Origin of the sequence: Streptomyces venezuelae (assembly GCF_008642335.1) — a bacterium.
Classification (GTDB): domain Bacteria; phylum Actinomycetota; class Actinomycetes; order Streptomycetales; family Streptomycetaceae; genus Streptomyces; species Streptomyces venezuelae_F.
Map to the genome: position 1 here is coordinate 2,097,036 of NZ_CP029191.1, position 55,161 is coordinate 2,152,196.

Sequence of the window (55,161 nt, forward strand, 5' to 3'; positions counted from 1 at the left end):
CGAGCAGCTGCGCGACGCGAAGATGATCCTGTGGCGCGGGCACTGCTCGGTGCACGGGCGCTTCTCGCTGGAGAGCGTGGAGGACGTCCGGGCGCGCATTCCCGGCGTGAACGTGCTGGTGCACCCGGAGTGCAAGCACGAGGTCGTCGCGGCGGCGGACTACGTGGGCTCCACGGAGCACATCATCCAGACCCTGGAGGCGGCGCCGGCCGGCTCCAAGTGGGCGATCGGCACGGAGCTGAACCTCGTGCGGCGGCTGGCGAACCGTTTCGCCGCAGAGGACAAGGAGATCGTCTTCCTCGACAAGACGGTCTGCTTCTGCTCGACCATGAACCGGATCGACCTGCCGCACCTGGTCTGGACGCTGGAGTCCCTCGCGGACGGCAAGCTCGTCAACCAGATCGAGGTGGACCGGGAGACCGAGCAGTTCGCGAAGCTGGCGCTGGAGCGGATGCTGGCGCTGCCGTAGGCCTTCTCCTCCGCGGTCCGGTAAGGGGCACCCGCTGTTGCGGGTGCCCCTTACCGCGTTCTACTCTCCTTCGACCTACCGCGTTCTACGCTCCTTCAGCGCCGTGGCCAGCGCCTCCAGTGCGGGGACGGACGCGGCCAGCGCCGCCCGCTGCTCGTCGTCCAGCCCGGCGAGCGCGTCGGCGAAGATCTCCGCCCAGGCGTTCTCGATCAGGGCCATGCCCTGCTCCGCCTTGAGGGTCGGCTTCAGACGCACCACCCGGCCGTCGTTCGGGTCCTTCTCGCGCTCCAGCAGCTCCTGGTTCACCAGCCCCCGCACCGTGGCGCTCACATTGCTCGCGTGCAGGCCCAGTTCGCGGGCCAGGACGCTCACGGTCGTGCCGGGCTCCGCGTGGACGTAGCGCAGCAACTCCAGCTCCGACGGCGGCAGCCGCCACAGCCCCGCCTCCTCCATGCCCTGGAAGCGCAGGACCCGCGACAGCGCGTACAGCGCGGGGGTCAACTCCCTGGCGTGCTGGAAGAGCCTGCGGTCGGGCTCGTCGTTCTCCGCGTTCCTCTGCTCGGTCACGCCCCCATGCTAGCGTTTCTGATACTTATATAAGTATCTTCATCTCCGTTGTCCCCTCCCGGAGGTCCCTGCGTCATGCCCCTGCTCACCGCCGCGCTCGCGCTGCTCTCGTTCATAGGTCCGCTCTCCACCGACATGTACCTCCCCGCCTTTCCGCGGATGGCCGACGAGCTGGCAACCGATGCCTCCGGGGTGCAGCTCACGCTGACCGCGTTCCTCGTCGGAATGACGCTCGGGCACCTCGTCTTCGGGCCGCTCTCCGACCGGTACGGGAGGCGTCGGCCGCTGCTCGTCGGGGCCGTCGTGTGCACGGTCGGGACAGCGCTGTGTGCCGTCGCGCCGTCCCTCGGGTGGCTGGTCGCGCTGCGGTTCCTGACCGGGTTCAGCGGGGCCGCGGGGGTGGTGATCAGCCGGGCCGTCGTCTCCGACGTGGTCCAGGGAGCCGCTGCCGCACGGCTGTTCGGGGTGCTGATGACGCTCGCCGGAATCGCGCCGATCATCGCCCCGCTCGCGGGCGGTGCCGTGATCGGGGGCTTCGGGTGGCGGGCCGTGTTCTGGGTGCTCGCCGGGGTGTCCGCGCTGGTGACGCTCGCCGTCGTGATCGGTGTGCCGGAGAGTCTGCCCGCGCGGCAGCGGCACACGGGCGGGGTGCGCCGGACGGCCGGGGCAGTGCGGGAGGTCCTCGGCGACCGGGCGTACGTCGGCTACACCCTCGCCTTCACCTTCGGGTTCGGGATGCTCTTCTGCTACATCGCCGGGTCGCCGTTCCTGCTGCAGAACGTCCTCGGGATGGGGGTGGGCGCCTCGTCCGTCGCCTTCTCCGGCGGAGCGGTCGTCGCGACGCTGTCCAGCGCGGTGGGGGCCCGCCTGGTGGGGCGGGTCGCTCCCGAGGCGCTGCTGCGGCGCGGTCTTTCGGCGATGCTCGCGGGGTCGTGCGGGCTGTTGGTACTCGCCCTGGGCGGACTGCTTTCGGTCGCCGTGTGCCTGCCGCTGCTGGCCGTGGTGTGCGGCGGCTTCGGGCTCGTGGTCGCCAACTCGGCTGCGCTGGCGCTGGCCCGGGTGCCGGGTGCGTCCGGCGTGGGCTCGGCGCTCCTCGGCACGGCCCAGAGTGCGCTGGGGGCGGTGGTGGCGCCACTGGTGGGCCTCGGCGGGGAGCACACCGCGGTGCCGCTGTTCTTGGGGATGACGTTGTGCGCGGGGTGCGCGGTGCTGAGCGTGTTCGGCTGCGGGCGCGTCGTGGCCGGTCGCGCGGTTCCCCGCGCCCCTGGGCAAACCCGCCGCGCCCGGCACTGACAGCCGGCCCCCTCTTGAGCGTCCGCGCACTCACGCCACGTGGCCGGTCGCGCAGTTCCCCGCGCCCCAGGGTGAGTCCGGCGTGTGCGGCAGAGACAGCAGGGCCGCATTTGGACGTCGCCGAGTGCGACAGGACTGCCCAGGGGCGCGGGGAACTGCGCGAGCAACCACGACGCACTCGCAGTAGACCGCCCCACGACGCGTCACTCCACCCTTGGACGCACCAGGCCCGACTCGTACGCGATGACGACGAGTTGGGCGCGGTCGCGGGCGCCGAGCTTCGCCATCGCCCGGTTCACATGGGTCTTCACGGTGAGCGGGCTGACTTCGAGGCGCTCGGCGATCTCGTCGTTCGAGTGGCCGCCCGCGACCTGGACGAGGACTTCGCGCTCGCGTCCGGTGAGCGCGTCGAGCCGCTCGCCGCGCGCGCGACCCTCACCGTCCTGACCGTCGCCCTGCGCCAGGAACTTGGCGATCAGACCCTTGGTGGCGACCGGCGACAGGAGCGCCTCGCCGGCCGCCGCGACACGGATCGCGCCGAGCAGTTCGTCGGGCTCCGCTCCCTTGCCGAGGAACCCGGAGGCGCCCGCGCGCAGCGACTGCACCACGTACTCGTCGACCTCGAACGTCGTCAGCATCACCACGCGGACGTGGGCCAGCGACGGGTCCGCGCTGATCATGCGGGTGGCGGCGAGCCCGTCGGTGCCGGGCATCCGGATGTCCATCAGGACCACGTCGGCCCGCTCCGACTTGGCGAGTGCGACCGCCTCCGCCCCGTCGGACGCCTCGCCGACCACCTCCATGTCGGACTCGGAGTCGACGAGCACCTTGAACGCGCTGCGCAGCAGCGCCTGGTCGTCGGCGAGCAGTACGCGAATCGTCACGCGGTCCCTCCCTTTGCCGTGGTGACGGGCAGGATCGCATGGACGCGGAAGCCGCCTCCGTAGCGGGGCCCCGCGGAGCAGCTGCCGCCGAGGGCGGTGACGCGCTCGCGCATGCCGAGCAGGCCGTGGCCGCCGCCGTCGGTGTTGGGCCCGTCGCCCTTGCCGTGTCCCGGACCGTCGTCGATGACGGTGACCTCGACGTTCGGGCCGACGCGGACGACACTCACCTCGGCCTTGGCGTCCGGCCCGGCGTGCTTCTGCACATTGGTCAGGGCCTCCTGGATGATCCGGAACGCGGCGAGGTCGACGGCCGCCGCGAGGTCCAGGCCGACCTGGCCGAGCGCGACCTCCACGGGCAGTCCCGCGTTGCGGAACGTCTCCACGAGCTCGTCGAGGCGGTGCAGGCCGGGGGCCGGCTCGGTGGGGGCCTCCGGGTCGCCGGTCTGCCGCAACAGGCCCACGGTGGCGCGGAGTTCGTTGAGCGCGGAGCGGCTGGCGTCCCGTACGTGCGAGAGGGCTTCCTTCGCCTGGTCGGGCCGCCTGTCCATGACGTGCGCGGCGACGCCGGCCTGCACGTTGACCAGGGCGATGTGGTGGGCGACCACGTCGTGCAGGTCGCGGGCGATGCGCAGCCGTTCCTCGGCGACGCGGCGCCGGGCCTCCTCCTCCCGCGTACGTTCCGCACGCTCGGCGCGCTCCCTGATGGCGTCGACGAACGCGCGGCGGCTGCGCACGGCGTCGCCCGCGGCGGCGGCCATGCCCGTCCACGCGAAGATGCCGAGGTTTTCCTGCGCGTACCAGGGCAGGGGGCCGCCCGAGAGCATCGCGATGCCGGTGAGGCCCACCATCGTGACCAGGCCGATCCGCCAGGTCGTGGAGCGGTCCGTGCGGGCGGCGACGGTGAACAGCGCGATGACCGCGCACATCACGACGGGGGCACGCGGCTCGCCGGTGAGCAGCTCGACGATGGCGGCGGCGCAGGTCGCGGCGAGCACGCACCAGGGGGCACGGCGGCGGAAGACGAGGGCGAGCGCGCCGAGCGTCATCAGGACGAGGCTGGGGGCGTCGGGGGTGCGGGTGCCCCAGGTGGGGCCGTGCTCCCCGTTCGGCTCGGCGAACGAGCCGACGACCATGCAGACGAGGACGGCGGTGGCCAGCGCGGCGTCCACGGCGAGGGGGTGCGTTCTGGCCCAGCCGCGGCCTCGTACGAGAGTGGTCACGCGCTTAACGTTACGGGGGCCGGCCGGGGGCCTTGGCCGGATTGGGGTTGTTGCGGTTGTGCGTTGGCCTCGGGCCGGTGGGGGCTTGGCGCGCAGTTCCCCGCGCCCCTGGCTGCGCCCTCGTCTGCGGGTTCGCTGTGGCTGGGCACGCAGTTCCCCGCGCCCCTGGGGCTGCGCCCCTCACGGGCGCGCCCGCCTTACCGGCGCGCCCCCCTTACCGGCGTCCTCAGCCTGGGATCAAGCCGTCGTCCGTCAACATGTCCCTCACCTCGGAGAGTGTCGCGTCCGGGGACGGGAGGATGAGTTGGGAGGGTTCCAGGGCGTCGTCCGGGAGGGGGGTGCCCAGCTCGCGGACCTTGTCCAGGAGGGCGTGAAGCGTGCGGCGGAAGCCGGGCTCGTCGCCGCCCTCCATCTCCTCGAGCAGCTCGTCGTCCAGCTTGTTCAGTTCGGCGAAGTGGCTGTCCGCCAGCTTCACCTGCCCCTCCCCCATGATCCGTACGATCATGTCGCCCTCCTCAGGACGTGCGTGCGGGCTACTGCTTGTCGAAGCGCGGGGTGTCCTGGGGCTGCTGGGAGTGCGGCTGGGCCTGGCCCTTGCCGCCCTCGATCGCCTGCTGCCCGCCACTGGAGCCTCCGGCGAGTTCCGCCTTCATGCGCTGCAGCTCCAGCTCTACATCTGTACCACCGGAGAGCCGGTCGAGCTCGGTCTGGATGTCGTCCTTGGCCAGTCCGGAGGAGTCGTCGAGGGCACCGGAGGCGAGCAGTTCGTCGATCGCGCCGGCCCGCGCCTGGAGCTGCGCGGTCTTGTCCTCGGCGCGCTGGATCGCCATGCCGACGTCGCCCATCTCCTCGGAGATGCCCGAGAAGGCCTCGCCGATGCGGGTCTGCGCCTGCGCCGCGGTGTACGTGGCCTTGATCGTCTCCTTCTTCGTGCGGAAGGCGTCGACCTTGGCCTGGAGCCGCTGCGCCGCGAGGGTGAGCTTCTCCTCCTCGCCCTGCAGGGTCTGGTGCTGCGTCTCCAGGTCCGTCACCTGCTGCTGGAGCGCCGCACGGCGGGACAGGGCCTCGCGGGCCAGGTCCTCGCGGCCGAGCGCCAGCGCCTTGCGGCCCTGGTCCTCAAGGGTCGAGGACTGCTTCTGGAGCTGGGTCAGCTGCAGTTCGAGGCGCTTGCGGGACGTCGCCACGTCGGCGACGCCGCGGCGCACCTTCTGCAACAGCTCCAGCTGCTTCTGGTACGAGTAATCGAGGGTCTCGCGCGGGTCCTCGGCCCGGTCCAGGGCCTTGTTCGCCTTCGCGCGGAAGATCATCCCCATACGCTTCATGACACCGCTCATGGGCTTCGCGCGCCCCCTTCTGACGGACTTCCAGCTCCAGGTACTGCTCAGAACCCACAGTACGGGCCCTGCATCCATTACCGCACTGTTCGCGTGCGGATGCGCTCATCCCCAAGGACGACTGCGTCCCGCACCGCTCCGGCGTAAGGAGTAGGTGCACCCCTGTGGCCCGGCGCATACCGCCTGCTACGTCCCATTGGGCACGTAATCAAGACGCCCGGCGTTGCCGGATCGTTCCCCTCCGGGCCGACGTCCATGTCTCCGCACCCCGTACCCTTGGATTTTGTGTTCCGTAGCCGATCCAAGGAAGAGAAGGCCCCGGCTGTCCAGGCGCCGGTGACCGACTCCAAGCAGCCCCGTGACCCTCAGGCCCCCAAGGGCCGCCCCACCCCCAAGCGCGCCATGGCCCAGTCGCAGCGCCGCAGCGTGACCAACACGCCGACGACGCGCAAGGAGGCCGCCAAGCGACAGCGCGACGAGCGCCGTACGCAGATGGCGAAGCAGCGCGAGGCGATGGCAAGCGGCGACGAGCGGTTCCTGCCCGCTCGCGACAAGGGTCCCGTGCGCAAGTTCGCGCGCGACTTCGTGGACTCGCGCTTCTGCGTCGCCGAGTTCTTCCTGCCCCTCGCGGTGATCATTCTCGTCCTGAGCATTGTCCAGGTGCCTCAGCTCCAGAATGTCGCGCTGCTCGCCTGGCTCTTCGTGATCGTCCTGATCATCGTCGACTCGATCGCCACCGGGTTCCGTCTGAAGAAGCGCCTGAACGAGCGCTTCCCGGCCGAGAACAAGAAGGGCGCCGTCGCGTACGGCCTGATGCGTACGCTCCAGATGCGTCGGCTGCGCCTGCCGAAGCCGCAGGTCAAGCGCGGAGAGCGGCCCTGAGCGGATTCACCGGCGGAGCCGGGGCCTGGCTGGACAAGCTGGGCGGCCTGCGCGACGCCGTTCGACAGGAGCTGGTGGCACGCCAGCTCGACGAACAGATAATCGGACGCTTCCCCGTGGGGCAGCGGCTCCGCGTGCTCGACGTCGGCATGGGCCAGGGCACGCAGGCGCTGCGGCTCGCCCGCGCCGGTCACATGGTGACGGGCGTCGAGCAGGACTCCGCCATGATCGCGGCGGCCCGCACGGCGCTCGCCCGCGAGCCCGAGGGCATCCAGGGGCGGGTGCGGATCGTCGAGGGCGACGGGCACCAGACCGGGGTGCACTTCCTGCCCGGCAGCTTCGACGTCGTGCTCTGCCACGGCGTACTGATGTACGTGGAGGAGCCGGACGCGCTTCTCGCCGGGCTGGCCCGGATGCTCGCGTCCGGCGGGCTGCTCTCGCTGCTCGTCCGCAACGCGGAGGCGCTGGCCATGCGGCCGGGGCTCGCCGGGGACTGGTCGGGGGCGCTCGCCGCGTTCGACTCGGTGACGTACCGCAACCGGCTCGGGATCGACGCCCGCGCGGACCGGCTCGACGCGCTGACCTCCGCCCTGGCGGGGATCGCGGCGCCGCTGCAGGCGTGGTACGGCGTGCGGGTCTTCACGGACACCGCGGCCGACGGTGCGGCACTGCCCCCGGAGGGGGAGCTGCAGGCACTGCTCGCCGCGGAGGAGCGGGCGGGACGGACGGATCCGTACCGGCGGGTGGCGGCGCTGCTGCACCTGTGCGGAGTGCGGGACTAGCGGGGGCGGGGTCTGCGGGGCCGGGCCTGCGCGGCCGGGGCCCGGGGGCCCGTAGCACGTCGAGGGGGCCGAGGGTCGACGCCTGTTCGGCCCCCTAATTCAGGGCGATCTCGGGTGGCGAATCCGACACTCGGGGCATGACTGCCTCACGTATCCCTGCTGTCTCCGCGGCCTGCGTCGCCGCCCTCGCCGCTCTCGCCCTCGTGGGCGGATGTTCCTCCTCCGGTTCCGGCGACTCCGGCCGGTCCACCACGCAGGCCGCGCCGGCCGCCGCGAGCGATCTGCAGGACGACTACCAGAAGGTCATCAAGGACGTCCTGCCGTCCGTCGTCCAGATCGACGCCTCCGAAGGTCTCGGGTCCGGGGTCGTCTACGACGACAAGGGGCACATCGTCACCAACGCCCACGTCGTGGGCAAGGAGAAGCGCTTCAAGGTGACGACGGCGACCGGCGAGCAGGCGCTCACCGCCGACCTGGTCGCCTCCTACCCCGAGCAGGACCTGGCCGTCATCAAGCTGAGCGACGTCCCGGACGGGCTGAAGGCCGCCGAGTTCGGCGACTCCGCCAAGGCCGAGGTCGGGCAGATCGTGCTGGCCATGGGCTCCCCGCTCGGCCTGTCGTCCAGCGTCACGCAGGGCATCGTCTCGGCGACCGGGCGCACCGTCAGCGAGGGCCGTTCGGGCGGCGGCACCGGGGCCACGATCGCCAACATGGTGCAGACCTCGGCGGCGATCAACCCCGGCAACAGCGGCGGCGCGCTCGTCGACCTCGACGGGAAGGTCATCGGCATCCCGACGCTCGCCGCGAGCGATCCGCAGATGGGTGACAGCGCGGCGCCCGGCATCGGGTTCGCGATCCCGTCGTCGATGGTGAAGACCGTCGCCGACCAGATCATCAAGAGCGGCAAGGTCACCGACTCGGGCCGGGCGGCGCTCGGCATCACGGGCCGCACCGTCCTCGGCGACGACTACAAGCCCGCGGGTGTGGCGGTCGTCGAGGCGCCCGAGGGCGGCGCCGCGGCGAAGGCGGGCCTCGCGGCGGGCGACATCATCACGCGGCTCGGCGACGACGAGATCACCACCATCAACTCGCTCTCCGAGGCGCTCGCCTCGGACAAGCCGGGCCAGAAGGCGGAGGTCACGTACATGCGGGACGGGACCGAGCAGACGGCCGACGTCACCCTCGGCGAGATCTAGGCGCGCGTACGACGACGGGAGGCGGTGGCCGTGGTCCGGCCGCCGCCTCCCGTCGTCCGTGCGTCTGTCAGGCGGAGGCGTCCTCGGATTCCTCGGCGCCCTCCATGTGCAGGCTCATCGGCCCGTAGATCTCCCGCGTGTCCTCGAAGAGGGTCACCTGGTCGGCGCCGCCCTCGGCCAGCGCCTTCCAGTACTCACCGATCCAGGACTCGGCGTCGCCCTGTGTGGTGAACTCCTCGGGCTGCACCGCGGGCTGGACCTCCGTCCCGTCCGCCTTCTCGAACCGCCACGTCCATGCCGCCATGTCAGCCTCCCGAAGGTTCCGTGGCGGTGTGTGAACCGCCTGAATCCGTTTGCAGCCTAGGGCCTGTCCGGCGGATCAGGGCGCGGGAGGGTGGCATCCACCCTTCCGGTGCAGGTGAGCGGGGTCTGGCGCGTCCCCCGCCTGCTCAAGCGGAGCCGAGAGCTTGGGGGAGGGCGTGCCAGACCCCACGTCCGCGCCCTGATCCGCCGGACAGGCCCTGGGCCGGGCGCGCGGCGCTCGACGCGACGCGGGAGGATCTTCGTGTGGAACTGACTCTGCTCGGCACCGGCGCCCCCGGCGGACTGCCGCTCCCCGACTGCCCCTGCGCGGCGTGCGCGACCGCGCTCGGTCCCGCGGCGCGCGCCGCCACCGCACTCCTCGTCGACGGCGTCCTGCTGCTCGACCTCACCCCCGGCGCCGCCTTCGCGGCCGCCCGTGCCGGGCACTCGCTCGGCGGGGTGCGCCAGGTGCTTCTCTCGCATCCGCACGACGGGCCCGCCGTCGAGGTCCCGGCGGGGCTGCCGCAGCCGGGGCGGGTCGCCGACGGGCGGGAGCTGGCGCTGCTGACCGGGCACCGGGTGCGCACGGTGGCGCTGGACGCGCCGGGGTCCGGGTACGAGGTGACGGGTCCCGACGGCGAGCGGCTGCTGTATCTGCCGCCGGGCGGGGCGCCCGCAGGGCTCGGCGCGGGGAACGGGGCCGCGCAGGGGCACGGCGCGCGGCGCCCGTACGAAATGGTCGTCGCCGATGTGCTGGGGCGGCCGGACGGTCTCGCGCGGCTGCGGGCGGCCGGGGCCGTCGGGCCGACGACCGACGTGATCGCGGTGCACATCGGCCACGAGGCGCCGCCGGGCCCGGAGCTGACGCGCCGTCTGGCCGCCGCGGGGGCGCGTGCCGTGCCGGACGGGTCGACGCTCGTGATCGGCGCCTACGAGGACGTACCGGACGTACCGCGCAGGACGCTGGTCCTCGGCGGCGCGCGTTCGGGCAAGTCGGTGGAGGCCGAGCGGCGTCTTGAGGCGTTTCCCGAGGTGCTGTACGTGGCGACCGGCGGGACGCGGAACGGCGACACCGAGTGGGCGCGGCGGGTGAGCGTGCACCGCGAACGCCGCCCCGGCTCGTGGCGTACGACGGAGACCTGCGACCTCGTCCCGCTGCTCGCCGAGGACGGTCCCCCGCTGCTCGTCGACTGCCTGTCGCTGTGGCTGACACACGTCATGGACGAGGTGAAGGCGTGGGACGACGACGAGTGGGCGGGCGGCGGCGAGCGGGAGCTGCGGCGGCGGGTCGTCGAACTCGCGGATGCGGTGCGGGCGACCCGGCGCACGGTGGTCGCCGTGTCGAACGAGGTCGGCTCCGGGATCGTCCCCGCGACCGCGTCGGGCCGCCGCTACCGCGACGAACTGGGCCGCCTGAACACCCTGTTCGCCGCCGAGTGCGAGCACGTGCTGCTCGTGGTGGCGGGTCAGGCGCTGGCGCTGCGCGGCTGAGAGCCTGTGTCATCACCTCTCAAGCGCCTCTGCGCGCGATGACCCGGTACGTGTTGGAGAAGCCGGTGCGGGTGAGCACGGGGCTCAGGAGCGTGTCGAGGGCGCGGGCGAGGAGCAGCAGCGGCACGGTCGCCCACCAGGCGGCCTGCCGCAGTCTCAGCCGGAGCGGGGGCACGGCCTTGGCGCGCCACGGCACGTCGGGCGCGGGGATGCGGCCGTTGACGAACAGCGCGACGGCCGAGGCCAGGTCGAGCGGTACGTGCGGTGCGCGCCGCTCGACGCCGACGACGGTGAAGCCGAGCTCCTCCAGCTCCGCGAGCAGGTTGGCGAGCGGCACGAGGTGCAGGTGGCGCGGCTGGCCGTACGACGCCCACCACTTGCCGAGGAGCCGGGCGTAGCGGCACTGGGGGTCGGGGGCCTCGATCATCAGATGGCCGCCGGGGCGCAGCACGGTGCGCGCGGCGCGCAGCTCCGCGCGCGGGTCGGGCGCGTGCTGGAGGGTGTGGAACATGCTCAGCGCGTCGTAGCGGCCCGCGAGGGGCGCGGCGAGCGTGGTGAGGGAGCCGCGGTGGCCCTCCTCGATGCGGCCGCGCCGCAGCCCCTCCAGGACGCCGGCGCCCGCGTCGAGGCCGTCGAAGGAGGTGTACGGCAGGACCTGTCTGGCTAGGGCCGGGAAGTGGGCGGCGCCCGTGCCGACGTCCAGCCAGCACTCGGGCTCGTCGAGGGCGCCGAGCGCGCGGGCGCGGACGTGGGCGCGGGCACGGACGCGGGCGCCGGAGAGCCGGGGCAGGGCGGGCCCCTCGCGCGCGTCCCTGCGGTAGAAGGCGAGGCCTTCGGGGGTGAGCCGAGGGTTCTGGAAGAAGTGGCCGCAGTCGCCGCACCGGTCGATCCTGAAGCGGCCCGGCTTGTGCTGGACCAGGTCGGCGGTGCGCAGCCGCGCCCGCAGCCGCTCGGAGCCGCACCAGGGGCAGTCGGTGCGGCGGGGCTCGTGGAACCGCTCGGTGCCCTCGGCGAGTTCGGCGAGGTAGCCGGAGCGCCGGGCGGCGACTCGCTGGGCGACGGCATCCGTGGTCATGGTCGCACTCCTGGAAGAAGCCGGGACAAACAGGAAAGTAAACGCACGTAAAGGACCATTCCCGCGTTTGTGGTGCCGTCATGCCGTGCCGCCCCGCCCGACGTGGCTCGCAGGGCCGTTCGAGCGACATCCGTGCCGCTCCCGGTACTGTTCGGCGAATGAGCTCGCTGAATCTCGACGACTTCACCGACCTGATCGAGCGGCCCGACGGCGGGGTCCGCCGCGACGCCGAGGAACGCCGGGAGCGGCAGTCCGTGCCACCCGGCTCGCTGGGCCGTCTCGACGAGCTCGGCGAGTGGCTCGCGGCGGCCCAGTCCGCGGTGCCGGTGCGGCCGGTCGAGCGGCCGCGCGTGGTCCTGTTCGCGGGTGACCACGGCGTATCCGAACTGGGTGTCTCGGCGCGGCCCGCGGGCAGCGCCGCCGGGCTCGTACGTTCCGTGCTGGCCGGCGAGACCCCGGCGGCCGTCCTCGCGCGCCGCCTCGAGGTGCCGGTCCGCGTGGTCGACATGTCCCTGGACTGCGACCCGGCGGAGCTGCCCGCCGAGGTGGCGGGCCACCGGGTGCGGCGCGGCTCCGGCCGTATCGACGTCGAGGACGCGCTGACCGCCGAGGAGGCCGAGCAGGCGCTGCGCGCGGGCATGGCCGTCGCCGACGAGGAGGCCGACTCGGGCACCGACCTGGTCGTGCTCGGCGATGTGAGCGTGGGCGGTACGACGCCCGCCGCGACGCTGGTCGCCGCGTTGTGCGGGACCGACGCTTCGGTGGTGACCGGGCGGGGCGGCGAACCGATCGACGACCTGGCGTGGATGCGCAAGTGCGCGGTGGTGCGGGACGCGCTGCGGCGGGCCAGGCCCGTGCTCGGCGACCAGCTGGAGCTGCTCGCGGCGGTGGGCGGCGCGGACGTCGCGGCGATGACCGGGTTCCTGCTGCAGTGCGCGGTGCGCCGCACGCCGGTGATCCTGGACGGCGTCGTCGCGGCGGCGGCCGCGCTGGTGGCCCAGCGGGTCGCCTTCCGGGCGCCGGACTGGTGGCTCGCGGGGCACGACAGCGGGGAGCCCGCGCAGAACAAGGCGCTCGACCGGATGGCGCTCGAGCCGCTCCTCTCGCACGGTGTGAAGGTCGGCGAGGGCGCGGGCGCGCTGCTCGCGCTGCCGCTGGTGCAGGCCGCGGCCGCGCTGGCGGCGGAGCTGCCGGAGCGGAAGCCGGAGGCGACGGAGGAGGCGGCCACGGAGGGCTAGGGCCTGTGTCGAAAGTCCCGTCGTCCGCCCGGAGGGCGGGCCCGGCGGCGTCCGGTGCGTGCGATCGCAAGGCGGAGGGTCGCCCCGATACTGGTTGTATCGGGGTGTCCCGACAACGCGGCGAGGGCGCGTGCCGGGCGTCGCCGGGCAGGCGGGACTTTCGACACAGGCCCTAGCGCACCCGCGGCCCATATGATCCCTTTTCATGGGAGATGAGCAGGTCGTCGCCGGGCGACAGAAATCACGCACCGTCATACAGCGCCGCGCCGCGGGGTTCGCCGTCTGGTATCTCCGAGCCGTCACGTTCATCAACTTCCTGAGCGCGGTCTGGGTCTCCCTCGGGCAGGACCTGCGCCAGCACAACACGGAGAACTACTTCACGCCGTACCTGCTCACCGCCGGCTTCGCGTCGGGGGCGTTCACGCTGTTCCTGGCGATCACCATGCGGCGCCGCAAGCGCGCCGCGTGGATCCTCAACCTGGTGCTCGGCGGGCTCTTCCTGCTGCTCTTCGCCTTCGCGATGACCTTCCCGGAGATCCGTGCGTACGCGCAGAACTGGATCTCCCTGATCCTGACCGCCGCCTTCGTCGCCGCGCTCGTCGTCGGCCGCCGCGAGTTCTACGCCAAGGGCGACCGCTCCAACCCGAAGCTCGCGTCGGCCGTCGCGGCCGGCGGGCTCCTGGTCACCTCGCTGATCGCCGCGCTGCTCGTCACCGTCACCAACACCGCCCATGACGACTACCGCTCGACGTTCCTCGACCGGTGGCGCTACGGCACCATGCGCCTGGTCTCGCTGGCCGCCGACGACCAGCGCTTCGAGGGCATCACCACGCCCGGCTGGGTCAACGTCGCCATCAACATCCTGAGCGCGCTGCTGCTCTGCGCCGTGCTGTACGCGGCGTTCCGCTCCCGCCGGGCCGTCGACCCGCTCACCGAGGACGACGAGGAGAGGCTGCGCGCGCTGCTCGACCGGCACGGCGACCGCGACTCCCTCGGCTACTTCTCGCTGCGCCGCGAGAAGAGCGTCGTGTGGTCCCCCACCGGCAAGGCGGCCGTCGCCTACCGCGTCGTCGGCGGCGTCTCGCTGGCCTCGGGCGACCCCATCGGCGACCCGGAGGCCTGGCCCGGCGCGATCGAGCCCTGGCTGGAGGAAGCCCGCGAACACGGCTGGATTCCCGCCGTGATGGGCGCGAGCGAGGAGGCCGGCACGATCTACGCCCGCCACGGCCTCGACGCCCTCGAACTGGGCGACGAAGCCATCGTGGAGATCGATGAGTTCACTCTCGAAGGGCGGGCGATGCGCACCGTCCGGCAGGCCTACAACCGCGTGAAGCGCGCCGGTTACACCGTCCGCATCCGCCGTCACGAGGACATCCCCGCCGACGAGATGGCCGCCCTCCTGGAGCGCGCCGACGACTGGCGCGACGGCGCCACCGAGCGCGGCTTCTCCATGGCCCTCGGACGCCTCGGCGACCCGGCGGACGGCCGCTGCGTGATGCTCGAATGCACGGACGGCGACGGCGTGTTGCGGGCGCTGCTCTCCTTCGTCCCGTGGGGGCCGCACGGGCTCTCCCTCGACCTGATGCGGCGTGACCGGGACGCCGAGAACGGCCTGATGGAGTTCATGGTCATCGAACTCCTGCAGCGTGCCCCCGAGATCAAGATCACTCAGGTGTCGCTCAACTTCGCGATGTTCAGGTCGGTCTTCGAACGTGGCTCGCGGCTCGGCGCGGGCCCGGTCCTTCGCCTGTGGCGGTCGCTGCTCAGCTTCTTCTCCCGGTGGTGGCAGATCGAGTCCCTCTACCGCGCCAACGCCAAGTACCGGCCGATCTGGGAACCCCGCTTCCTTCTCTTCGAGAAGAGCGTCGACCTGCTGCGCATCGGCGTCGCCTCCGGTCGCGCGGAGGGCTTCCTGGAAGCGCCGGGCCTGCCGAAGTGGCTGCACCGCAAGCATCTGGAGTCGAGACGATGAGCACCCTGGCCCGCCGCGCCCGCGCCGAGTGGGGAGCCCTCTCCTCCACCGTGCGCGGGGCGCTCGCCGCCCGACGGTGGCGGGCCGTGCCCATGACGCTCGCGGCGGTCTGCCTCACCGCGCTCTTCCAGTACGTGCAGAACCAGCCCTGGGGCTACCAGTTCGTCCAGAACATCGGCTGCGTGCGCGCCGAGGACCCGCTCTGGCTCGCCCTCGTCCGCACCCCGCTCTCCCTCTTCGTACCGGCGCTCGACCTGCCCGTGTGGGGTGCGCTGGTGCAGATCCTGCTCGTCTTCGGCATCGCGGAGATCTGCCTCGGCCGGTGGCGCACGCTCCTCATCGCGTACGTGGCCACCCTCGCCGGGACGCTCTACGCGCGCGTGGGCATCGAACTGGGGGCGGCGAACCCGTTCGGTCTCCCCGCGTCCGACGCGCAGGTCGTCGACACCGGTCCCTCGGCGGCCGTCGTGGGCCTCGCCGTCTTCGTGTGCTGGCGCTACCGCGCGTACTTCACCGGCGCTCTGGTCACCGTCCTGATGGTCGTCGAGGTGCTGTTCAAGGACAACCTCGCGGGCAAGGAGCACCTGGCCGCCATCGCCGCCGTGCTCGTGCTGTGCGCGGTCTCGGCAGCGCGTCACCGGGGCGGCGGCAACCGGTCCGGTGTGAAGCCGCCGATCCAGTCCTGAATCCTGCGGCGCGGCCCCGTCCAGCGGCGGTCGTGCCGGAACGCCCGCAGTCCCGCACGCGCGCGTGCCCGGGGCCGGTTGCGGTAGAACCGCCGCGCCCACGCCGACCCCGGCCGGGCGAGACGGACCGCGCCGACCAGCGCGACGAACGGGATCACCATGCCGATCAGGGCGGTGCGCAGCTTGCCCTTGAGGAGCGCGACCAGGGCGAACGCGCAGTTGATGCCGACGTTCAGCGCGAACAGCGCCCTGTTGTGCCGCTCCATCGGCGTCAGGTCGTTCACCCCGAACGGTGTGAAGCCGGTGAGCACGAGCACCACCAGGGCGGCCGTCAGCATGACGACCTCCACGCTCTTGCGGCCCTGCTCGCTCCAGTACACGTCGTCGAGGTGGAGGATCAGCGCGAACTCGTCGAGCACGAGCCCGGCGCCGATCCCGAAGATGACGGCGGCGTACAGCGGCCCCGCGCCGTGCCGCCCCGCGGCCACCGCCCAGAACCCGCCGACCAGCATGAGGAAGATGCCGGGCACGACGTGGTGGATGTGCACGTCCCCCGTGCTGATGTTCCTGAACGGCCCCTTGCCCGCCCGGATGAGCCGCGTGATGGTCCGGGTGACCAGGAACGACCCGACGAACGAGACCAGCGCGAGCAGCAGCGGCAGCTTCCCCGGCTCGACGATGTTCCGGTACCACCAGTCGCTCATGCGGCCCGCCATACATCCATGCGCCCATCCTCCGTCCCCGAAGAGTGATCCGCAGGCCGGAACGTTCCCGCGGGGTAGCCTTCCGCGGTGTCCAGAACCTCCCCCGCCGACGGCATACGTTTCGCCTTCGGCACCCTCACCGCGCTGCCCGTCCGCGTCACCCGCTGGGACCGCGGGGCCGCCCGCGCCGGCATGCAGTGCGCGCCCCTCGCGGGACTCGTCGTCGGCCTCTGCGCGGCCGGCGTGGGCGGCGCCCTGACGGCCCTCGGCGCGGGCCCCCTCCTCGCCGCCACCGCGACCGCCGCGGTCCCCGCCGCCCTCACCCGCGGCCTGCACCTCGACGGTCTCGCCGACACCGCCGACGGCCTCGGCAGCGCCAAGCCCGCCGACGACGCGCTGCGCATCATGAAGCAGTCCGACATCGGCCCCTTCGGCGTCATCACCCTGCTCTTCGTGCTGCTCGCACAGGTGGCGGTGCTCTTCCAGCTGTACGAGACGTCGTGGGCGCGCGGCGCCTTCGCCGCCGTCGTGTCGGCGACCGCGGCACGCCTCGCCCTCACCCTCGCCGCCCGCGACGGCGTGCCCCCGGCCCGCCCCGAAGGGCTCGGCGCCGCCGTCGCCGGAGTGGTCCCGCGCGCCCGTGCGGCCGGGGTCGCCGTGCTCGTCGTGGCCGCCGCCGGGGCCGCCGGGCTGCTCTTCGGGGCGGTTGGTGCCGTGCGGGGCGCGGCGGCGGTCGTGCTCGCGCTCGGCGCCGCGGAGTTGCTGCTCCGGCACTGCGTCCGGCGGTTCGGCGGGGTCACCGGAGACGTCTTCGGCGGCCTCGCGGAGACGGCGGCGACGGGCGCCCTGGTCGTGCTCGCCCTGGGCTGACACCGGCCTCGCCACCCGCTCACACCGCGCCGAACACACACAGTGAGGCGCACCGCAGCGCTCACGGGCGTAGGCTCGCGACGGGCTCACCACCCCACAGCCCGACGAAACTCACTGAAAGAGGACCTCACCACCGTGACTGCTCTGACTCTCAGCACCGCCGCCGCGACCGGCCTGCGTGCCGACGCGATCGTCGTCGGTGTCGCGAAGGGCGCTGGATCCAAGGGTGGCCTGGTCGTCGCCCCCGGCGCCGAGGCCGTGGACAAGGCGTACGACGGCAAGCTCGCGTCCGTCCTGGAGACCCTCGGCGCCTCGGGCGGCGAGGGTGAGGTGACGAAGCTTCCCGCGCCGTCCGGCTTCAAGGCCCCGGTCGTCGTCGCGGTCGGTCTCGGCGAGGTCCCGGAGAAGGACGAGACGTACGGCACGGACGCCCTGCGCCGCGCCGCCGGTGTCGCCGCGCGCGCCCTCACCGGCTCGAAGAAGGCCGGGTTCGCGCTGCCCGTCGAGGCCGCCGAGGACGCCGGCGCGCTGGCCGAGGGTGCCCTGCTCGGCGCCTACTCGTTCGACGCGTACAAGGGCCAGGCCGACGCCAAGGCCGCGAAGAAGAACGGCAAGGACGCCAAGGCGCCGCTCGCCGAGGTCGCCCTGCTCGGCGGCAAGCCCCGCGACAAGGCGTACAAGGCCGCCGTCGAGCGCGCCGTCGCCGTCGCCGAGGAGCTCAACCGCGCCCGCGACCTGGTGAACACCCCGCCGAACGACCTCAGCCCCGAGGACTTCGCCGCCGTCGCCCAGGCCGCGGCCAAGGAGCACGGCATCAAGGTCCAGGTCCTCGACGAGAAGGCCCTCACCAAGGGCGGCTACGGCGGCATCCTCGGCGTCGGCGCCGGCTCGGACGCCCCGCCGCGCCTGGTGAAGCTCTCGTACACGAGCTCCAAGGCCAAGAAGCACCTCGCCTTCGTCGGCAAGGGCATCACGTACGACTCGGGCGGCATCTCGCTGAAGCCCGCCGGTCACAACGAGACCATGAAGTGCGACATGGCCGGTGCCGCCGCGGTCTTCGCCGCCGTCGTCGCCGCCGCGCGCCTCGGCCTCGAAGTGAACGTCACCGGCTGGCTGGCGCTCGCCGAGAACATGCCGTCCGGCTCCGCGACCCGCCCCGGCGACGTCCTGCGGATGTACAGCGGCAAGACCGTCGAGGTCCTCAACACCGACGCCGAGGGCCGCCTGGTCCTGGCCGACGCCATCGCCAAGGCCTCCGAGGACCAGCCGGACGCGATCGTCGACGTGGCGACGCTGACCGGCGCCATGATGGTGGCGCTGGGCAACCGCACCTTCGGCATCATGTCCAACGACGACGCCTTCCGCACCTCGGTCCACGAGATCGCCGAGGAGGTCGGCGAGCCGTCCTGGCCGATGCCGCTCCCCACCGACCTGCGCAAGGGCATGGACTCCCCCACCGCCGACATCGCCAACATGGGCGAGCGCATGGGCGGCGGCCTGGTCGCCGGTCTCTTCCTGAAGGAGTTCGTCGGCGAGGGCATCACCTGGGCCCACCTCGACATCGCGGGCCCCGCCTTCCACGAGGGCGCCCCCTTCGGCTACACCCCCAAGGGCGGCACCGGTACGGCCGTCCGCACCCTGGTCCGGCTCGCCGAGCACACCGCCGCGGGCGACCTGGGCTGATCGCGTGCACGCCGAGGGCCCCGGACCCGACTGGTGTCCGGGGCCCTCGGCGCTCCCCGGATTTCGCCCTCGACGAAATCCGTACGTTCGTACGCAAGAGATGGCCCTGGAGACGGTGCTTCACACGTCTCACAGCCTGGCCCGGCGTCTCGTCTCCCGCCGACAAGTGCGAAGATGGGTTCTCGGCAGGACAGGGCCCCCACCAAAGGGCCGAAACAAGAGCGGCCGAATACCAGCCGACCGACCGGTCGTCCCCCGCGCAAAGGGGTCCGGCGTACGGCGCACATGCATGGAGGACGTGACGTGGCGAACGACGCCAGCACCGTTTTCGACCTAGTGATTCTCGGCGGCGGTAGCGGCGGTTACGCCGCGGCCCTGCGCGGAGCGCAGCTGGGCCTGGACGTCGCACTGATCGAGAAGAACAAGCTCGGCGGCACCTGCCTGCACAACGGCTGCATCCCCACGAAGGCGCTGCTGCACGCCGGCGAGATCGCCGACCAGGCGCGCGAGGCCGACCAGTTCGGCGTGAAGGCCACCTTCGAGGGCATCGACATGGCGGCCGTCCACAAGTACAAGGACGACGTGATCTCTGGCCTGTACAAGGGCCTGCAGGGTCTCGTCGCCTCCCGCAAGGTGACGTACATCGAGGGCGAGGGCAAGCTCTCCTCCCCGACCTCGGTCGACGTGAACGGCCAGCGCGTCCAGGGCCGCCACGTCCTCCTCGCGACCGGCTCCGTGCCGAAGTCGCTGCCGGGCCTGGAGATCGACGGCAACCGCATCATCTCCTCGGACCACGGCCTGACCCTGGACCGCGTGCCGAAGTCCGCGATCATCCTGGGCGGCGGCGTCATCGGCGTCGAGTTCGCCTCGGCGTGGAAGTCCTTCGGGTCCGACGTCACGGTCATCGAGGGCCTCAAGCACCTCGTGCCCGTCGAGGACGAGAACAGCTCCAAGCTTCTTGAGCGCGCGTTCCGCAAGCGCGGCATCAAGTTCAACCTCGGCACGTTCTTCGACAAGGCCGAGTACACGCAGGACGGCGTCCGCGTGACCCTCGCCGACGGCAAGACCTTCGAGGCCGAGGTCCTCCTGGTCGCCATCGGCCGCGGCCCGGTCTCGCAGGGCCTCGGCTACGAGGAGCAGGGCGTCGCCATGGACCGCGGCTACGTCCTGGTCGACGAGTACATGCAGACCAACGTCCCGACCATCTCGGCCGTCGGTGACCTGGTCCCGACGCTCCAGCTCGCGCACGTCGGCTTCGCCGAGGGCATGCTGGTGGCGGAGCGCCTGGCCGGTCTCAAGACCGTCCCGGTCGACTACGACGGCGTGCCCCGGGTGACGTACTGCCACCCCGAGGTCGCCTCCGTGGGCATCACCGAGGCCAAGGCCAAGGAGATCTACGGCGCGGACAAGGTCGTCGCCCTCAAGTACAACCTCGCGGGCAACGGCAAGAGCAAGATCCTCAAGACCGCGGGCGAGATCAAGCTCGTCCAGGTCAAGGACGGTGCCGTGGTCGGCGTCCACATGGTCGGCGACCGCATGGGCGAGCAGGTCGGCGAAGCCCAGCTGATCTACAACTGGGAAGCGCTGCCGGCCGAGGTGGCCCAGCTCATCCACGCCCACCCGACCCAGAACGAGGCGCTCGGCGAGGCCCACCTGGCCCTGGCGGGCAAGCCGCTGCACTCCCACGACTGACCTCAGTCATCGGGCGCGACGACCAGACTTCCGCAATTTCGTAAGGAGCAACTGAAACCATGGCGGTTTCCGTATCCCTTCCGGCGCTCGGCGAGAGCGTCACCGAGGGCACTGTCACCCGTTGGCTGAAGGCCGAGGGCGAGCGCGTCGAGGCCGACGAGCCGCTGCTCGAGGTCTCGACCGACAAGGTCGACACCGAGATCCCCTCCCCGGCCGCCGGCATCCTGGCGTCCATCAAGGTCGCCGAGGACGAGACCGTCGAGGTCGGCGCCGAGCTCGCCGTCATCGACGACGGCTCCGGCGACGCGGGCGGCTCGGCCGCCCCGGCGCAGGCCGAGGCCCCGGCCGCCCCCGCGCAGGAGGAGGCCCCGCAGCAGCAGGAGGCCCCGGCCCAGGCCGAGGCGCCCGCCGCCCCCGCCCCGTCCGGCGGTTCCGCCGAGGGCACCGAGGTCACCCTGCCCGCGCTCGGCGAGTCCGTCACCGAGGGCACCGTCACCCGCTGGCTGAAGGAGGTCGGCGAGGAGGTCGCGGCCGACGAGCCCCTCCTCGAGGTCTCGACGGACAAGGTCGACACCGAGATCCCCTCGCCGGTCGCGGGCGTGCTGCTCGAGATCGTCGTCGGTGAGGACGAGACCGCCGAGGTCGGCGCCAAGCTCGCCGTCATCGGTGCGCCCGGTGCCGCTCCGGCCAAGGCCGAGGCCCCGGCTCCGGCCGCCCCGGCCAAGGAGGAGGCCCCGGCTCCGGCCCCGGCCGCTCCGGCCGCCGCCCCCGCAGCCCCGGCGCAGCCCGCCGCTGCCGCCCCGGCTCCGGCACAGCCCGCCGCTCCGGCACAGCCCGCCCCGGCCAAGCCCGCCCCGGCCCAGCCGGCGCCGGCCGCGCCCGCCGCCCCGGCGCAGGCCTCCCCGGCCGACGACGGTGCGTACGTGACGCCGCTGGTCCGCAAGCTGGCCAACGAGAACGGCGTGAACCTCTCCGAGGTCACCGGTTCCGGTGTCGGCGGCCGCATCCGCAAGCAGGACGTCATCGCCGCCGCCGAGGCCAAGAAGTCGGCTCCGGCCCCGGCCGCCGCCGCTGCCCCGGCAGCCGTTTCGAAGGCCCCGGCCCTCGAGGTCTCGCCGCTGCGCGGCCAGACGGTCAAGATGACCCGCATGCGCAAGGTCATCGGCGACAACATGATGAAGGCCCTGCACTCGCAGGCCCAGCTGACCTCGGTCGTCGAGGTCGACATCACCAAGCTGATGAAGCTGCGCGCCAAGGCGAAGGACTCCTTCGCGGCCCGCGAGGGCGTCAAGCTCTCCCCGATGCCGTTCTTCGTCAAGGCCGCCGCCCAGGCGCTGAAGGCCCACCCGGTCATCAACGCCCGGATCAACGAGGACGAAGGCACCATCACGTACTTCGACTCGGAGAACATCGGCATCGCCGTGGACGCCGAGAAGGGTCTGATGACCCCGGTCATCAAGGGTGCGGGCGACCTGAACATCGCCGGCATCTCGAAGAAGACCGCGGAGCTGGCCGGCAAGGCCCGTGGCGGTGGCCTCACCCCGGACGACATGTCCGGCGCCACCTTCACGATCTCCAACACCGGTTCGCGCGGCGCCCTGTTCGACACGGTCATCGTGCCGCCGAACCAGGCCGCGATCCTCGGCATCGGTGCCACGGTCAAGCGGCCGGTCGTCATCAACCACCCCGACCTCGGCGAGACCATCGCGGTGCGGGACATGACGTACCTGTCGCTCTCCTACGACCACCGTCTGGTGGACGGCGCGGACGCCGCCCGCTACCTGACCGCGGTCAAGGCGATCCTGGAGGCCGGCGAGTTCGAGGTCGAGCTCGGCCTCTAGTCCTGCGGCCCCCGCGGCTGTAAGACTCGTCTCATCAGCGCGTACGCCCCCGTTCGGAGGTTTCCGGACGGGGGCGTCGCCGTATTGTCTAGGGGTCACAACGCCCTGGGGCGCTGCCCCCGCCGGAGGAGCCCACATGACCGCGCCCGTCGTTCACTCGCTGCGCGAACAGATCCGCGAGCACATCGTGGAGGGGATCGTCAGCGGGCGCTGGAAGCCGGGCGAGCGCATCGTGGAGCGCCGTATCGCGGTGGAGCTGGAGGTCTCCCAGACCCCGGTCCGTGAGGCGCTGCGCGAGCTGGAGACGCTCCGGCTCATCGAGTCGGCGCCCAACAAGGGTGTACGCGTACGCAACTTGACCGCCGCCGACCTGGAGGAGAGCTACCCGGTCCGTGCGGGCCTCGAAGCCATCGCCGCCGAGCTGGCGGCCGAGCGGCTCGCCGAGGACTGCTCGGCCCTGGAGCCCCACGTCGCGGCCCTCTACGAGGCGGACCGGGCCTCGGACGGCACGGCTCAGGTGCGGCACACCGTCGGTTTCCACCGCGAGCTGGTGCGCGCCGCCGACAACTCCGTCCTCCTGCACACCTGGGAGGGCCTCGGCATCGAGGTCTTCACGGCGCTCTCCATCCGCTGGCTGGGCACGGTCCAGCAGTCGTACGCGGAGGAGCACGAGGAGCTGGTCTCCGCCTTCAGGCGCCGTGACCCTGCCATCGCGGACCTGGTGAAGTCCCACGTCCTGGGGTGCGCGCCGCGCCCGTGACACCCGTGCTCATCCGTGGTGCCATGCCCGCAGACGTGCTCTCACCTGCGTAAATCCTTCAAATCGAAGGCACCGCGTGCCCGCTTTGCTGGCACCGGATGCCTACTTTCTCCATGTAGAGAGGTTTTCCCCTTCAACCCTTTGATCGATCATCGATCACGGAGTTACAGTCTCCGACGGGCTCAGACCAGAGCTTCACGCCCTGTCCTGCCAAGACACCGGGCACCCCCACCCCTTACCGAACAGGGGACCCCCTCCGACTCAGGAAGGCGGCGACATGACCGACCCCTCCGCAATCCAGCCGAGCGAGCTCGACCAGCTCCCGGACCGCGACCCCGAGGAGACCGCCGAATGGCAGGCCTCCCTGGACGCCGTCACCGAGGCGGCCGGGCCGCACCGTGCCGCATACCTCATGCGCCGCACGCTGGAGCGCGCCGAGGGCGCGGGCCTGGCGCTGCCCAAACTGCTCGAGACCGACTACGTCAACACCATCCCCACCTCCGCCGAGCCGACGATTGACGGCGACGAGGAGATGGAGCGCAAGATCACGGCGTGGAACCGCTGGAACGCGGCCGCCATGGTCACGCGCGGCTCCAAGCACGGCGTCGGCGGCCACATCGCGACCTTCGCGTCCGCGGCCTGGCTGTACGAGACCGGCTTCAACCACTTCTTCAAGGGCAAGGAGGGTGACGGGTCCGGCGACCAGCTGTACATCCAGGGTCACGCCTCCCCCGGCATCTACGCCCGCGCCTTCCTCGACGGCCGTCTGAACGAGACGCAGCTCGACAACTTCCGTCAGGAGGCCGGCGGCAACGGCCTGCCCTCCTACCCGCACCCGCGCCGCCTGCCCTGGCTGTGGGAGTTCCCGACCGTCTCCATGGGTCTGGGCCCGCTCTCCGCCATCTACCAGGCGCGCTTCAACCGGTACCTCACCAACCGCGGTATCAAGGACGTCTCCGCCTCGCACGTGTGGGCGTTCCTCGGTGACGGCGAGATGGACGAGCCCGAGTCGACGGCGGCCCTCGCACTGGCCGCGCGTGAGGGCCTCGACAACCTCACGTACGTCATCAACTGCAACCTGCAGCGCCTCGACGGCCCGGTCCGCGCCAACTTCCGCGTGGTCCAGGAGCTGGAGGCCCAGTTCCGCGGCGCCGGCTGGAACGTCATCAAGATCATGTGGGGCAACGCCTGGGACGAGCTCTTCCAGCTCGACACCACGGGTGCCCTGGTCCGCCGCCTGCGCGAGGTGCCGGACGCGCAGTTCCAGACGTACGCGACGCGTGACGCCGCGTACATCCGCGAGCACTTCTTCGGTGCCGAGCCCGCCCTCGTCGAGATGGCGAAGCTGCTCGGCGACGACAAGATCAGCGAGTGCTTCCACCTCTCGCGCGGCGGCCACGAGGCCCGCAAGGTCTACGCGGCCTACCGCGCGGCGCTCACCCACAAGGGCGCGCCGACCGTGATCCTCGCGCAGACGGTCAAGGGCTTCACCCTCGGCAAGGGCTTCGAGTCCAAGAACGCCAACCACCAGATGAAGAAGCTCACGGTGGACGAGTTCAAGGACATGCGGGACCTGCTCGACCTGCCGATCAAGGACAGCGACTTCGTCGACGGCCAGGTGCCCTACGGCCACCCCGGCGCCGACTCCCCCGAGGTCCGCTACCTCCAGGAGCGCCGCGCGGCCCTCGGCGGTCCGGCCCCGGCCCGCCGCACGCAGCCGCTCGCGCCGCTGCCCGCCCCGGCCGACAAGGCGTTCGCCTCGTTCGACAAGGGCTCGGGTTCGCAGTCGGTGGCGACGACCATGGCGTTCGTCCGCCTGGTCAAGGACCTCGTACGCGACAAGACGTCCGGCAAGCGCTGGGTGCCGATCGTCCCTGACGAGGCGCGCACGTTCGGCATGGAGTCGCTCTTCCCGTCGCTCGGCATCTACTCGCCGAAGGGCCAGACGTACGAGCCGGTCGACCGCGACCAGCTGATGTACTACAAGGAGGCCAAGGACGGCCAGATCCTCAACGAGGGGATCACCGAGGCCGGTTCGATGGCCGACTTCATCGCCGCGTCCACGTCGTACGCGACGCACGGCGAAGCGATGATCCCGTTCTACATCTTCTACTCGATGTTCGGCTGGCAGCGCACGGCCGACCAGATGTGGCAGCTCGGCGACCAGCTCGGCCGCGGCTTCCTCGTCGGCGCCACCGCGGGCCGCACGACGCTGACGGGTGAGGGTCTGCAGCACGCCGACGGTCACTCGCCGGTGATCGCCGCGACCAACCCGGCCGCCCTGTCGTACGACCCGGCGTTCGCGTACGAGATCGCCGCGATCGTCAAGGAGGGTCTGCGCCGCATGTACGGCGAGGCCCACGAGGGCGAAGACCAGAACGTCTTCTACTACCTCACCGTCTACAACGAGCCCATGCCGCAGCCCGCGAAGCCCGCGGGTGTCGACGAGGGCATCGTCAAGGGTCTGTACCGCTTCAACACGGCGGAGTCCGCGGGCCTCTCCCCCGCCGCGAACGCCGCGCGCATCCAGCTGCTCGGTTCGGGTACGGCCATCCACTGGACCCTCGCCGCGCAGAAGATGCTCGCCGAGGAGTGGGGCGTGGGCGCCGACGTGTGGTCCGCGACCTCGTGGACGGAGCTGCGCCGCGACGCGCTGGAGGCCGACGAGGCCATCCTGCGCGGCGAGGAGCGCGTCCCGTACATCCGTACGGCGCTGGAGGGTGCCCAGGGTCCGGTCCTGGCCGTCTCCGACTACATGCGTCAGGTCCCCGACCAGATCGCGCAGTGGGTCGAGCAGGACTACTCCTCGCTCGGTGCGGACGGCTTCGGTCTGTCCGACACGCGTGACGCGGCCCGCCGTCACTTCGGCATCGACGCCGAGTCGATCGTCGTCGCCGCGCTGGCGCAGCTCGCGCGCCGCGGCGAGGTGCCGGCCTCCGCGGTGAAGGAGGCACGGGCCAAGTACGGCCTGTAGCCCTCCGGCTCGACATACGGGTGCGGCCCCTGCCTGACGGCGGGGGCCGCACGCGTTTGTGTGCGGCGGCATCATGGAGCCATGCGCGCCGCCCGCCTCATCAAGATGGTCCTGCTGCTCCAGGCCAGGCCCTCCATGACCGCCGCCGAGCTCGCCGCCGAGCTGGAGGTGTCCGAGCGGACGATCACGCGCGACGCTCAGGCGCTGTCCGAGGCGGGCGTTCCGGTCTACGCGGACCGGGGCCGCACCGGCGGCTACCGGCTGATCGGCGGCTACCGCACCCGCCTGACCGGGCTCGGCCGCAGCGAGGCGGAGGCGCTGTTCCTGTCCGGGGTGCCGGGCGCGCTGCGGGAGATGGGGCTCGCGGACGCGGCCTCGGCGGCCCGTCTGAAGGTGTCGGCGGCGCTCATGCCGTCGCTGCGGGACGCCTCGCAGAACGCGTCGCAGCGGTTCCATCTGGACGCGCCGGCCTGGTTCAGGGAGACGCCCGCCCCGGAGCTGCTGCCCGCCGTGGCGGACGCGGTCTGGGACGACCGGCGTGTGACGGCCCGCTACCGGCGCCAGGACACGGAGGTGGAGCGGGAGTTGGAGCCGTACGGTCTCGTGCTGAAGGCCGGGGTCTGGTACCTGTGCGCGCGGGTGCCGGAGTCGGGGGCGTACCGCGTGTACCGCATCGACCGGTTCACCGCTGTCGACGCGGGTGACGAGCGGTTCGCGCGGGACGAGGAGTTCGACCTGCCGGGGTTCTGGGAGGAGCGGGCCGAGCAGTTCGCGCGGGCGATCCTGCGGTCCGAGGTGGTCGTGCGGCTCTCGGCGGCGGGCGTGCGGCAGCTGCCGTACGCCACCGACCGCGCCGTCGCGCGGGAGGCGATGGAGACGGCGGGCGAGCCGGACGCGTCGGGCCGGGTGACGGTCACGCTGCCCGTCGAGAACGAGGACGTGGCGTACACGCAGCTCATGGCGCTCGGCCCGGAGGCCGAGGTCCTGGCGCCGCCGGAGCTGCGCGCACGCTTCGCGGAGGCCGCCGCCAGAGCGGCCGCCCTCTACCGGTAGCCGGTGACGTCCGCCTCCTTGCCCGCCTGTTCCACCTCCGCGATGTAGCGCCAGGCGTCCGGCGCGGAGCCGTCCACGTCCGTGAAGCCGTACTCCTTGGCGAGGCCACCGCTGGAGAGCGACTTCCCGTTGTGACGTGCCACGTCCGGGTCACCGGCGAGGGCGACGAGGGCGCGGCCCACGAACGTCGGTGTCTCGGAGATCGCGAAGTGCGGGTTCTGCTCGGTGCCCGCCAGCCAGTCGTCCTCGGTCACCTTGAAGTAGGTGTCGAGCATCGCCTCGGAGCGCAGCCAGCCGGGGGTGAGGCAGAGGGCGGTGCAGCCGTACTCCTTCAGCTCCTCGGCGAGGTCACGTGCCATGCGCAGCGGGGCCGCCTTGGCGAGGTCGTAGAAGAAGGGCTTGCGGTAGTTGGGGCCGTTGTACTCGGCGGTGCCGTCGGTGACCTCGACGAGGAGGCCGCCGGGGTTCCTGGTGAGCAGTGGCAGCGCGTGGTGGCTGGTGACGATGTGGGTCTCGATGCCGAGGCGCAGGATGCGCAGCCCCTTGTCGAGGTCGTGCTCCCACATCTTCTTGTCCCATTCGACGTGGATGTCGCCGCCCCAGATGTCGTTGACGAGGATGTCCAGGCGGCCCTGCTCCCGGTCGATGCGGTCGACCAGGGCGGCCACCTGTGCGGGTTCGAGGTGGTCGGTGGGGACGGCGATGCCGCGGCCGCCCGCGGCGTCGACGAGTTCGGCGGTGCCCTCGATGGTCTCGGTGGCGCGGCCGATCTCGCTGGTGTGCGTGCGGGTGGTGCGGCCCGTGACGTACACGGTGGCTCCGGCGCGGCCGAGCTCGACGGCCATGGCGCGGCCGGCGCCGCGCGTGGCGCCCGCGACGAGGGCGATCTTCCCGGTCAGGGTCTGCGTGGTCTCCATGTCCTTGAGGCTTCCACCAAAAGCCGACAACCTCTGTCGCCTTTTCCACGGGCATGTGCACGCATAACGAGACAGCCGCATTCCGGCGCACTCCGCGTGCGCGCCCACTCCGCAGGACCGATGCTGGACCCGTGATGGACGAGACGGAGTTCTGGGAGATCGTGGACAGCACCCGCGAGGCCGCCGGCGGCGACCCCGAGGACCACGCCGAGCTGCTCGTCGAGAGACTGCTGCAGTCCGACCCGGACAGCGTCCTCGACTTCGCCCGTCACTTCGAGGCCCGCTACAACCGCGCGTACCGCTGGGACCTGTGGGGCGCCGCCTGGGTGCTGCTCGGCGGCGCGAGCGACGACGCGTTCGACTGGTTCAGGTGCTGGCTGATCGGCCAGGGGCGGGAGGTCTTCGAGGGCGCGATGCACGATCCGGACGCGCTCGCCGACCTCCTGGACGACTTCGACGAGGAGCTCGACGGCGACGGCGAGGAGCTCGGCTACGCCGCGGACGAGGCGTACGAGCAGCTCACCGGTGCCGTCGCGCCGGAGCTCGGCGTCGCCCCCGCCCCGGCCGAACCGGAGGGCACCGCGATCGACTTCGAGAACGACTCGGTGATGGCGCAGCGCTACCCGAAGCTGTGGGACCGCTTCATGGAGGACTGACGGGGATAGGCTGACGGGGTGTCCGCAAGCCCACGGAGTCAGCACCCCGAGCGGGCCGAAGCCGTACTCGTCGCCGCTTCGGCCGGGGGCATCGGTGCCCTCACGACCCTCCTGGGCGGCCTGGAGGCCTCGCTTCCGGTGCCGGTCCTCGCGGCCCAGCACCTCAGGCGGTCGCGCGAGAGCTCCATCGCCGCGATCCTGTCCCGCGCGACCTCGCTCGACGTGAAGCTGGCGGAGGACGGGGAGAGCCTGCGGGCGGGGACGGTGTACATCGCGCCGCCCGACCACCATCTGTGCGTGAAGAACCCGAAGGAGCTCTCGCTGAGCCAGGCGGGCCCGGTGAACTTCGCGCGTCCGGCGGCCGACCCGCTCTTCGAGTCCGCGGTACGGGCCTTCGGGCCGCGGATCATCGCCTGCGTGCTCACCGGGACCGACAGCGACGGCGCCCTGGGCGTGGCCGAGGTGAAGGCGCGGGGCGGCACGGTCATCGTGCAGGACCCGGCGTCCGCCGAGTTCCACGGCATGCCCAAGGCCGCGGTCGACACGGGCTTCGCGGACTATGTGCTCGACCTCGAGGACATCGCGCCGACCATCAACAGGCTGCTGCCGGTGCGCTGACGCCCGGTGGCTCAGAAGTGGGTGCCGCCGTCGACTCGGACCTCGGTGCCGGTGATGAAGCGGCCGTCGTCCGAGGCCAGCATGGCGACGACGGAGGCGACGGTCTCGGGGCCCGCGAAGCCCTGACCGAGGGCGGGCGCGAGCTTCACGAACAGGCTCATGTCGGCGTCCGCGGGCAGGCCGGGGCCGACGCTCTGCCTGCTGGCGCCCGAACCGTCGGTCATCCCGGAGGAGATGGAGCCGGGCTGCACGGCGGTGAACCGGATGCCCTGCTTGCCGTACTCGGCGGCGAGGGCGTGCGTCATGGACTGGATGCCGCCCTTGCTCGCCGCGTACGCCGCCATGTACGGGTGGGCGAACATCGCGGACGTCGAGCTGAAGTTGACGACGGCGGGGTTGTCGCCGTCCAGGAGCGCCGGGATCGCCTCGCGGATCATCAGGAAGGTGCCGGTCAGGTTGACGGCCATCACCTGGTTGAAGGCGTCGAGGGTGGTCTCGTGGGTGTGCGAGGAGCGCAGGATGCCCGCGGCGTTGACGAGCACGTCCAGGCCGCCGAGCGCGTCGGTGGCCGCGGCGACGCCCGCATGGACCGAGGCCTCGTCCGCGATGTTCACGACGACGGTGGTGAGACGCTCCGCGTCGGCGCCCGCCTTGACCGCGGTGTCCCGCAGCCCGTCCTCGCTGACGTCGGCGGCGACGACGCGGCCGCCCTCGGCGAGCAGGCGCAGCACGGTCGCCTGTCCGATGCCCGAGCCGCCGCCGGTGACCAGGGCGCGGCGGCCTTCGTAACGGTTCAGGGTCTGGGTGGCGCTCATGGCGGTCTCCGGGTCTCTCAAGGGTGGTGCGCGGTGGGTCGCGCGCGCTCTGCGTTTCACGGTACGCCTAGCTGGCACGTTGTGCCACCTTGTCCCGTCACGCCCCCCTGGCGTACTCGGCGTAGGCTTCCTGGAGTGACCACTCCCAGCACCCCGCCCCTCTCCCTCACGGAACGCCGCAAGCTGGCGACCCAGCTGGAGATCGCCCGCGCCGCCGCCGAGCTCTTCACGGCGCACGGGACCGACGGCACCACGGCCGAGGCCATCGCGGGCCGTGCCGGGGTCGCGCTGCGCACCTTCTACCGCTACTTCCGCACCAAGCAGGACGCGGTGGGCCCGCTGCTCGCGGTCGGCGGCGACCGCTGGCGCGCGCTCCTCGCCGCGGCCGCGCCCGGCGCGCCGCTCCCCGACGCCCTGCGGAGCGCGATCGCGGCGGCGCTCGCCGTCCCGGACGAGGCGGCGGCTGACGGGCTGCGGCAGGTGCGCGGGCTGCTGCGCGCGGCCGCGGGTGACCCCGCGCTGCGGGCGGTCTGGTACCGCGTGAACCAGGAGTCCGAGGACAAGCTGCGCCCGGTCGTCGCGGAGCTCCTGGGCGCGGGCGCGCGGCCCCTCGACGTCCGCCTGGCCGCCGCGGCGGCGACGGACGCGATCCGGCTCGCCCTGGAGACCTGGGCGGAGACGGACGCGGACGTCACGGGCCCGGACTCCCCGGCGGAGCTCGCGGCGCGGTGCCTGCGGGGGCTCATGGGCGGGCCCACGGGCGAGACGGGCTGAGGCGACAAGGCTCCGCTACGAGCGGTCCGGCCCCGGCTCCTGTTTCGCGATCGGCCCCGGCGCGAACACCATCAGCGTCACGTCGTCCCGCACCCGCCCCGCGTAGTCGAGCACGTCCGCCCACACGCGCTCCGCGAGTCCCTCCGGATCCTCCGGCGACGCGTCCGCCTTCAGCATCCCGGTGAGGCGTTCGACCAGCGGGTAGAACGTGCCGGACGCGTCCCGCGCCTCGCACACCCCGTCGGTCAGGCCGAACAGCAGGTCGCCGTCGAGCAGCGGGACCGTGATGCCCTCGGGCGGGGCGAGCCCGGCGATGCCGAGGCCGAGGGGAGCCCCGGACGGCACGTCCACCTCGGTGACCTCGGTGCCGCGGAGCAGCAGGGGCTGCGGGTGGCCGCAGGAGACGACGCGGACGACGGAGGCGTCGTCGGGGAACTCCAGGAGCACCGCCGTGGCGAACAGCTCCGTGTGCTCCTGGCCCGCCGAGTCGACGACGAGCCTGCGGTCCAGCTGGGCGGCGACCCCTTCCAGGTCCGCCTGGTCGAGGACCGCCTCGCGGAACGCCCCGAGCAGCGCGGCGACCGTGCCGACCGCCGCGAGCCCGTGGCCCTGCACGTCGCCGATGAGGGCGCGCACCGCGCCGGGACCTCTGCGTACGTCGAAGAAGTCGCCGCCGACCAGCGTCTCGTGCTGCGCCGCCTCGTACAGGCCCGCGCACCGCACCCTGCCGACGCGCTCCTGCAGCGGCGGCAGGACCGCGAGCTGGGCCGCCTCCGCGACCGTGCGGACGGTGACGAGCTGCGCATCGCGGCGGCTGCGCACCCAGGCGAAGAGCACGCTGAGCAGCGCGATGAAGCTGATCGTCAGCTGGTCGCTGTTGCCCGGGTGGCCGAGCTCGAAGACCGGCAGGGAGAGCAGCGCGAGGACGCCGGCGCCGACGAGGGCGGTCAGGGCGGGCCCGTACGACAGGGCGGCGAGCGGTGGGACGGCCGCGACGAGGAAGCTGAGGTCCAGCGTCCGCGGGGTGGCCAGCTGGACGACGGTGATCACCAGCAGGAGCAGTGGCGGGGGCCAGCGCACCCAGGGTGGTGGCGGTGTACCGCGCAACAGCCAGTCACGCTGTTCCGCCTCGCGCCGTCTGGCCTCAGCCCTGATCATTCCTTCACGCTCCTACGCGTACGGCGCCCCCGCACGCCGGGCCGGTCCGTCGGGTGCCGTACCCCCTGTGGGCCGTGCGTACCCGTGGCGGTTCAGAGGGGGCGTCCCATGAGGACGTCGTCCACGTACGCGCCGTCCAGCAGGAACTCGCCGGGCAGCACGCCCTCGATGACGAAGCCCTCCGCTTCGTAGAGCTTGCGGGCCGGAGTGTTGTGCCCGAGCACGCGCAGGGTGATGCGGACCGCGCCCTGGCGGCGGGCCTCGTCCATGGCCGCCCGGATCAGCCGTCTGCCGACGCCCTGGCCGCGCGCCTCCTCGGCGACGGCGAAGCCCTGGATCTGGCGCACGTGCGCGTTGGCGAGCAGGGGGGTCGGATAGCCGAGCTTCACATAGCCGACGATGCGGCCGTCCACCTGGGCGACGAGGTGGTCGCGGGGGCCGAAGCGGTCGTTGAAGAAGGGGTCGTAGGGCCGCTGGGGGCGGGGCTGGACCGCGTGGAGCGTGGACCAGGTGGCGCGGTCGAGACGGGCGAGCGCGTCGTCGTCCTCGGGCCGTGCGGTGCGTATGTGCATGTCCGGCATGGCGCCACTGTACGGCGGCCGGGCCGTGCGCCTCGCCGGTCCGCGCGGGGCAGGCGGGTTCCTCGTTCCACGGGGCAGGATGGGATCCATGGACACCACACAGTCGCGCGTCGCCGTGGCCGGCGCCTCCGGGCTCATCGGTACGGCGCTCACCCGCTCCCTCGCCGCCGACGGGCACGAGGTGGTGCGCCTGGTGCGCAGGGCGCCACGGGGCAAGGACGAGATGCGCTGGGACCCCAAGGAGGGGTACGTCGACACGGCAGGGCTCGCGGGCTGCACCGCCGTGGTCAACCTGGCCGGCGCGGGCATCGGTGACCACCGCTGGACGGACGCCTACAAGCGGGAGCTGCGGGACAGCAGGGTGCTGGGCACCCGGGCGCTCGCGGCCGCCGTGGCGTCGCTCGACGAGCCGCCGCGGGTGTTCGTGAACTCCAGCGCGATCGGCTACTACGGCGACACGGGCCCGCGCGCGGTCGACGAGAGCGCACCCGCCGGGCACGGATTCCTGCCCGAGCTGTGCGTGGAGTGGGAGGACTCGGTGGCCGCCGCGCGGGACGCGGGCGTCCGCACGGTCCTCGCCCGCAACGGCCTGGTGATCGGCCGCGAGGGCGGCGCCTGGGGCCGGATGTTCCCGCTCTTCAAGGCGGGGCTCGGCGGCCGCCTGGGCAACGGCAGGCAGTACTGGAGCTACATCTCGCTGCACGACGAGGTGGCCGCGCTCCGCCACCTCATCGACACGGAGACCCTGTCCGGGCCCTTCAACCTGACGGCACCCGACCCGCGCACCAACCGCGAGATCACGGCCGCCATGGGGCGCGTGCTGCGCCGGCCCGCGCTCCTGCCCGCGCCCGCACCGGCGCTGCGTCTGGTGCTCGGCGAGATGGCGGGGGACGTCCTCGGCAGCCAGCGGGTGCTGCCGACCCGCCTCCTGGACTCGGGCTTCACGTTCACGTACCCCGGCATCGACGAGGCGATCAGGGCGGCGCTGCGGTGAGGTGACGGACCGGGGGGCGTGCGACCTTCGTGCGACCGTGCCCGGTGCATGCGCGACTGCCGCCGACCGGAACCGCTCCTACCCTCGTGACCGACGCGGGTATTCCGGAGCCCTGTTGGGGGCATCAGCACCCCATCAGCCGCGCGACCTCGGGAGGGGCACGTGCCAGAGCATGCGCACCATGCGGATGTCGTCATCGTGGGAGCCGGGGCCGCGGGCCTCTCGGCAGCGCACCGGCTGACCAGCGCCGGTGTGTCGGCCGTCGTCCTGGAGGCCGCCCCGTGCGTCGGCGGCCGGATGTCGACCGAGAAGATCGACGGGTTCCGGCTCGACAGAATCGGCCAACTCCTCACCACCTCGTATCCGGAACTGCGCCGGACCCCCGGGCTCGGCTCGCTCGTGCTGCGGCCCTTCGCGCCCGGCATCCTCGTGCACAGCGAAGGACGCCACCACCGGGCGGCCGAGCGCCTGCCCGCACGGAGCGCGAGGGGCGCACTCACCACAGCGCGCGCCCTGGCGAGCGCCCCCCTCGCGCCGCTGGCCGCGCGGGCTCCCGCGCGCACCGCCTCCGGCACGCCCCCGCGCTCCGCCCCGCTCGGCACCCCGCTCGACCAGGCACGGCTCGGCTCGGCCCTCGCCCGGATCGCCGCGACCCCCGTCGATCGCCTCCTCGGCCGCCCCGAACTCCCCGCGGCCGACGCGCTCTCCGCCCGCGGACTGCCCGCCCGCACCATCGAGGGCTTCCTGCGCCCGCTGCTCTCCGCGCTGCTCTGCGACCCCGGCCTGACCACGTCGAGCCGGTGCGCGGACCTCGCCCTGCACGCCTTCGCGCGCGGCCGCCTCTGCCTGCCCGAGGGTGGCGCCGAGGCCCTGCCCGAACACCTCGCGGCCGCCCTGCCGCCCGGCGTGGTCCGCACCGGCGTCCGCGTCACCTCGGTCTCCACCAGCTCCGTCGGCACCGCCGAGCACGGCACGTTCACCTGCCGCGCCGTCCTCCTCGCCACCGACGCGCGCGCCGCCGCCGAACTCCTGCCCGGCCTGCGCGTACCGCCGTTCCACGAGGTGACGGTCGTCCACCACACCGCACCCGAACCACCGCTTGACGGGCCCGCGCTGCTCCTGGACGCGGACCGCGCGGGCCCGGTCGCGCACACCGCGGTCATCAGCCAGGTCGACCCGTCGCGCGCGCCCGCCGACCGCGTCCTGGTCTCCTCGACGGTCCTCGGCCCGCCCCCGGAGGAGTCCGCCGTCCGCGCGCACCTCGCCGCGCTGTACGGCACACCGACCGACCGCTGGGAACGCCTCGCCGTCCACCACACCCGGGAGGCCGTGCCCGCGATGCCGCCGCCGCACGACATCCGGCGGCCCGTGCGACTGCTCTCCGGGCTCTACGTCTGCGGTGACCACCGCGACACCAGCACGGTGCAGGGCGCCCTGCACTCGGGGCGGCGCGCGGCCCACGCCGTCCTCACGGACTTCGGCATCACGCCGTCGTACGCCCAGGAGACACTGCCCACCGCGGCCTGACCCCCGCTCCCCCCGGAGCCCCCGCGTGCGGGGGCTCCGGAGGGACTTCAGCCGAGCGCCGCGACCCTGTCGCGGTACCCGCGCACGGGCGCCGCGTCCCGGTAGGGCTCCAGGCGCCGCTCGAACTCGCGCACGTATTCGTACGCCCGCGCGGACCGCATCTCACCCGCCGCCTGCGCGGCCTCCGAGCCCAGCTGGCACGCCGTCTCCAGCTCGCCGAGGCCGAGCCGCGCGGTGGCGAGCACCACCCGGCAGAACAGCCTGCTGCGCGCGAAGGCGGGGGCGCGCAGCTGGAGCGAGCGCTCGGCGTGCTGGGCCGCGGCGCGGTACTGCTGCAGGTCGCGGTAGCTGTGCCCGAACTCGTCCGCCAGCTGGGCCTCGTCGAAGAATCGCGCCCAGTGCGGCACGTCGTCGCCGGGCCGCGCCGCCTCCAGGGACCGCTCGGCCCGTACGAGCGCCGCCGTGCAGGCCCGCACCTCGCCGAGCACACCGTGGCCCCGCGCCTCCGCGGCGTACAGCAGCGACTGCACGACGTGCGGCGCCGCGGAGCCGACGCCCTGCTGGGCGACCCGCGCGAGCTGCACGGCCTCGCGTCCGTGGCCGAGGTAGACGGCCTGGCGGCTCATCGTGACCAGGATGTACGAGCCGTACGCCCGGTCGCCCGCCGCCTGGGCGAGGCGCAGCGCCTGGACGTAGTACCGCTGGGCGAGGCCATGGGCCGCGATGTCGTACGACGTCCAACCGGCGAGGCGGGTCAGATCGGCGGCCGCCGCGAAGAGTCTGCGCCCGGCCTGCTCGCCGTAGACACCGCGGAGCATCGGCTCCGCCTCGTGCTCCAGATAGCGGACGAGGGCCTGGCGGGCGTGCCCGCCGCCGTACGCGTGGTCGAGGGCGCGGAACAGCTCGCCCACGGAGCGCAGCGCCGCGATGTCCCCGTTGCTGACCCGCAGGCCGGGGCCGCGTTCGGGGCCCTGCCGCTGCCGGGGCACGGCGGGGCGGCCCTGGGCGGGGACGCGGGCCGGGTGCGGGTCGACGTCCCCGCGGCCGACGCGTTCGTCGGCGCGGCCGATGAGCCAGTCGCGGCTCGGCACCACGAGTCCGGCCGGGGTGAACGCGATCTTCCGGAGCTCCGCGTGGCTCACCGAGTCCTTGCGCCACAGTCCGCCGACGATGTCGACGGCCTCCTCGGGGGTGGCCGCGAACTCAAGCCCGGCGTACACCGGAGCGCACGCGTCGAGCCCGAGATCCTGGGCGGAGAGGCGCCGCCCGAGCCTTCTGGTGAAGACCTCGGCGATCAGCGCGGGTGTCGTGCCTCTGGGCTGCTGGCCGCGGAGCCAGCGGGTCACGGACGTCTTGTCGTAACGCAGGTCCAGGCCGTGCTCGAGGCCCAGCTGGTCGACCCGGCGGGCGAGGCCCGCATTGGAGAACCCGGCTTCCGAGATGAGCGCGGCTAGCTGGCGGTTCGGGGTGCGCTGCGGGGGTCGTTCCGTCATCGGCTGTGCGGTCTCCTGCCTTTCGGGCCTGCCTTGAGCAGCCCTTATGGCCTCGTGAACGGCGTGAATGTAGCGGCCGTGGCAGCCCGTGTACGCACCTTGCGGAGCCTTTCATCCGATCGTGTGAGGAACCCGCGCCGAGGTTGCCGCCCGAGGGGGCCCGTACAGTGGCAGGGGCGCGATATGTGCACGGTGAACGTTCAGGGAGGCACCTGCCGTGAGTGAGTTTCGGTTCGTCCGGCTGGGCTTCGGCCCGGACGCCGTGGAGTACCAGGAGGCGTGGGACGAGCAGCGCCGCGTGCACGCCGCCCGCTTCGCCGACGAGGTCCCCGACACCTGTCTCCTCCTGGAGCACCCGCCGGTCTACACCGCGGGCCGCCGCACCGCGGACAGCGAGCGCCCGCTCGACGGCACCCCCGTCATCGACGTGGACCGCGGCGGAAAGATCACCTGGCACGGCCCGGGCCAGCTCGTGGGCTACCCGATCCAGAAGCTGCCGCGGCCGGTGGACGTCGTGGCGCACGTGCGCCGCCTGGAAGAGGCCCTCATCCGCACCTGCGCGGAGTTCGGCCTGGAGACCACGCGCGTCGAGGGCCGCAGCGGCGTCTGGGTCCTCGGCGACCCGGTGGAGCAGCGCCCCGCGCTCGGCGGCCTCTCCCTCGACTTCGACCCGCGGCTGCAGGACGACGAATTCGACGCACGGTTCAACGGTCCCGAGTACGCCCCGTCGAACGCGGGCCAGCGCCGTGAGGACCGCAAGATCGCCGCGATCGGCATCCGTGTCGCCAAGGGCGTGACGATGCACGGCTTCGCCCTGAACGTGAACCCGGACAACACCTGGTTCGACCGGATCATCCCGTGCGGCATCCGCGACGCGGGCGTGACGTCCCTCTCGTACGAGCTGGACCGCGAGATCACCATCGCCGATGTGCTGCCCGTCGCGGAGCGGCATCTGCGCGACGTACTGGAGAACGCGGAACTGAAGCCGCGCGAGGTGGAGCGCGCGGTGGAACCCACCGCGGCGCCCACCGCGGAGCCCGCCTCCGCATAGGTCCGCCCCGGCCCGGGGGAATGCACCCCCTTGGCCAGAGGTTGGCCAGAAGTAAGCCCAACGACATCACGGGCGTACCCTGGTGTGCGCCGAAGAATCGAAGCTACAGGGAGCCGATGTGTCCGCAGTCGCACCCGACGGACGCAAGATGCTGCGCCTGGAGGTCCGGAACGCCCAGACCCCCATCGAGCGCAAGCCCGAGTGGATCAAGACCCGGGCGAAAATGGGCCCCGAGTACAACGCCCTGCAGAAGCTCGTGAAGACCGAGGGCCTGCACACGGTCTGCCAGGAGGCAGGCTGTCCGAACATCTACGAGTGCTGGGAAGACCGCGAGGCCACGTTCCTCATCGGCGGCGACCAGTGCACCCGGCGCTGTGACTTCTGCCAGATCGACACCGGCAAGCCGCAGGCCCTCGACCGCGACGAGCCGCGCCGCGTCGGCGAGTCCGTCGTCACCATGGACCTGAACTACGCCACGATCACCGGCGTCGCCCGCGACGACCTGGAGGACGGCGGCGCCTGGCTCTACGCGGAGACGGTCCGCCAGATCCACGCGATGACGGCCGAGCGCGCCGAGGGCTACACCAAGGTCGAGCTGCTCATCCCGGACTTCAACGCCGACCCCGACCAGCTGGCCGAGGTCTTCTCGTCCCGGCCCGAGGTCCTCGGGCACAACGTCGAGACGGTGCCGCGCATCTTCAAGCGGATCCGCCCCGGCTTCCGGTACGAGCGCTCCCTCGAGGTCATCACGAAGGCCCGTGAGGCCGGCCTGGTCACCAAGTCCAACCTGATCCTCGGCATGGGCGAGACCCGCGAAGAGGTCAGCGAGGCGCTGCGCCAGCTGCACGAGGCGGGCACGGAGCTCGTCACGATCACCCAGTACCTGCGCCCCACCCCGCGGCACCACCCCGTCGAGCGCTGGGTGAAGCCCGCCGAGTTCGTGGAGCTGAAGGACGAGGCCGAGCAGATCGGTTTCTCGGGTGTCATGTCGGGCCCGCTGGTCCGCTCCTCGTACCGCGCGGGACGCCTGTACCAGATGGCGATCGAGAAGCGCGGTGCGTACGTGGCGTCGCAGGCGGTGTGACGCGGGCACGTGCCTCGCACGTACGCCGTGTGTGAATCGGCGCACAAGCTCCTACCGCTCAGTAATGGCCGTAATGACGCGGCCCATACGATCCCCGCAGGTGAAGGGGACCGTATGGGCCGCGTCAGCGTTTGGGGCCACCGCAGCCCCGCGCGTCAAGGTTTCATCGGCGTTTGACCACCCGGTCACGCCCTGGTAACACCAATCAGTGACGTTGGTACTACCGCACGTACAGCCCTACCCATAGCCGTACGTACACAGCCTGATCCACAGCCGCTCCCCCGTCTCTCGAGCCGCTCTCCAGGAGGGCCCCATCATGCAGGCCGCGCCCGTTCGCGCCACGCAGGTTCGCACGACCGCCACGTCCGCCACGCCCGTCCGCGCCACCGCGATCCCGTCCGTCGCCGACGCCCTGCGCGCCGTCGAGTCGCTGCTGATGAGCGGCGGCCAGCGCACGGCCCGGCGCAACGCCTGGACGTCCGTGCTCGAGGACCGGCGCCGCGCCAAGGACCGCGTCGAGGCACTGCGGGTACTCGAAGAGGCGGGCACGGCAACCCGCACGTCGTAGCCGCCGCCGGGGCCACGTAGACTTCATCGCATGGCGAGGAAGGAATCCACCGCGGCGGATGCGGCCGCGGAGCCAGGGCGACTCAAGCAGATCGCTCTGACCTACAAGATGACCCGGCGGGCCGACTCCAAAATCGGTCTCATCATCGCGGCTGTGGGAATCGTCACCTTTGGTGTCTTCCTCGCGATCGGCTTCTGGGTCGATCACCCGATCTACCTGGGCATCCTCGGCTTCCTGCTCGCCTTCCTCGCGATGGCGATCGTCTTCGGACGCAGGGCCGAGCGGGCCGCCTTCGGTCAGATGGAGGGCCAGCCCGGTGCGGCGGCCGCGGTGCTCGACAAGATCGGCCGCGGCTGGACGACGACCCCCGCGGTCGCGATGAACCGCAGCCAGGACGTGGTGCACCGCACCGTCGGCAAGGCCGGCATCGTCCTGGTCGCCGAGGGCAACCCGAACCGCGTGAAGAGCCTGCTGGCCTCCGAGAAGAAGAAGATGGCCCGCATCGTGGCGGACGTCCCGGTCCACGACGTCATCGTCGGCACGACGGAGGGCACGGTCTCCCTCAAGAAGCTCCGCACGACGCTGCTGAAGCTCCCCCGCGTCCTGTCGGGCCCGCAGGTCACGGCGACGAACGACCGCCTGCGCGCGATGGGCGACCTGATGTCGAACATGCCGTTGCCGAAGGGGCCGATGCCGAAGGGCATGCGGATGCCGCGCGGCGGCCCGAAGGCGAAGTAGTCCGCTTCGTCTTCCTCCTACGACGATGAGGGCCCCGGAACCGATCGGTTCCGGGGCCCTCATCGTCGTAGGAGCGTGCGTGTCCAGACGTAGGAGCGTGCGTGTCTAGACCCTCACCTGCACGGACCGGGACAGGCGGTCATGCAGACCCCGGCCGTCGCGGTCCCAGATCAGGGCGGGGATGACGAGGCAGAGCAGGACGCTGCGGACCAGGACCCAGCCGGGGGCGAGGCGGCCGCCGCTCTCCGAGATGACGCGCAGCCGGAAGAGGGCCTTGCCCGGGGTGCAGCCGACCGTGCCGACGGTCAGCACGCTCATGACGAAGAAGATCCCGAGGGCCCAGTTGCCCATGGCCTGCTGGTCACCGCCCGCGAACAGACCGTATGCGATCACCATGCACAGGCCCCAGTCCACGGCGATGCCGCCCATCCGGCGCCCTGGGCGCGCGATCGACCCCGGCCCCTCCTCGGGCAGGCCGAGCTGCTGGCCCCGGTATCCGAAGTCGACTCCGGCGTCCTCGGCGGCGGCGCGAGGGCCGGACAGCCACGATCCGATTGCTTGCCTCTTGTCCACCCGTCCACGGTACTGCGCGGCTCGTCCGCCGGGGGCGGCCGGGGTGGGACAAGGTGCGCAAGGGACACAAGGCACGCCGCCACGCGGGCACGTCACACCCGGCCCGGTTAACTTCGACGAAACAAATGGGTCATGCTTGAGAAATCCCCCGTCCTTATGGTCGGGTCCCAGCGTGTGCCACCCGCACTGGCCGCACAACGAGCTGCAACCCCGTCCCGCCCCGGGCGGGAGTAGGAGGAGTTGGATGTTGTTCCAGAACGCCGACGACGCGAAGAAGTACATCGCTGACGAGGACGTGAAGTTCGTCGACGTCCGATTCTGCGACCTGCCCGGTGTGATGCAGCACTTCACGATCCCGGCGGCGGCGTTCGACCCGGACGAGGAGCTCGCCTTCGACGGTTCGTCGATCCGCGGCTTCCAGGCCATCCACGAGTCCGACATGGCGCTCCGCGCCGACCTGTCGACGGCGCGCGTGGACCCGTTCCGCCGGGACAAGACCGTCAACATCAACTTCTTCATCCACGACCCGATCACGGGCGAGCAGTACAGCCGTGACCCGCGCAACGTCGCGAAGAAGGCCGAGGCGTACCTGGCCTCGACCGGCATCGCCGACACGGCGTACTTCGGCCCGGAGGCCGAGTTCTACGTCTTCGACAACGTCCGCTTCCAGACGTCGGCGAACGAGAGCTTCTACCACATCGACTCCGAGGCGGGCGCCTGGAACACCGGTGCGGTCGAGAACAACCGCGGCTACAAGGTCCGCTACAAGGGTGGTTACTTCCCGGCCCCGCCGGTCGACCACTTCGCGGACCTGCGCGCGGAGATCTCCCTCGAGCTGGACAAGAACGGCCTCCAGGTCGAGCGCCAGCACCACGAGGTCGGCACGGCCGGCCAGGCGGAGATCAACTACAAGTTCAACACGCTGCTCGCCGCGGCCGACGACCTGATGCTCTTCAAGTACATCGTGAAGAACGTCGCCTGGCGCAACCAGAAGACCGCGACCTTCATGCCGAAGCCGATCTTCGGCGACAACGGCTCGGGCATGCACGTCCACCAGTCCCTGTGGTCCGGCGGCGACCCCCTCTTCTACGACGAGCAGGGCTACGCGGGCCTCTCGGACACCGCGCGCTACTACATCGGCGGCATCCTGAAGCACGCCCCGTCGCTCCTCGCCTTCACCAACCCGACGGTGAACTCGTACCACCGCCTGGTGCCCGGCTTCGAGGCCCCGGTCAACATGGTCTACTCGCAGCGCAACCGCTCCGCCGCGATGCGTATCCCGATCACGGGCTCGAACCCGAAGGCGAAGCGGGTCGAGTTCCGCGCGCCGGACCCGTCCTCCAACCCGTACCTCGCCTTCTCGGCGCTGCTCCTCGCGGGCCTCGACGGCGTCAAGAACAAGATCGAGCCGCCGGAGCCGATCGACAAGGACCTCTACGAGCTCGCCCCCGAGGAGCACGCGAACGTCGCCCAGGTCCCGACGTCCCTCCCCGCGGTCCTCGACGCCCTCGAGGCGGACAACGAGTACCTCCAGGCCGGCGGCGTCTTCACGTCCGACCTGATCGAGACGTGGATCGACTACAAGCGGACGAACGAGATCGCCCCGATCCAGCTCCGCCCGCACCCGCACGAGTTCGAGCTCTACTTCGACCTCTAAGCCCTCTCAGCCCCTGAGCGGAGCCCCGTCACTCTCCATTCGGAGGGCGGCGGGGCTCCGTCATGTACGCATGCCGCGACCCTCCCTCGTCGGCGTCGGGGTCGGCTGTTCGGGGAGGGGGCGGTCGTGGACCACGTTCTTCATGACCAGGGTCGAGGTCAGGCGTTGGACGCCGGGGAGTTTGGCCAGTTGCTGGTCGTAGAGTTGTTGGTAGGTGGCGAGGTCGGCTGTGGCTACACGTAGGAGGTAGTCCGGTTCGCCGAACAGGCGTTGGGCCTGGGTGACGTGCGGGACCGCCGCCACCGCCGCCTCGAACGTTTCGACCGTGTCCCTGTCCTCCCAGCGCAGCGTGGCGAAGACGAGGGCCTCGAAGTCCAGGCCCACGGCCGCGGGGTCCACCACCGCTCGGTAGCCGCGGATCGCGCCCGCGCGTTCCAGGTCGCGGAGACGGCGGTGGCAGGGCGAGACGCTGAGCTTCACGCGCGCCGCCAGTTCCGTCACCGTGAGGCGGCCGTCCAGCTGAAGCTCGGTAAGAATTTTCCTGTCCATGGCATCCATGGGGAGATTCTCCCCCGGAGGGGGCCGCCTCAGGGAATTTTCGGGAACACTTTTGGGGTCTCCGCTCCTAATCTTCCTCATAGAGCCAGAGGTTTTGAGGGAACGGACATAAGTACATGGATACGGCGACAGTGGCGGCCTTTCTCGCGGTGGATCTGCTGCTGATCTTCACGCCGGGCGCGGACTGGGCGTACGCGATCACCGCGGGGCTTCGGGACCGGTCCGTCGTTCCCGCGGTCGCCGGGCTCATAGCCGGGTACGCGGGGTACACGCTGCTCGCCGTCGCCGGGCTCGTGGTGATCGTGGCCAGTTCGGCGACCGTTCTTACGGTGCTCACCGTTGCGGGGGCCGGATATTTGGTGTGGCTGGGGTGGGGGGTGGTCAGGGCGCCCGTCGCGCCAAGCGCGGCGGCGAGTACGTCGGGCGGTGAGGCGGCGGTCGGGTCGGCCTCCGCGTGGCAGGTCGCCCTCAAAGGTGCCGGGACCAGTGGGCTCAATCCCAAGGCGCTGCTGCTGTACTTCGCGCTGTTTCCGCAGTTCATCGACTCCGCGAGCGACTGGCCCGTCGCCGCGCAGACCGGGTTGCTCGGCACGCTCCACATGACGGCCTGCGCCGTCGTCTACCTCGGTGTCGGCGTGCTGGCGCGGACCGTGCTGAAGGCCCGGCCGTCCGCCGCGCGGGTGGTGACCCGGGCCTCCGGTGCCATGATGATCCTCATCGGCGGGTTCCTTCTGGTGGAACAGGTGATGGAGCAGCTGGGCGGCTGATCGGGGCCGAATACGCCCGGCGCGCCGGAGTCATATAATCCCGCTTTCTCAATTCGCCGCCATCATGCGGTTGTTGAGCGCAAGCGTCGGCTCCGCTGTTGTTAATTTGGCTCCTCCTGAATCCATGCGAAAGCTCAGCTTTGGAGGAGTCCGTGGTTCGAGTCTGGGCGGCTGCCGGAGGGCTTGCCCTTGCAGCCACCGCGTGCACCTACGTCGCCATGGCGCCCGCGGGTGTGGCGCAGGGGCATGGGCATGGCCAGGGGGCGGGTGTGGCGATTCCTTTTCTCTTCCTCACTCAGGAGCGCGACGCCCACGCCGTTTCCCCTGCCGCCGACGACGACGAACACTCCGTTATCGCCTCTCGGTTCACCGTCGAGGACCGTTCCGGTGCGGAAGTCGGTGGGGCCTTCGAGACCTGTGCCAAGGAGATCGTCGGGGGGCGTGCGGTCACCGCGTACTGCTCCGGGATCATCGAGATCGAGGGCAAGGGGAAGATCGGGTTTCAGGCCTCCCGTGCCGTGTCGGGCGATCCCGACGATGACCACGCCCTCGTCACGGGTGTCGTCACCGGGGGCACCGGGGTCTATGACGGGGCCTCCGGTCAGATGGACCTCACCCCGCCCGACGTCGAAGGCGGGGCGTGGGCCGCGGAGTTCCACTGATACGTGGCCGCCGTCACCCTAGAGAACGGTGCGGTAGTGCGTCGTCAGGCGGCCTGTGTCGTCCAGGACGTGGAACGCCACCGCCGGGGGCAGGTCTCGGTGGACGTGGTGGGTGGGGTGGGACTGGGGTTCCCAGGGGAGGCGGAGGGTCGACACCACTCCTGGGGCCACCAGGAGGGGGCGGTCGGCGAACGTTGTCGCCGCTGGCGTGTGCGCGTGGCCCGCCAGGAACGCCGTGACGTTCGGGTGGCGTGTCGTCAGGTCCGCCAGCCGGTCCTCGTCGAACTGGCGGATGCCGTCCACGTAGGGCGTGTTGAGCGGGACCGGCGGGTGGTGGAAGCCGATCAGGACAGGGCGGGTGGGCGGGGTTTCGGCGAGGAGCGTGGACAGCCAGTCCAGGGTTCCGTCGTCCAGTCGGCCGTGGTCCTCGCCGGGTACCGATGTGTCGCACAGGGCCAGCGTGAAGGTCTCCGTGACATGAGCCGTGTTGATCGGGGCCGTGTTGATCGGGGCCGTGCTCGGCGGCTCGCCCAGGAAGTGTTCGCGGTACGCGGCGCGCTCGTCGTGGTTGCCGGGGCAGGTCAGCAGCGGATGCCGGGTGGTGGTGAGAAGTTTGCGGGCCGCCTCGTACTCGGACGGGGTCGCGTGGTCCGCGATGTCGCCGGTGGCGATGACTGCGTCCAGGTCGTACGGGAGGCTGTTCAGGTACTCCATGACCGCCCGGGTGCGGTCGATGCTGCGGCCGCCGTCCGCCTGCCCGGTGTCTATGTGGGTGTCGCTCAGGTGCGCGATCACGATCACGGCGGGGTCCTCTCTGTTCGATTGTCGGTACGGTTCGTACGCGGGGTTCCTTACGGGCGTACGAACCGTACCGACGGACGTCCGCCGTCCGGCGTCACCACCGCCCGCACCCCGTACACCTCCGCGATCAGTTTTTCCGTGATGACCTCCGCCGGTGTGCCCGACGCGTACGCCGTGCCCTCCTTGAGGATCAGCAGGTGGTCGCAGAACATCGACGCCAGGTTCAGGTCGTGCAGGGCGATCACGCTCGTGACGGGGAGTTCGGCGACCAGGGACAGCAGGTCCAGCTGGTGCTGGATGTCCAGGTGGTTGGTCGGTTCGTCGAGGAGGAGTTCGCGGGGCTCCTGGGCCAGGGCGCGGGCTATCTGGACGCGCTGGCGTTCGCCGCCGGAGAGCGTGTGCCAGGCCTGGGCGGCGCGTTCGGTGAGTCCGGTGCGTTCGAGGGCCTCGCGCACGGCACGTTCGTCGTGGGGCGTGGGGGTCGACCAGGCGCGGCGGTGCGGGATGCGGCCCAAGCGTACGACGTCCCTCACGGTCAGCTCGGCCGTCGTCGTCGCGTGCTGCTCGACCACGGCGATCCGGCGGGCCACCGCGCGGCGGCCCGTGTCCGGCAGGGTGCGGCCGTCCAGGGTGACCACCCCGGACGCCGGTGCCAGGACGCCCGCGAGCAGGCGCAGCAGGGTGGACTTGCCGGAGCCGTTGGGGCCGAGGAGTCCGACCGTGGCGCCGGTGGGTGGGGCGAGGCTCACCCCGTCGACGATCAGCCTGCCGCCCGCCTCCCTGCTGACGCGGTCCGCTCGCAGGCCCGTGGGGGTGCCCGGAGAGGTCATGTCGTCCTCCGCGTTCTGTACAGCACGGCCACGAACGCCGGTACGCCGATGAGTGACGTCACCACGCCGACCGGGACCTCCTGCGGGTCCAGGGCCGTGCGGGCCAGCGTGTCCACCCAGACCAGGAAGACCGCGCCGGCGAGCGCCGTGACCGGCAGGAGTCTGGCGTGCCCGGAGCCGACGACCGCGCGGGCCGCGTGCGGCAGGACCAGGCCGACGAAGCCGATCGCGCCCGCCGAGCTGACGAGGGCCGCCGTGAGGAGCGCCGTCGTGCAGAGCAGGACGAGCCGGGTGCGGGCCACCCGGACGCCCAGCGCCGCCGCGGCCTCGGGGCCGAACGCGAAGGCGTCGAGCGTACGGGCGTGGCCGAGGCAGACGACCAGCGCGGCCACGAGCACCGCGCCGCACAGCCACACGTCCGTCCAGCCGACCCCGCTGAGCGAGCCGAGGAGCCAGAACAGCACGCCGCGCGTCGTCTCCGCGTCGCCCGCCGTGAGGACGACGAACGATGTGAGCGCGGAGAACAGCTGCATGGCCGCGACGCCCGAGAGCACGACCCGGTCCGTGGTGTCGCCGAGGGTGTGGCTCAGGAGCAGGACGAGGGCGAAGGAGCAGAGCGCGCCGGCGAAGGCTCCCGCGGAGACGGACACCGCTCCCCCGCCGACCCCGAGGACGACGACCGCGACCGCTCCCGTGGACGCCCCGGACGACACTCCGAGCACGAAGGGGTCGGCGAGCGGGTTGCGGAGCAGGGACTGCATGACCGCGCCGCAGACCGCGAGGCCCGCGCCGCAGACGGCCGCCAGCACGGTGCGGGGCATCCGCAGGTTCCAGACGATGCCGTCCCTGATCGGGGTGAGCGGGCTGTCGCCCCAGCCGAGGTGCGCGGCGACGGTCGACCACACGTCGGGCACGGAGATGTCCGCGGGGCCGATCGTGACGGCCACGGAGACGGAGAGGACGAGTGCCGCCGTCCCGGCGAGCCACAGCAGCGCCTGCCGCAGGCGCCCCGGGCGCGCTTCGGGGGAGGGGGAGGCGCCGATCGCGTCGGGACCGGCACTCGCGCCCGGCGCGGCCTCCGTCACTTGACCAGCCCGAACTTCCGCAGGCCCGCAGCCACTTGCTCGATGCCGTCGACCGTACGGATCGTGGGGTTCATGGCCTGGCCACTGAGCAGGACGTACCGCTTCTTCTTCACCGCGGTCAGGTTCTTGGTCGCCGGGTTGGTCTCCAGGAACTTGATCTTCGCGGCGGCGCTCTCCGCGGACTGCGACTTGCGGGTGAGGTCGCCGATGACGAGGACGTCCGGGTCGCGGTCGGCGACGGTCTCCCAGTTGATCTGGGGCCATTCCTCGTGCGTGTCGTCGAAGACGTTCTTCGCGCCGAGTTCGCGGGTGATGATGCCGGGGGCGCCGCAGCAGCCCGCCATGTACGGGGCGTCGGAGTTGGCGAACCAGTACAGGAGCGTGGCGTCGGAGGCGTCGATGTCCCGGGTCGCCTTCGTGACGCGGCTCTTGAGGCCTGCGACGAGCTTTTCGCCGCGCTTCTCCACGTGGAAGACCTTCGCCAGGTCGCGCACCTCGCCGTAGACCGTGTCCATGGTGAGGGTCTTGACGCGCTTGCCGTCGCCACCGCCGTCGTTGTCCTTGCCCGCGCAGTCGCTGGGCGAGACGTAGACGGGGACGTCGAGCTCGTCGAACTTCGCGCGGTCGGCGACGCCGCCCTTGCCGACCGTGTAGAGGAAGGACGCGCTGACGAAGTCCGGCTCCTTGGAGAGGACCTTCTCCAGCGACGGGTAGCGGTCGGCGAGCCGCTCGACCTTCGCGTTGTCCTTCTCCAGGTTCTTCAGGACCGGGTCGGTCCAGGTGCCGGTGCCCACCATGCGGTCGGCGAGGCCGAGCGAGAGGAGGATCTCGGTGGAGCCCTGGTCGAGGGAGACGGCCCGCTTCGGCGGTGCCGGGACTTCCGCGTCCTTGCCGCAGGAGGTGACCGTGACCGGGTAGCCGGTGGCGCTCTTGTCCGCCTTGTCCGACGTGCCGCCCCCGCCGCACGCCGTGAGTGTGAACAGGCAGGCGCAGAGAAGGGCGGATATACGGGCTGTCGAGGACACGTGATCCCTTGGGTGTCGCGGCTCATACGCGGAGCCTGGCCTGCGTCGGACCCCCGCCGCCGGGTGAGCGGCCGGAGGGCGCCAGCAGGTCTTCGGACTCGGGATCGGCCGGGCGGGGCGCCTTCCCGGGCGTCTCGCGACTCCCAGTGGCCGTGGCCCCGCCCGTCCCCCTCACCGCTGCGCGTCAGTTCCGGATTCGCACCGGATTCCCTGGCCCAGGTGTGGGTTTGACTGGCTTGCGCAAGTTATCACGCGGCTTCACGGGCCCGGTGTGCCGCCTTACGGGGCGGGCGTGGATGTCGGCGCGGGCCTCGGCTCGCCCCGATAGGTACCGAACGACCAGCGGTTGCCCTCCGGGTCCTCGATGCCGAACTCACGGCTTCCGTAGGGCTTGTCCTCGATCTCGCTGGTGACCTTCACGCCGGCCTCGACGAGCCGCCGGTACAGCTCGTCGATATGGGCCGTGACGACATACGCGCCCGCCGTGCCGGGCCGCCCGCAGGTGGCCGCGTCGGCGGGATCGTACGAGCCGAGCATCACCCCGCCGCCCTCCGGCCAGTCGAGCTGGGCGTGGGCGACGCGGCCCTCATCTTCGTAGACGGCGGTCCGCAGGAAGCCGACGGTGCCGACGAGGAAGTCGATCAGGGCGGGGGCGTCCTGTGCCTGGAGGCCGGGCCAAATGGCCGGGGCGGGGGTGCTGAGCTGCTCGTTCGCTGTGGTGTCCCGGTTCGTTTCCATGCCCCTACTCTTCGCCCCGGCCGTGCGCCCCGGCTTGGATATTCCGGCACTCCTCGGCCAGCCAGCCGGTCGGCGCCATCCCTGTGTACTGCTGGAAGTCGCGTACGAGGTGGGAGTGGTCGTAGTACCCGGTGTCGGCCGCGACCCGGGCGAGGTCCGGCGGCGCGCCCGCGGCGACCGCGCGGGCCACCACGGTCTTGGCGTGCTGGAAGCGCATCAGGCGGGCCGTCTGCTTGGGGCTGAGACCCGTCTCGGCGCGGAACAGCGCGGTCAGCCTGCGCTCGCTGAGCGCGACGTGCCGGGAGAGGCCGCCGAGCGTGCCCGCGCCCCGGTGCCTGGCCAGCCACGCCCAGGCCTCGGCGACCTCCGGGCGGACGGTTCCCGCCGTGTCCTCCGCCGCGGCCGCGCGCCGCCGCAGGTACGCGGAGAGGAGCGCGAAACGGTCCTCCCAGCGGTCGAGCTCGCACAGCCGCTCGCGGATCCCGGCCGCCGGGCCGCCCAGGACGTCCGTGCCGCCGACGACCAGCTGCCCGGTGAGTCCGGCCGCGGGCAGGCCGAGGAGCGCGCGGGCCGCGAGGGGGTGCACGGCGAGCTGGATGCCGGCCTCGTGCTCGGGCTGTACGACGTACGCGGGGCTCTGGTGCAGGCCGCCCACGATGATGTCGGTGCGTGTCGCGTCCGCGCCGGTCGCCTGGTCCGGGGTGCTGCCGGTGGCGATGGTGCCGTCCAGGGAGAAGATCAGTGTCAGGTACGGCGAGGGGAGGCCCCGGTGCAGGCCGGGGCGCCGGCCCTCGGTGCGGTAGCCGACCGCGGAAACCACCATGCCGTCGAGCCCGGGCGAGGCCCGGACGAACTCACGGGAGTCCATGCACTCAGTATGCGCGGGACTCCTCCGCTACCCGTGTTCACCCGCCCCATGCCCCCGCGTCACGGTGACTTCGATCATGGGAAATGTGGGTGCCGCCGCATAGCATTGCGCGCCGCTCCGGCCGGGGCGCACATCGCTCGCAGGGAACGGCAGGGACATAAAGACATGGCAGTACGGGCAAAGAGCAAGCTGGCCGTCATCGGCACCACGGGCGCGCTGGCCGCCGCCGTGCTCGCGGGCAGCGCCCTGTGGCCGACGGACGAGGCGAGCGCCGCCGACACTCCGGCGGCCACCGCCCGCGAGCTGTCCCACTGGCCGAAGCCCGTCGCGAAGCAGCTCGGCAAGGTCATCGCGGAGAACGACCACAAGGGCGCGTACGCCGTCTTCGACGCGGACAACACGACGTACCGCAACGACCTGGAGGAGTCGCTGCTGCCCTTCCTCGAAATGAAGGGCGTCCTCACCCGCAAGACCATGGACCCGTCCCTGAAGGTCATCCCCTTCAAGGACAAGGCCGGTCACAAGGAGAGCCTGTACAGCTACTACAACCGGCTGTGCGAGGTGGACGACCAGGTCTGCTACCCCTGGGCCGCGCAGATCTTCTCCGGCTTCACGCTGAAGGAGCTCAAGGGGTACGTCGACGAGCTCCTGGCGTACAAGAAGCCGATCCCCGCCGAGTACTACGAGGACGGGAAGCTCACGAAGACCGAGGTGAAGCCGCCGGAGTTCTCGCGCGGCATGCAGCAGCTCTACGGGACGCTGCGGGCGCACGGCATCGAGGTGTACGTGGTCAGCGCGGCCAGCGAGGATCTGGTCCGCATGGTGCTCGCGGACCCGAAGTACGGCTACGGCGTGAAGCCGCAGAACGTCATCGGTGTCTCCCTGCAGCTGAAGGACCGCGAGAGCGGCGAGGTGACCAGCTCCCGCAAGGAGATCGCCGAGGGGCGCTTCGGCGAGAAGGACCGCGCGAAACTCGCGAAGCGCGAGCTGACGCCGAACCTGTGGGCGCCGCTGACCTGGTACGAGGGGAAGCCCGCGGCGATCAACACGTATATCGACGAGTGGCGCAAGCCGATCCTGGCGGCCGGTGACACCCCGCTCAGCGACGGGCCGATGCTGTTCCACTCCGCCGATGTGGCGCACGGCGGCGTGCGGGTGTGGGTCAACCGCAAGGACTCGTACATGAAGCAGCTCGACGGGATGAAGAAGAAGAACGCGGAGCGGCAGCGCGAGCTGGGTCAGAAGGTGACCGCGGACAAGCGGTGGCTGACGGTCACGCCGGACCAGATCGGCTGACCACTCAGCACGTGTTCAACGCACGGAAGGCGTCGGCCACTTGGGTGCGGTCGGCGCCGTCCGCGAGCAGGGCGTGGAGGAGCAGCCGGGCCTTCGGCGCGTCCAACGGCCCGGCGGAGAGCAGGCCGCGCCCCAGCATGTCGTACTCCGAGCCGGGGCCCTTGTACGTCTCGCTCAGCAGCGGGCCCGCGCCGGTGCGGGAGGCGAGGACGACGGGCATGCGGGCGGCGAGCGCGGCCAGCGGGTCGACGAGCCAGGTGGGGACGTGGCCCGCGCCGAACGCCGCCACGACCAGGCCGCCGAACCGTTCGTCGACCGCTTCGAGGAGCTCGCCGCGGTCCCCGAGGGTGAGCGTGACCAGGGCTACGCGGGCGGTACCGCGCAGGTTCAGGGGGCGGTCGGTCACCGCTCCCGCGGGCCGGAGCAGGATGTGCGGCCTGCCCTCGACGACCCGGCCGAGGGGCCCCGCGCCCGGCGACGCGAACGTCGCGACGGACGTGGTGTGCGTCTTCCGTACGTGCCGCGCGGCATGGATCTCGTCGGCGAGGACCGCGACGACGCCGAGGTCCGCGCAGCCTGGGTCGGCGGCGACGGCCAGGGCGGCGGCGAGATTCGCGGGGCCGTCGGCGCCCGGCAGGTCGGGCCGCCGCATCGCGCCGGTCACGACGACGGGGGCGCGGCGCGCACAGGCGAGGTCGAGCAGGAAGGCGGTCTCCTCCAGGGTGTCGGTGCCCTGCACCACGACGACGCCGTGTCCCTCGGCCGTCGCCGCGTCGACCCGCCCGGCGAGCTCGGCCACGTCCTCGAAGTCCAGCGAGGAGCTGGGCAGCCTGCGCACGTCGTGCACCTCGACCTCGACGCCCGGCGGCACGGCACCGAGGCCCGCGAGGACCTCGGCCCCGGAGAGCCGGCCCGAACCGCCCCCGCCCTGCGCGGAGATGGTGCCGCCGAGGGTGAACACGGACACGGTCGTCTTCGTCACGGGGGCCCTCGTCAGGAGCCCGTGGCCGCGCGGTGGCCGATGAGCGTTCTGGGGTGCGGGTGCTCTTCGGTCGTCCACGCCGCCACCCACTTGGCCAGTGCACCGCCCGCCCGGGTCCATGCGAAGTGGTCGAGCGCGGCGCCCGCTTCATGGGCCGTGTAGTGGCGGCGGGTCACGCGCGCTTCCGGGACCTTGGCCAGGAGGTGGTTCAGGGAGGAGGCGGGGGCGTACGTGTCGTCGTCCACCGAGACCGCGAGGACGGGGAGGGCGAGGGTGGCCAGCGTCGATTCGTAGTCGAGGGTGGAGCCTTCCGCGCTGTAGCGGCCCGTCCGCACCTGTCGTGCCCAGTCGCGCATGACGCCCTTGGGCTGGTTGCCGCCGAAGCCGAGCCGGGTGCCGGGCCAGCGGCCCAGGATCGTCGCCGTGCCGGCGATCAGGAGCTGTACCAGGAGCAGGCCCGTGCCGCGCAGCGGGGCGAACGCGCGGTGCCAGACCGAGCCCGTGGCGACCACGGCCACGCCGTCCACGGCGGAGTGCCGCCCCGCCGACGCCGCGTACACCAGGCCGAGCTGGCCGCCCAGGCTGTGGCCGAGCAGGAACAGGGGCGGCTCCGTGCCGAGTTCGTCGCGGATCGCGGCCACGACGGCGGGGAGGTCTTCCTCGACGATCTCGCGGTACCCGTGTCCCGGCGCGCCGCGCCCCGCCGAGGACGGCGTCGCCTCGCCCTGGCCGCGCAGGTCGACGGTGAGCACGGTCAGGCCCTCGTCGTGGAGTTGGCGCGCGAAGCGGCGGTAGAAGCGGGCGGGGACGCCCATCGCGGGCAGGATGAGCACGGCGGGGGCGGGGGGCGGGCCGGGCGCCGGGCCCGATCCTGACGGCAGGAAGCGTTCCGGCTCGGGGGCGCGGAGTGCGCGGACGGGAAGCCGTGTGCCGTCCGGGAGTTCGGCGGTCGTCAGGAGCGGCAGTTCGCCGACGGGTTCCTGCTGGGTCATGGGACTCAGCATGTCCCATCGCACAGGTGAACGCACGGCATCGCGCGCGGAACGGGGCACCTGGAAGGCCAATTCCCTCCAGGTGGCCCGTACTTGCGGCAGCGCGCCACGGCCGGCGCGCTCGGATCAGCGGCTGTACCGCATGAGCGCCCGCACCATGTGGCAGGTGATGTCGGACGGCGGATGGATCCCGACGTCCTCCGCCATCCGCCGGATCGTGCTGTTCTTCGCCTGGTTCGGCAGATAGACGCCCGAGTCGAGCAGCGCTATCGCGAGACGCATGGCCTTCAGGCGGCGGTTGTGGTTGACGTACCACTCGCGCGGGCGTCCGGCGGGCAGCGCCTTCTTCTCCAGCGGTGCGTACGGCAGGTCGATCAGGACGGGCTTGGGAACGGTCTTGGACACACGCTTCGATGTGAGTGCGGCAGCGGCCACAGGCATCCTCCTGTCGCGGTCAGGACCCCCCGTCGGGCGCCCTCGAACACTACTGTGATTCTACTGCCCTGCACTGACAATCGCCGCTGGCCAGACCGGGTTTGGGGTAATCGAACAGAAAGCCGCCGCGGGGCCTGCGACGGGTGGTTCGCAGGTAGCGTGTGGGCATGGAGATCTGGATCAATCCCGCCTGCTCGAAGTGCCGCAGCGCGCTCACGCTGCTCGACGCGGAGGGCGCCGACTACACCGTGCGGCGCTACCTCGACGACGTACCCACCGAGGACGAGATCCGCACCGTCCTCGACCGGCTCGGCCTCGAACCCTGGGACATCACCCGCACCCAGGAACAGGCCGCCAAGGACCTGAACCTCAAGGACGCCGAGGCGTGGCCCCGCGACGCGTCAGGCCGCGACCGCTGGATCAAGGCCCTCTCCGACCACCCGAAGCTGATCCAGCGCCCGATCATCACGGCGGACGACGGCACGGCGGTCGTGGGCCGCACGGAGGAAGCGGTGCGGGACGCGCTCTCCCGCTGAGGGCCCCGGTTGTCCGGCGACTGATGACTCAAGTCCGGCAAACCGTTACATACCCCTGCCTAGCGTGGAGTGCTCCAGAACCAGAGAGGAGCGCGCCGTGCGGAGCTGGATGTCCGGGGGTGTATACGGAACCGTCCTCGCGAGCGCGCTGCTCGCGGCCCTGCAGTCGCAGGGGGACCCCTACACGCCCTACTACGACGCGTCCTGGGTGATGGTGACGGCCGGCACGGCCGCCCTCGCCCACGGCTACGCGCACCACATGTCGACGTACCGGCCGGGCCGCGGCGCGCACCGCTGGCGCCAGCTCGGCTGGGCGCTCGTCGACGAGTGGCCGGTGATCGTCGCCTGCTGGCCGACCGTGCTGCTGCTGGTCCTCGCCGGGGCCTTCGGCTGGCCCGAGAGCCCCGTGACGTACGGCGGGCTGCTCCTGAACGCCGCCCTCCTCTTCGCCTGGGGCACCGTGGCCGCGGCGCGGGTCGGCTACCGGCGCCGCTCCGCCCTGCTGATCGGCGGCGCCGACGCGACGATCGGGCTCGCGATAGCGGCCGCCAACGCGGTCATCAAATGACGCCCACCCCACGCGTGCCCGTGACGTCAGCCACACGCGCCCCAGGTAACACGGGGTTCACACAAGAGCAACGGTCGGGAAATCGCCGGTTGCCAGTCTTCCGCCCATCACCACGGCACCGCAGCACCCGCACGTTCTGCGCCGTACCGAGCGTTATGAGGATGAGGCCCCGTGACCTTCAAGGCTGAGTACATCTGGATCGACGGCACCGAGCCGACCGCGAAGCTCCGTTCCAAGACGAAGATCCTGGCGGACGACGCGAAGGGCGCGGAGCTGCCGCTCTGGGGCTTCGACGGGTCCAGCACGAACCAGGCCGAGGGCCACGCCTCGGACCGCGTGCTCAAGCCGGTCTTCACCTGCCCGGACCCGATCCGCGGCGGCGCGGACGTCCTCGTCCTGTGCGAGGTCCTCAACACGGACATGACGCCGCACGAGTCCAACACCCGCGCCGAACTGGCCGAGGTCGCGGGCCGCTTCGCCGCGCAGGAGCCGATCTTCGGCATCGAGCAGGAGTACACGTTCTTCGAGGGCGACCGCCCGCTCGGCTTCCCCGTCGGCGGCTTCCCCGCCGCGCAGGGCGGCTACTACTGCGGTGTCGGCGCGGACGAGATCTTCGGCCGTGACGTCGTCGAGGCGCACCTGGAGCACTGCCTCACGGCGGGCCTCGGCATCTCCGGCATCAACGCCGAGGTCATGCCCGGCCAGTGGGAGTTCCAGGTCGGGCCGCTCGCCCCGCTGGAGGTCTCCGACCAGCTGTGGATCGCCCGCTGGCTGCTCTACCGCACCGCCGAGGACTTCAAGGTCTCCGCGACCCTCGACCCCAAGCCGGTCAAGGGCGACTGGAA

At 71.9% G+C, this 55,161-nt stretch carries 56 protein-coding genes and 1 riboswitch (2 of these 57 running past the window's edge); of the genes, 32 read left to right on the forward strand and 24 right to left on the reverse strand.

Features of this window, described 5'->3' with window-relative positions; all coding sequences use genetic code 11:
- Positions 1-469: the final stretch of a quinolinate synthase NadA gene (nadA, locus tag DEJ49_RS09405; RefSeq protein WP_409240020.1), read on the forward strand. It extends 737 nt beyond the left edge of the window; only the last 469 of its 1,206 coding nucleotides appear in the window; its start codon lies beyond the left edge, outside the window; the stop codon is at positions 467-469.
- A 75-nt stretch (positions 470-544) separates the two neighbouring features.
- Here the strand turns inward: nadA and DEJ49_RS09410 are convergent, their stop codons facing one another.
- A complete protein-coding gene (locus DEJ49_RS09410; RefSeq protein WP_150183705.1) occupies positions 545-1,036 on the reverse strand; it encodes a MarR family winged helix-turn-helix transcriptional regulator in 492 nt (163 codons plus the stop codon).
- A 75-nt stretch (positions 1,037-1,111) separates the two neighbouring features.
- Between DEJ49_RS09410 and DEJ49_RS09415 the strand changes: the two genes are divergently transcribed.
- Positions 1,112-2,329, forward strand: a complete 1,218-nt coding sequence (locus DEJ49_RS09415; protein WP_150183706.1) for a multidrug effflux MFS transporter — start codon at positions 1,112-1,114, stop codon at positions 2,327-2,329.
- 203 nt (positions 2,330-2,532) lie between these two features.
- On the opposite strand, the gene DEJ49_RS09420 is transcribed toward DEJ49_RS09415, so the two are convergent.
- The 4 genes from DEJ49_RS09420 to DEJ49_RS09435 all read right to left on the reverse strand — a co-directional run bounded on the left by DEJ49_RS09420 (position 2,533) and on the right by DEJ49_RS09435 (position 5,767).
- Positions 2,533-3,213: a response regulator gene (locus DEJ49_RS09420; protein WP_150183707.1), complete on the reverse strand. Its 681-nt coding sequence runs from the start codon at positions 3,211-3,213 to the stop codon at positions 2,533-2,535.
- Positions 3,210-4,433 carry a sensor histidine kinase gene (locus tag DEJ49_RS09425; protein ID WP_150183708.1) on the reverse strand — a complete coding sequence of 408 codons (1,224 nt, stop codon included), beginning with the start codon at positions 4,431-4,433 and terminating at the stop codon, positions 3,210-3,212. The genes DEJ49_RS09420 and DEJ49_RS09425 overlap by 4 nt, the downstream gene beginning before the upstream one ends.
- Positions 4,434-4,659: 226 nt before the next feature.
- A complete protein-coding gene (gene pspAA / locus DEJ49_RS09430; RefSeq protein WP_150183709.1) occupies positions 4,660-4,938 on the reverse strand; it encodes a PspA-associated protein PspAA in 279 nt (92 codons plus the stop codon).
- 28 nt (positions 4,939-4,966) lie between these two features.
- Positions 4,967-5,767 (reverse strand): PspA/IM30 family protein, encoded by an 801-nt coding sequence (locus DEJ49_RS09435; protein WP_150183710.1) that lies wholly within the window; start codon positions 5,765-5,767, stop codon positions 4,967-4,969.
- A gap of 255 nt (positions 5,768-6,022) precedes the next feature.
- On the opposite strand from DEJ49_RS09435, the gene DEJ49_RS09440 reads away from it, so the two are divergent.
- From DEJ49_RS09440 to DEJ49_RS09450, 3 genes are all read left to right on the forward strand, one after another.
- Positions 6,023-6,649, forward strand: a complete 627-nt coding sequence (locus DEJ49_RS09440) for a DUF3043 domain-containing protein (RefSeq protein ID WP_150183711.1) — start codon at positions 6,023-6,025, stop codon at positions 6,647-6,649.
- A 74-nt stretch (positions 6,650-6,723) separates the two neighbouring features.
- Entirely contained in the window at positions 6,724-7,431 is a 708-nt protein-coding gene (locus tag DEJ49_RS09445; RefSeq protein ID WP_150183712.1) for a class I SAM-dependent methyltransferase, read from the forward strand.
- 137 nt (positions 7,432-7,568) lie between these two features.
- Entirely contained in the window at positions 7,569-8,627 is a 1,059-nt protein-coding gene (locus tag DEJ49_RS09450; protein ID WP_150183713.1) for a S1C family serine protease, read from the forward strand.
- Positions 8,628-8,694: 67 nt separating this feature from the next.
- On the opposite strand, the gene DEJ49_RS09455 is transcribed toward DEJ49_RS09450, so the two are convergent.
- Positions 8,695-8,931 carry a hypothetical protein gene (locus DEJ49_RS09455; RefSeq protein ID WP_150183714.1) on the reverse strand — a complete coding sequence of 79 codons (237 nt, stop codon included), beginning with the start codon at positions 8,929-8,931 and terminating at the stop codon, positions 8,695-8,697.
- Between the two features lie 263 nt (positions 8,932-9,194).
- Here DEJ49_RS09455 and DEJ49_RS09460 point away from each other — a divergent pair, with 263 nt between their 5' ends.
- On the forward strand, positions 9,195-10,421 hold the full coding sequence (locus DEJ49_RS09460; protein WP_150183715.1) for a bifunctional adenosylcobinamide kinase/adenosylcobinamide-phosphate guanylyltransferase: 1,227 nt from the start codon (positions 9,195-9,197) through the stop codon (positions 10,419-10,421).
- A gap of 19 nt (positions 10,422-10,440) precedes the next feature.
- Here DEJ49_RS09460 and DEJ49_RS09465 read toward each other — a convergent pair whose 3' ends face one another.
- Positions 10,441-11,496 (reverse strand): class I SAM-dependent methyltransferase, encoded by a 1,056-nt coding sequence (locus DEJ49_RS09465; RefSeq protein WP_150183716.1) that lies wholly within the window; start codon positions 11,494-11,496, stop codon positions 10,441-10,443.
- 158 nt (positions 11,497-11,654) lie between these two features.
- Here DEJ49_RS09465 and cobT point away from each other — a divergent pair, with 158 nt between their 5' ends.
- From cobT to DEJ49_RS35910, 3 genes are all read left to right on the forward strand, one after another.
- The gene (gene cobT, locus DEJ49_RS09470; RefSeq protein ID WP_150183717.1) at positions 11,655-12,734 is read left to right on the forward strand and encodes a nicotinate-nucleotide--dimethylbenzimidazole phosphoribosyltransferase; all 1,080 of its coding nucleotides are present in this window, start codon (positions 11,655-11,657) and stop codon (positions 12,732-12,734) included.
- A 205-nt stretch (positions 12,735-12,939) separates the two neighbouring features.
- Positions 12,940-14,706 (forward strand): phosphatidylglycerol lysyltransferase domain-containing protein, encoded by a 1,767-nt coding sequence (locus DEJ49_RS09475; protein WP_150183718.1) that lies wholly within the window; start codon positions 12,940-12,942, stop codon positions 14,704-14,706.
- Positions 14,703-15,392, forward strand: coding sequence for a hypothetical protein (locus DEJ49_RS35910; protein WP_190329301.1), 690 nt, complete (start codon positions 14,703-14,705; stop codon positions 15,390-15,392). Before DEJ49_RS09475 ends, DEJ49_RS35910 begins: the two co-directional genes overlap by 4 nt.
- On the opposite strand, the gene DEJ49_RS09485 is transcribed toward DEJ49_RS35910, so the two are convergent.
- Entirely contained in the window at positions 15,341-16,096 is a 756-nt protein-coding gene (locus DEJ49_RS09485; protein WP_150183719.1) for a hypothetical protein, read from the reverse strand. The two genes, DEJ49_RS35910 and DEJ49_RS09485, sit on opposite strands and share 52 nt — an antisense overlap.
- Positions 16,097-16,183: 87 nt before the next feature.
- On the opposite strand from DEJ49_RS09485, the gene DEJ49_RS09490 reads away from it, so the two are divergent.
- The 7 genes from DEJ49_RS09490 to DEJ49_RS09520 all read left to right on the forward strand — a co-directional run bounded on the left by DEJ49_RS09490 (position 16,184) and on the right by DEJ49_RS09520 (position 26,969).
- On the forward strand, positions 16,184-16,966 hold the full coding sequence (locus DEJ49_RS09490) for an adenosylcobinamide-GDP ribazoletransferase (protein ID WP_150183720.1): 783 nt from the start codon (positions 16,184-16,186) through the stop codon (positions 16,964-16,966).
- Positions 16,967-17,101: 135 nt separating this feature from the next.
- Complete coding sequence (locus DEJ49_RS09495) at positions 17,102-18,649, forward strand: leucyl aminopeptidase (protein WP_150183721.1); 1,548 nt, start codon at positions 17,102-17,104, stop codon at positions 18,647-18,649.
- Between the two features lie 303 nt (positions 18,650-18,952).
- Complete coding sequence (gene lpdA / locus DEJ49_RS09500; RefSeq protein WP_150183722.1) at positions 18,953-20,341, forward strand: dihydrolipoyl dehydrogenase; 1,389 nt, start codon at positions 18,953-18,955, stop codon at positions 20,339-20,341.
- Positions 20,342-20,400: 59 nt separating this feature from the next.
- The gene (gene sucB, locus DEJ49_RS09505) at positions 20,401-22,182 is read left to right on the forward strand and encodes a 2-oxoglutarate dehydrogenase, E2 component, dihydrolipoamide succinyltransferase (protein WP_150183723.1); all 1,782 of its coding nucleotides are present in this window, start codon (positions 20,401-20,403) and stop codon (positions 22,180-22,182) included.
- 136 nt (positions 22,183-22,318) lie between these two features.
- Complete coding sequence (locus tag DEJ49_RS09510) at positions 22,319-22,942, forward strand: GntR family transcriptional regulator (protein WP_150183724.1); 624 nt, start codon at positions 22,319-22,321, stop codon at positions 22,940-22,942.
- 277 nt (positions 22,943-23,219) lie between these two features.
- Positions 23,220-25,916 (forward strand): pyruvate dehydrogenase (acetyl-transferring), homodimeric type, encoded by a 2,697-nt coding sequence (gene aceE, locus DEJ49_RS09515; protein WP_150183725.1) that lies wholly within the window; start codon positions 23,220-23,222, stop codon positions 25,914-25,916.
- Positions 25,917-25,997: 81 nt separating this feature from the next.
- A complete protein-coding gene (locus tag DEJ49_RS09520) occupies positions 25,998-26,969 on the forward strand; it encodes a helix-turn-helix transcriptional regulator (RefSeq protein ID WP_150183726.1) in 972 nt (323 codons plus the stop codon).
- Here DEJ49_RS09520 and DEJ49_RS09525 read toward each other — a convergent pair.
- A complete protein-coding gene (locus DEJ49_RS09525) occupies positions 26,960-27,886 on the reverse strand; it encodes an SDR family oxidoreductase (RefSeq protein ID WP_150183727.1) in 927 nt (308 codons plus the stop codon). The genes DEJ49_RS09520 and DEJ49_RS09525 overlap by 10 nt on opposite strands.
- A 134-nt stretch (positions 27,887-28,020) precedes the next feature.
- On the opposite strand from DEJ49_RS09525, the gene DEJ49_RS09530 reads away from it, so the two are divergent.
- The gene (locus DEJ49_RS09530; RefSeq protein ID WP_190329582.1) at positions 28,021-28,542 is read left to right on the forward strand and encodes a DUF4240 domain-containing protein; all 522 of its coding nucleotides are present in this window, start codon (positions 28,021-28,023) and stop codon (positions 28,540-28,542) included.
- Between the two features lie 18 nt (positions 28,543-28,560).
- Positions 28,561-29,160 carry a chemotaxis protein CheB gene (locus tag DEJ49_RS09535; RefSeq protein ID WP_150183729.1) on the forward strand — a complete coding sequence of 200 codons (600 nt, stop codon included), beginning with the start codon at positions 28,561-28,563 and terminating at the stop codon, positions 29,158-29,160.
- 11 nt (positions 29,161-29,171) lie between these two features.
- Here DEJ49_RS09535 and DEJ49_RS09540 read toward each other — a convergent pair whose 3' ends face one another.
- Positions 29,172-29,975 carry an SDR family NAD(P)-dependent oxidoreductase gene (locus DEJ49_RS09540; RefSeq protein ID WP_150183730.1) on the reverse strand — a complete coding sequence of 268 codons (804 nt, stop codon included), beginning with the start codon at positions 29,973-29,975 and terminating at the stop codon, positions 29,172-29,174.
- 135 nt (positions 29,976-30,110) lie between these two features.
- On the opposite strand from DEJ49_RS09540, the gene DEJ49_RS09545 reads away from it, so the two are divergent.
- Entirely contained in the window at positions 30,111-30,749 is a 639-nt protein-coding gene (locus DEJ49_RS09545; RefSeq protein WP_150183731.1) for a TetR/AcrR family transcriptional regulator, read from the forward strand.
- A gap of 15 nt (positions 30,750-30,764) precedes the next feature.
- Here the strand turns inward: DEJ49_RS09545 and DEJ49_RS09550 are convergent, their stop codons facing one another.
- Both DEJ49_RS09550 and DEJ49_RS09555 read right to left on the reverse strand, forming a co-directional pair.
- A complete protein-coding gene (locus DEJ49_RS09550; protein WP_150183732.1) occupies positions 30,765-31,907 on the reverse strand; it encodes a PP2C family protein-serine/threonine phosphatase in 1,143 nt (380 codons plus the stop codon).
- Positions 31,908-31,999: 92 nt separating this feature from the next.
- Positions 32,000-32,488: a GNAT family N-acetyltransferase gene (locus tag DEJ49_RS09555; protein WP_150183733.1), complete on the reverse strand. Its 489-nt coding sequence runs from the start codon at positions 32,486-32,488 to the stop codon at positions 32,000-32,002.
- An 88-nt stretch (positions 32,489-32,576) separates the two neighbouring features.
- Here DEJ49_RS09555 and DEJ49_RS09560 point away from each other — a divergent pair, with 88 nt between their 5' ends.
- Positions 32,577-33,482 carry a TIGR01777 family oxidoreductase gene (locus DEJ49_RS09560; RefSeq protein ID WP_150183734.1) on the forward strand — a complete coding sequence of 302 codons (906 nt, stop codon included), beginning with the start codon at positions 32,577-32,579 and terminating at the stop codon, positions 33,480-33,482.
- Positions 33,483-33,644: 162 nt separating this feature from the next.
- Positions 33,645-35,009, forward strand: a complete 1,365-nt coding sequence (locus DEJ49_RS09565) for an NAD(P)/FAD-dependent oxidoreductase (protein WP_150183735.1) — start codon at positions 33,645-33,647, stop codon at positions 35,007-35,009.
- Positions 35,010-35,056: 47 nt separating this feature from the next.
- Here the strand turns inward: DEJ49_RS09565 and DEJ49_RS09570 are convergent, their stop codons facing one another.
- Entirely contained in the window at positions 35,057-36,502 is a 1,446-nt protein-coding gene (locus DEJ49_RS09570) for a regulator (protein ID WP_150183736.1), read from the reverse strand.
- A 217-nt stretch (positions 36,503-36,719) separates the two neighbouring features.
- Here DEJ49_RS09570 and lipB point away from each other — a divergent pair, with 217 nt between their 5' ends.
- From lipB to DEJ49_RS09590, 4 genes are all read left to right on the forward strand, one after another.
- Positions 36,720-37,553 (forward strand): lipoyl(octanoyl) transferase LipB, encoded by an 834-nt coding sequence (lipB, locus tag DEJ49_RS09575; protein WP_150183737.1) that lies wholly within the window; start codon positions 36,720-36,722, stop codon positions 37,551-37,553.
- A 118-nt stretch (positions 37,554-37,671) separates the two neighbouring features.
- Positions 37,672-38,637, forward strand: coding sequence for a lipoyl synthase (locus tag DEJ49_RS09580; protein ID WP_150183738.1), 966 nt, complete (start codon positions 37,672-37,674; stop codon positions 38,635-38,637).
- A gap of 316 nt (positions 38,638-38,953) precedes the next feature.
- Positions 38,954-39,205 carry a hypothetical protein gene (locus DEJ49_RS09585; RefSeq protein ID WP_150183739.1) on the forward strand — a complete coding sequence of 84 codons (252 nt, stop codon included), beginning with the start codon at positions 38,954-38,956 and terminating at the stop codon, positions 39,203-39,205.
- A 30-nt stretch (positions 39,206-39,235) separates the two neighbouring features.
- Entirely contained in the window at positions 39,236-39,943 is a 708-nt protein-coding gene (locus tag DEJ49_RS09590; protein ID WP_150183740.1) for a DUF4191 domain-containing protein, read from the forward strand.
- 105 nt (positions 39,944-40,048) lie between these two features.
- On the opposite strand, the gene DEJ49_RS09595 is transcribed toward DEJ49_RS09590, so the two are convergent.
- A complete protein-coding gene (locus DEJ49_RS09595) occupies positions 40,049-40,516 on the reverse strand; it encodes an RDD family protein (protein WP_150183741.1) in 468 nt (155 codons plus the stop codon).
- Between the two features lie 247 nt (positions 40,517-40,763).
- On the opposite strand from DEJ49_RS09595, the gene glnA reads away from it, so the two are divergent.
- Complete coding sequence (gene glnA / locus DEJ49_RS09600) at positions 40,764-42,173, forward strand: type I glutamate--ammonia ligase (RefSeq protein WP_150188126.1); 1,410 nt, start codon at positions 40,764-40,766, stop codon at positions 42,171-42,173.
- A gap of 60 nt (positions 42,174-42,233) precedes the next feature.
- Here the strand turns inward: glnA and DEJ49_RS09605 are convergent, their stop codons facing one another.
- Complete coding sequence (locus DEJ49_RS09605) at positions 42,234-42,731, reverse strand: Lrp/AsnC family transcriptional regulator (protein ID WP_150183742.1); 498 nt, start codon at positions 42,729-42,731, stop codon at positions 42,234-42,236.
- 116 nt (positions 42,732-42,847) lie between these two features.
- Between DEJ49_RS09605 and DEJ49_RS09610 the strand changes: the two genes are divergently transcribed.
- On the forward strand, positions 42,848-43,498 hold the full coding sequence (locus DEJ49_RS09610) for a LysE family translocator (RefSeq protein ID WP_150183743.1): 651 nt from the start codon (positions 42,848-42,850) through the stop codon (positions 43,496-43,498).
- A gap of 218 nt (positions 43,499-43,716) precedes the next feature.
- Complete coding sequence (locus DEJ49_RS09615) at positions 43,717-44,160, forward strand: hypothetical protein (RefSeq protein WP_150183744.1); 444 nt, start codon at positions 43,717-43,719, stop codon at positions 44,158-44,160.
- Positions 44,161-44,178: 18 nt separating this feature from the next.
- On the opposite strand, the gene DEJ49_RS09620 is transcribed toward DEJ49_RS09615, so the two are convergent.
- The 6 genes from DEJ49_RS09620 to DEJ49_RS09645 form a co-directional block, all read right to left on the reverse strand.
- Positions 44,179-44,961, reverse strand: a complete 783-nt coding sequence (locus DEJ49_RS09620; protein WP_150183745.1) for a metallophosphoesterase — start codon at positions 44,959-44,961, stop codon at positions 44,179-44,181.
- Between the two features lie 50 nt (positions 44,962-45,011).
- Positions 45,012-45,791 carry an ABC transporter ATP-binding protein gene (locus DEJ49_RS09625; protein WP_150183746.1) on the reverse strand — a complete coding sequence of 260 codons (780 nt, stop codon included), beginning with the start codon at positions 45,789-45,791 and terminating at the stop codon, positions 45,012-45,014.
- Positions 45,788-46,876, reverse strand: a complete 1,089-nt coding sequence (locus DEJ49_RS09630; RefSeq protein WP_411757147.1) for a FecCD family ABC transporter permease — start codon at positions 46,874-46,876, stop codon at positions 45,788-45,790. Before DEJ49_RS09630 ends, DEJ49_RS09625 begins: the two co-directional genes overlap by 4 nt.
- The gene (locus DEJ49_RS09635) at positions 46,873-47,901 is read right to left on the reverse strand and encodes an ABC transporter substrate-binding protein (protein ID WP_150183747.1); all 1,029 of its coding nucleotides are present in this window, start codon (positions 47,899-47,901) and stop codon (positions 46,873-46,875) included. The genes DEJ49_RS09630 and DEJ49_RS09635 overlap by 4 nt, the downstream gene beginning before the upstream one ends.
- Positions 47,902-47,966: 65 nt before the next feature.
- A riboswitch (cobalamin riboswitch) is annotated at positions 47,967-48,152 on the reverse strand.
- Positions 48,153-48,180: 28 nt separating this feature from the next.
- Positions 48,181-48,639: a VOC family protein gene (locus tag DEJ49_RS09640; RefSeq protein ID WP_150183748.1), complete on the reverse strand. Its 459-nt coding sequence runs from the start codon at positions 48,637-48,639 to the stop codon at positions 48,181-48,183.
- Positions 48,640-48,643: 4 nt separating this feature from the next.
- Positions 48,644-49,507, reverse strand: coding sequence for a helix-turn-helix domain-containing protein (locus DEJ49_RS09645; RefSeq protein ID WP_150183749.1), 864 nt, complete (start codon positions 49,505-49,507; stop codon positions 48,644-48,646).
- Positions 49,508-49,672: 165 nt separating this feature from the next.
- Between DEJ49_RS09645 and DEJ49_RS09650 the strand changes: the two genes are divergently transcribed.
- Positions 49,673-50,803, forward strand: coding sequence for a haloacid dehalogenase-like hydrolase (locus DEJ49_RS09650; RefSeq protein ID WP_150183750.1), 1,131 nt, complete (start codon positions 49,673-49,675; stop codon positions 50,801-50,803).
- Positions 50,804-50,807: 4 nt separating this feature from the next.
- On the opposite strand, the gene DEJ49_RS09655 is transcribed toward DEJ49_RS09650, so the two are convergent.
- The 3 genes from DEJ49_RS09655 to DEJ49_RS09665 all read right to left on the reverse strand — a co-directional run bounded on the left by DEJ49_RS09655 (position 50,808) and on the right by DEJ49_RS09665 (position 53,218).
- Positions 50,808-51,785, reverse strand: coding sequence for an asparaginase (locus DEJ49_RS09655; protein ID WP_223832777.1), 978 nt, complete (start codon positions 51,783-51,785; stop codon positions 50,808-50,810).
- Between the two features lie 11 nt (positions 51,786-51,796).
- Entirely contained in the window at positions 51,797-52,777 is a 981-nt protein-coding gene (locus DEJ49_RS09660) for an alpha/beta fold hydrolase (protein WP_150183752.1), read from the reverse strand.
- A gap of 126 nt (positions 52,778-52,903) precedes the next feature.
- On the reverse strand, positions 52,904-53,218 hold the full coding sequence (locus tag DEJ49_RS09665) for a hypothetical protein (protein WP_150183753.1): 315 nt from the start codon (positions 53,216-53,218) through the stop codon (positions 52,904-52,906).
- A gap of 161 nt (positions 53,219-53,379) precedes the next feature.
- Between DEJ49_RS09665 and DEJ49_RS09670 the strand changes: the two genes are divergently transcribed.
- From DEJ49_RS09670 to glnII, 3 genes are all read left to right on the forward strand, one after another.
- Positions 53,380-53,748, forward strand: a complete 369-nt coding sequence (locus DEJ49_RS09670; RefSeq protein ID WP_150183754.1) for an arsenate reductase family protein — start codon at positions 53,380-53,382, stop codon at positions 53,746-53,748.
- Positions 53,749-53,845: 97 nt separating this feature from the next.
- Positions 53,846-54,316, forward strand: a complete 471-nt coding sequence (locus tag DEJ49_RS09675) for a hypothetical protein (protein ID WP_150183755.1) — start codon at positions 53,846-53,848, stop codon at positions 54,314-54,316.
- Positions 54,317-54,487: 171 nt separating this feature from the next.
- A protein-coding gene (gene glnII / locus DEJ49_RS09680; RefSeq protein WP_150167039.1) for a glutamine synthetase crosses the window boundary here: on the forward strand, positions 54,488-55,161 show its 5' portion. 355 nt of this gene lie beyond the right edge of the window; the window shows 674 of its 1,029 coding nt (coding positions 1-674); its start codon is at positions 54,488-54,490; its stop codon lies beyond the right edge, outside the window.

What these genes read in the sequence shown, in the direction of transcription:
- DEJ49_RS09475 (WP_150183718.1), top strand. Translation starts at nt 12,940, where the DNA reads ATGGGAGATGAGCAGGTCGTCGCCGGGCGACAGAAATCACGCACCGTC.
- DEJ49_RS09650 (WP_150183750.1), top strand. Translation starts at nt 49,673, where the DNA reads ATGGCAGTACGGGCAAAGAGCAAGCTGGCCGTCATCGGCACCACGGGC.
- aceE (WP_150183725.1), top strand. Translation starts at nt 23,220, where the DNA reads ATGACCGACCCCTCCGCAATCCAGCCGAGCGAGCTCGACCAGCTCCCG.
- DEJ49_RS09510 (WP_150183724.1), top strand. Translation starts at nt 22,319, where the DNA reads ATGACCGCGCCCGTCGTTCACTCGCTGCGCGAACAGATCCGCGAGCAC.
- DEJ49_RS09450 (WP_150183713.1), top strand. Translation starts at nt 7,569, where the DNA reads ATGACTGCCTCACGTATCCCTGCTGTCTCCGCGGCCTGCGTCGCCGCC.
- DEJ49_RS09435 (WP_150183710.1), bottom strand. Translation starts at nt 5,767, where the DNA reads ATGAGCGGTGTCATGAAGCGTATGGGGATGATCTTCCGCGCGAAGGCG.
- sucB (WP_150183723.1), top strand. Translation starts at nt 20,401, where the DNA reads ATGGCGGTTTCCGTATCCCTTCCGGCGCTCGGCGAGAGCGTCACCGAG.
- DEJ49_RS09585 (WP_150183739.1), top strand. Translation starts at nt 38,954, where the DNA reads ATGCAGGCCGCGCCCGTTCGCGCCACGCAGGTTCGCACGACCGCCACG.
- DEJ49_RS09625 (WP_150183746.1), bottom strand. Translation starts at nt 45,791, where the DNA reads ATGACCTCTCCGGGCACCCCCACGGGCCTGCGAGCGGACCGCGTCAGC.
- DEJ49_RS09560 (WP_150183734.1), top strand. Translation starts at nt 32,577, where the DNA reads ATGGACACCACACAGTCGCGCGTCGCCGTGGCCGGCGCCTCCGGGCTC.
- DEJ49_RS09540 (WP_150183730.1), bottom strand. Translation starts at nt 29,975, where the DNA reads ATGAGCGCCACCCAGACCCTGAACCGTTACGAAGGCCGCCGCGCCCTG.
- DEJ49_RS35910 (WP_190329301.1), top strand. Translation starts at nt 14,703, where the DNA reads ATGAGCACCCTGGCCCGCCGCGCCCGCGCCGAGTGGGGAGCCCTCTCC.
- DEJ49_RS09440 (WP_150183711.1), top strand. Translation starts at nt 6,023, where the DNA reads ATGTCTCCGCACCCCGTACCCTTGGATTTTGTGTTCCGTAGCCGATCC.
- cobT (WP_150183717.1), top strand. Translation starts at nt 11,655, where the DNA reads ATGAGCTCGCTGAATCTCGACGACTTCACCGACCTGATCGAGCGGCCC.
- DEJ49_RS09660 (WP_150183752.1), bottom strand. Translation starts at nt 52,777, where the DNA reads ATGACCCAGCAGGAACCCGTCGGCGAACTGCCGCTCCTGACGACCGCC.
- DEJ49_RS09605 (WP_150183742.1), bottom strand. Translation starts at nt 42,731, where the DNA reads ATGGATGCCATGGACAGGAAAATTCTTACCGAGCTTCAGCTGGACGGC.
- DEJ49_RS09455 (WP_150183714.1), bottom strand. Translation starts at nt 8,931, where the DNA reads ATGGCGGCATGGACGTGGCGGTTCGAGAAGGCGGACGGGACGGAGGTC.
- DEJ49_RS09485 (WP_150183719.1), bottom strand. Translation starts at nt 16,096, where the DNA reads ATGAGCGACTGGTGGTACCGGAACATCGTCGAGCCGGGGAAGCTGCCG.
- DEJ49_RS09670 (WP_150183754.1), top strand. Translation starts at nt 53,380, where the DNA reads ATGGAGATCTGGATCAATCCCGCCTGCTCGAAGTGCCGCAGCGCGCTC.
- DEJ49_RS09590 (WP_150183740.1), top strand. Translation starts at nt 39,236, where the DNA reads ATGGCGAGGAAGGAATCCACCGCGGCGGATGCGGCCGCGGAGCCAGGG.
- DEJ49_RS09550 (WP_150183732.1), bottom strand. Translation starts at nt 31,907, where the DNA reads ATGATCAGGGCTGAGGCCAGACGGCGCGAGGCGGAACAGCGTGACTGG.
- DEJ49_RS09645 (WP_150183749.1), bottom strand. Translation starts at nt 49,507, where the DNA reads ATGGACTCCCGTGAGTTCGTCCGGGCCTCGCCCGGGCTCGACGGCATG.
- DEJ49_RS09525 (WP_150183727.1), bottom strand. Translation starts at nt 27,886, where the DNA reads ATGGAGACCACGCAGACCCTGACCGGGAAGATCGCCCTCGTCGCGGGC.
- DEJ49_RS09615 (WP_150183744.1), top strand. Translation starts at nt 43,717, where the DNA reads ATGGCGCCCGCGGGTGTGGCGCAGGGGCATGGGCATGGCCAGGGGGCG.
- DEJ49_RS09555 (WP_150183733.1), bottom strand. Translation starts at nt 32,488, where the DNA reads ATGCCGGACATGCACATACGCACCGCACGGCCCGAGGACGACGACGCG.
- DEJ49_RS09415 (WP_150183706.1), top strand. Translation starts at nt 1,112, where the DNA reads ATGCCCCTGCTCACCGCCGCGCTCGCGCTGCTCTCGTTCATAGGTCCG.
- DEJ49_RS09570 (WP_150183736.1), bottom strand. Translation starts at nt 36,502, where the DNA reads ATGACGGAACGACCCCCGCAGCGCACCCCGAACCGCCAGCTAGCCGCG.
- DEJ49_RS09520 (WP_150183726.1), top strand. Translation starts at nt 25,998, where the DNA reads ATGCGCGCCGCCCGCCTCATCAAGATGGTCCTGCTGCTCCAGGCCAGG.
- DEJ49_RS09665 (WP_150183753.1), bottom strand. Translation starts at nt 53,218, where the DNA reads ATGCCTGTGGCCGCTGCCGCACTCACATCGAAGCGTGTGTCCAAGACC.
- DEJ49_RS09465 (WP_150183716.1), bottom strand. Translation starts at nt 11,496, where the DNA reads ATGACCACGGATGCCGTCGCCCAGCGAGTCGCCGCCCGGCGCTCCGGC.
- DEJ49_RS09610 (WP_150183743.1), top strand. Translation starts at nt 42,848, where the DNA reads ATGGATACGGCGACAGTGGCGGCCTTTCTCGCGGTGGATCTGCTGCTG.
- DEJ49_RS09530 (WP_190329582.1), top strand. Translation starts at nt 28,021, where the DNA reads ATGGACGAGACGGAGTTCTGGGAGATCGTGGACAGCACCCGCGAGGCC.
- DEJ49_RS09640 (WP_150183748.1), bottom strand. Translation starts at nt 48,639, where the DNA reads ATGGAAACGAACCGGGACACCACAGCGAACGAGCAGCTCAGCACCCCC.
- pspAA (WP_150183709.1), bottom strand. Translation starts at nt 4,938, where the DNA reads ATGATCGTACGGATCATGGGGGAGGGGCAGGTGAAGCTGGCGGACAGC.